Annotated in this window: 44 protein-coding genes (2 of these 44 only partly in view); 19 read left to right on the forward strand and 25 right to left on the reverse strand. The window is 73.7% G+C overall.

Annotated elements, in window-relative coordinates; genetic code table 11:
• The 8 genes from OG899_RS24245 to OG899_RS24280 all read left to right on the forward strand — a co-directional run.
• On the forward strand, positions 1-90 hold the 3' end of the coding sequence (locus OG899_RS24245; protein ID WP_125497411.1) for a glutathione S-transferase C-terminal domain-containing protein. Its footprint begins 795 nt before the window's first position; only the last 90 of its 885 coding nucleotides appear in the window; its start codon lies off the left edge, out of view; its stop codon occupies positions 88-90.
• A gap of 174 nt (positions 91-264) precedes the next feature.
• On the forward strand, positions 265-414 hold the full coding sequence (locus OG899_RS24250; protein ID WP_168131165.1) for a hypothetical protein: 150 nt from the start codon (positions 265-267) through the stop codon (positions 412-414).
• Between the two features lie 197 nt (positions 415-611).
• Entirely contained in the window at positions 612-1,595 is a 984-nt protein-coding gene (locus OG899_RS24255) for an amino acid ABC transporter permease (RefSeq protein WP_125497412.1), read from the forward strand.
• 101 nt (positions 1,596-1,696) lie between these two features.
• On the forward strand, positions 1,697-2,725 hold the full coding sequence (locus OG899_RS24260) for an ABC transporter substrate-binding protein (RefSeq protein WP_406311145.1): 1,029 nt from the start codon (positions 1,697-1,699) through the stop codon (positions 2,723-2,725).
• Between the two features lie 104 nt (positions 2,726-2,829).
• Positions 2,830-4,035, forward strand: coding sequence for an LLM class flavin-dependent oxidoreductase (locus OG899_RS24265; RefSeq protein WP_125500143.1), 1,206 nt, complete (start codon positions 2,830-2,832; stop codon positions 4,033-4,035).
• 38 nt (positions 4,036-4,073) lie between these two features.
• Entirely contained in the window at positions 4,074-5,447 is a 1,374-nt protein-coding gene (locus tag OG899_RS24270; protein WP_125500144.1) for an NtaA/DmoA family FMN-dependent monooxygenase, read from the forward strand.
• Positions 5,444-6,520 carry an LLM class flavin-dependent oxidoreductase gene (locus tag OG899_RS24275; RefSeq protein ID WP_406311146.1) on the forward strand — a complete coding sequence of 359 codons (1,077 nt, stop codon included), beginning with the start codon at positions 5,444-5,446 and terminating at the stop codon, positions 6,518-6,520. The genes OG899_RS24270 and OG899_RS24275 overlap by 4 nt, the downstream gene beginning before the upstream one ends.
• Positions 6,521-6,884: 364 nt before the next feature.
• A complete protein-coding gene (locus OG899_RS24280) occupies positions 6,885-8,699 on the forward strand; it encodes a LuxR family transcriptional regulator (RefSeq protein WP_125500146.1) in 1,815 nt (604 codons plus the stop codon).
• A 55-nt stretch (positions 8,700-8,754) separates the two neighbouring features.
• Here the strand turns inward: OG899_RS24280 and OG899_RS24285 are convergent, their stop codons facing one another.
• Positions 8,755-11,358, reverse strand: a complete 2,604-nt coding sequence (locus OG899_RS24285) for a CHAT domain-containing protein (RefSeq protein WP_406311147.1) — start codon at positions 11,356-11,358, stop codon at positions 8,755-8,757.
• Between the two features lie 199 nt (positions 11,359-11,557).
• Here OG899_RS24285 and OG899_RS24290 point away from each other — a divergent pair, with 199 nt between their 5' ends.
• The 3 genes from OG899_RS24290 (at position 11,558) to OG899_RS24300 (ending at position 14,123) form a co-directional block, all read left to right on the forward strand.
• Entirely contained in the window at positions 11,558-12,988 is a 1,431-nt protein-coding gene (locus tag OG899_RS24290; protein ID WP_168131168.1) for a S8/S53 family peptidase, read from the forward strand.
• 62 nt (positions 12,989-13,050) lie between these two features.
• Positions 13,051-13,626: an RNA polymerase sigma factor gene (locus OG899_RS24295; RefSeq protein ID WP_125500149.1), complete on the forward strand. Its 576-nt coding sequence runs from the start codon at positions 13,051-13,053 to the stop codon at positions 13,624-13,626.
• Complete coding sequence (locus OG899_RS24300; RefSeq protein WP_168131169.1) at positions 13,623-14,123, forward strand: hypothetical protein; 501 nt, start codon at positions 13,623-13,625, stop codon at positions 14,121-14,123. The genes OG899_RS24295 and OG899_RS24300 overlap by 4 nt, the downstream gene beginning before the upstream one ends.
• A 6-nt stretch (positions 14,124-14,129) precedes the next feature.
• On the opposite strand, the gene OG899_RS24305 is transcribed toward OG899_RS24300, so the two are convergent.
• The 4 genes from OG899_RS24305 to OG899_RS24320 all read right to left on the reverse strand — a co-directional run bounded on the left by OG899_RS24305 (position 14,130) and on the right by OG899_RS24320 (position 19,857).
• On the reverse strand, positions 14,130-15,356 hold the full coding sequence (locus OG899_RS24305; protein WP_125500151.1) for a cytochrome P450: 1,227 nt from the start codon (positions 15,354-15,356) through the stop codon (positions 14,130-14,132).
• A 77-nt stretch (positions 15,357-15,433) separates the two neighbouring features.
• Positions 15,434-16,237, reverse strand: coding sequence for an N-formylglutamate amidohydrolase (locus OG899_RS24310; protein ID WP_406311148.1), 804 nt, complete (start codon positions 16,235-16,237; stop codon positions 15,434-15,436).
• Positions 16,238-16,355: 118 nt separating this feature from the next.
• Positions 16,356-18,575 (reverse strand): NADP-dependent isocitrate dehydrogenase, encoded by a 2,220-nt coding sequence (locus OG899_RS24315; protein WP_406311149.1) that lies wholly within the window; start codon positions 18,573-18,575, stop codon positions 16,356-16,358.
• 202 nt (positions 18,576-18,777) lie between these two features.
• A complete protein-coding gene (locus tag OG899_RS24320; RefSeq protein ID WP_251503569.1) occupies positions 18,778-19,857 on the reverse strand; it encodes a mechanosensitive ion channel family protein in 1,080 nt (359 codons plus the stop codon).
• A 387-nt stretch (positions 19,858-20,244) separates the two neighbouring features.
• Between OG899_RS24320 and OG899_RS24325 the strand changes: the two genes are divergently transcribed.
• Positions 20,245-22,128, forward strand: a complete 1,884-nt coding sequence (locus OG899_RS24325) for an ABC transporter ATP-binding protein (RefSeq protein ID WP_125500157.1) — start codon at positions 20,245-20,247, stop codon at positions 22,126-22,128.
• A gap of 48 nt (positions 22,129-22,176) precedes the next feature.
• On the opposite strand, the gene OG899_RS24330 is transcribed toward OG899_RS24325, so the two are convergent.
• A complete protein-coding gene (locus OG899_RS24330; protein ID WP_125500155.1) occupies positions 22,177-22,803 on the reverse strand; it encodes an acetate uptake transporter in 627 nt (208 codons plus the stop codon).
• A gap of 289 nt (positions 22,804-23,092) precedes the next feature.
• Here OG899_RS24330 and OG899_RS24335 point away from each other — a divergent pair, with 289 nt between their 5' ends.
• Positions 23,093-24,172 carry an alcohol dehydrogenase catalytic domain-containing protein gene (locus tag OG899_RS24335; RefSeq protein ID WP_125499166.1) on the forward strand — a complete coding sequence of 360 codons (1,080 nt, stop codon included), beginning with the start codon at positions 23,093-23,095 and terminating at the stop codon, positions 24,170-24,172.
• Positions 24,173-24,257: 85 nt separating this feature from the next.
• On the opposite strand, the gene OG899_RS24340 is transcribed toward OG899_RS24335, so the two are convergent.
• Positions 24,258-25,421, reverse strand: coding sequence for an MFS transporter (locus OG899_RS24340; protein ID WP_251503566.1), 1,164 nt, complete (start codon positions 25,419-25,421; stop codon positions 24,258-24,260).
• Positions 25,422-25,751: 330 nt separating this feature from the next.
• Here OG899_RS24340 and OG899_RS24345 point away from each other — a divergent pair, with 330 nt between their 5' ends.
• A complete protein-coding gene (locus OG899_RS24345) occupies positions 25,752-26,345 on the forward strand; it encodes a TetR/AcrR family transcriptional regulator (RefSeq protein ID WP_125499167.1) in 594 nt (197 codons plus the stop codon).
• A 16-nt stretch (positions 26,346-26,361) separates the two neighbouring features.
• On the opposite strand, the gene OG899_RS24350 is transcribed toward OG899_RS24345, so the two are convergent.
• Positions 26,362-29,310, reverse strand: a complete 2,949-nt coding sequence (locus OG899_RS24350) for an AAA family ATPase (protein WP_125499136.1) — start codon at positions 29,308-29,310, stop codon at positions 26,362-26,364.
• Between the two features lie 138 nt (positions 29,311-29,448).
• Entirely contained in the window at positions 29,449-30,108 is a 660-nt protein-coding gene (locus tag OG899_RS24355; protein WP_125499137.1) for a TetR/AcrR family transcriptional regulator, read from the reverse strand.
• A 60-nt stretch (positions 30,109-30,168) separates the two neighbouring features.
• On the opposite strand from OG899_RS24355, the gene OG899_RS24360 reads away from it, so the two are divergent.
• Complete coding sequence (locus OG899_RS24360) at positions 30,169-31,620, forward strand: MFS transporter (RefSeq protein ID WP_406311150.1); 1,452 nt, start codon at positions 30,169-30,171, stop codon at positions 31,618-31,620.
• Positions 31,621-31,988: 368 nt separating this feature from the next.
• On the opposite strand, the gene OG899_RS24365 is transcribed toward OG899_RS24360, so the two are convergent.
• From OG899_RS24365 to OG899_RS24425, 13 genes are all read right to left on the reverse strand, one after another.
• Entirely contained in the window at positions 31,989-32,726 is a 738-nt protein-coding gene (locus OG899_RS24365) for a class I SAM-dependent methyltransferase (protein ID WP_406311151.1), read from the reverse strand.
• On the reverse strand, positions 32,723-34,108 hold the full coding sequence (locus tag OG899_RS24370) for an NAD(P)H-dependent oxidoreductase (protein WP_406311152.1): 1,386 nt from the start codon (positions 34,106-34,108) through the stop codon (positions 32,723-32,725). The genes OG899_RS24365 and OG899_RS24370 overlap by 4 nt, the downstream gene beginning before the upstream one ends.
• A complete protein-coding gene (gene ribD / locus OG899_RS24375; RefSeq protein ID WP_406311153.1) occupies positions 34,105-35,199 on the reverse strand; it encodes a bifunctional diaminohydroxyphosphoribosylaminopyrimidine deaminase/5-amino-6-(5-phosphoribosylamino)uracil reductase RibD in 1,095 nt (364 codons plus the stop codon). Before ribD ends, OG899_RS24370 begins: the two co-directional genes overlap by 4 nt.
• 68 nt (positions 35,200-35,267) lie before the next feature.
• Complete coding sequence (locus OG899_RS24380; RefSeq protein ID WP_168131177.1) at positions 35,268-36,251, reverse strand: SUMF1/EgtB/PvdO family nonheme iron enzyme; 984 nt, start codon at positions 36,249-36,251, stop codon at positions 35,268-35,270.
• Positions 36,248-37,576, reverse strand: coding sequence for an SGNH/GDSL hydrolase family protein (locus OG899_RS24385; protein WP_168131178.1), 1,329 nt, complete (start codon positions 37,574-37,576; stop codon positions 36,248-36,250). The genes OG899_RS24380 and OG899_RS24385 overlap by 4 nt, the downstream gene beginning before the upstream one ends.
• Positions 37,573-38,316 (reverse strand): SAM-dependent methyltransferase, encoded by a 744-nt coding sequence (locus OG899_RS24390; protein WP_406311154.1) that lies wholly within the window; start codon positions 38,314-38,316, stop codon positions 37,573-37,575. Before OG899_RS24390 ends, OG899_RS24385 begins: the two co-directional genes overlap by 4 nt.
• 237 nt (positions 38,317-38,553) lie before the next feature.
• Complete coding sequence (locus tag OG899_RS24395) at positions 38,554-40,239, reverse strand: PQQ-binding-like beta-propeller repeat protein (protein ID WP_406311155.1); 1,686 nt, start codon at positions 40,237-40,239, stop codon at positions 38,554-38,556.
• The gene (gene ribA, locus OG899_RS24400; RefSeq protein WP_125499146.1) at positions 40,236-40,898 is read right to left on the reverse strand and encodes a GTP cyclohydrolase II; all 663 of its coding nucleotides are present in this window, start codon (positions 40,896-40,898) and stop codon (positions 40,236-40,238) included. Before ribA ends, OG899_RS24395 begins: the two co-directional genes overlap by 4 nt.
• Before the next feature lie 566 nt (positions 40,899-41,464).
• A complete protein-coding gene (sbnA, locus tag OG899_RS24405; protein WP_229813698.1) occupies positions 41,465-42,571 on the reverse strand; it encodes a 2,3-diaminopropionate biosynthesis protein SbnA in 1,107 nt (368 codons plus the stop codon).
• Positions 42,572-42,626: 55 nt separating this feature from the next.
• A complete protein-coding gene (gene sbnB / locus OG899_RS24410) occupies positions 42,627-43,700 on the reverse strand; it encodes a 2,3-diaminopropionate biosynthesis protein SbnB (protein ID WP_125499147.1) in 1,074 nt (357 codons plus the stop codon).
• Entirely contained in the window at positions 43,697-44,698 is a 1,002-nt protein-coding gene (locus OG899_RS24415) for a TauD/TfdA family dioxygenase (RefSeq protein ID WP_168131181.1), read from the reverse strand. Before OG899_RS24415 ends, sbnB begins: the two co-directional genes overlap by 4 nt.
• A 33-nt stretch (positions 44,699-44,731) precedes the next feature.
• Complete coding sequence (locus OG899_RS24420) at positions 44,732-48,001, reverse strand: amino acid adenylation domain-containing protein (RefSeq protein ID WP_189427596.1); 3,270 nt, start codon at positions 47,999-48,001, stop codon at positions 44,732-44,734.
• Positions 48,002-48,014: 13 nt separating this feature from the next.
• Positions 48,015-50,567 carry a Pls/PosA family non-ribosomal peptide synthetase gene (locus OG899_RS24425; RefSeq protein ID WP_189427595.1) on the reverse strand — a complete coding sequence of 851 codons (2,553 nt, stop codon included), beginning with the start codon at positions 50,565-50,567 and terminating at the stop codon, positions 48,015-48,017.
• A 529-nt stretch (positions 50,568-51,096) separates the two neighbouring features.
• On the opposite strand from OG899_RS24425, the gene OG899_RS24430 reads away from it, so the two are divergent.
• Entirely contained in the window at positions 51,097-52,044 is a 948-nt protein-coding gene (locus tag OG899_RS24430) for an MIP/aquaporin family protein (protein WP_125499151.1), read from the forward strand.
• 109 nt (positions 52,045-52,153) lie between these two features.
• On the opposite strand, the gene OG899_RS24435 is transcribed toward OG899_RS24430, so the two are convergent.
• From OG899_RS24435 to OG899_RS24445, 3 genes are all read right to left on the reverse strand, one after another.
• Positions 52,154-53,176, reverse strand: a complete 1,023-nt coding sequence (locus OG899_RS24435; protein WP_125499152.1) for an alcohol dehydrogenase — start codon at positions 53,174-53,176, stop codon at positions 52,154-52,156.
• A gap of 178 nt (positions 53,177-53,354) precedes the next feature.
• Complete coding sequence (locus OG899_RS24440; RefSeq protein WP_125499153.1) at positions 53,355-54,161, reverse strand: thioesterase family protein; 807 nt, start codon at positions 54,159-54,161, stop codon at positions 53,355-53,357.
• A 111-nt stretch (positions 54,162-54,272) separates the two neighbouring features.
• On the reverse strand, positions 54,273-55,427 hold the full coding sequence (locus OG899_RS24445) for a Gfo/Idh/MocA family protein (protein WP_168131183.1): 1,155 nt from the start codon (positions 55,425-55,427) through the stop codon (positions 54,273-54,275).
• Positions 55,428-55,639: 212 nt separating this feature from the next.
• Here OG899_RS24445 and OG899_RS24450 point away from each other — a divergent pair, with 212 nt between their 5' ends.
• The 3 genes from OG899_RS24450 to glpK form a co-directional block, all read left to right on the forward strand.
• Positions 55,640-56,647, forward strand: a complete 1,008-nt coding sequence (locus OG899_RS24450; protein WP_125499155.1) for a LacI family DNA-binding transcriptional regulator — start codon at positions 55,640-55,642, stop codon at positions 56,645-56,647.
• A 170-nt stretch (positions 56,648-56,817) separates the two neighbouring features.
• Entirely contained in the window at positions 56,818-57,609 is a 792-nt protein-coding gene (locus OG899_RS24455; protein WP_125499156.1) for an IclR family transcriptional regulator, read from the forward strand.
• A 42-nt stretch (positions 57,610-57,651) separates the two neighbouring features.
• Positions 57,652-57,671, forward strand: partial view of a glycerol kinase GlpK gene (gene glpK, locus OG899_RS24460; RefSeq protein ID WP_251503545.1) — the beginning only. It continues 1,504 nt past the right edge of the window; the window shows 20 of its 1,524 coding nt (coding positions 1-20); the start codon lies at positions 57,652-57,654; the stop codon falls past the right edge of the window.

Genomic DNA, 57,671 nt, shown 5'->3' on the forward strand with positions numbered 1-57,671 from the left:
TGTCGCGGCCTGGAGGCGGCCGGCGCCGCCGTGCAGATCCTCGACTGGGCCGCCCACGCCCGCGGCGCCCGCGACAGCCGACGTGCCTGAGGGGTCCACCAGGTGGACCCGGCGTTGACTTTCCCGCGCACACCTGACTTACTTACGGCCCAGAAAGGTCGGCGGGGCACCCGTGCCCCGCACCGGGCCTCACACCCGGACACCGCTGCGGGCGCACGCAGGTCCGCAGGGGACACAAGGCCTCTCCCACGACAGGTGACGGACATGGACGCAGCTTCCCGGACGGCCGCCGGGCGCACCCCGGGCCGTGTCGCGCCGTCCCCACGTCTGCTCGTGGCCGACCGCGCCGTCGACCTGCTCCGCGTCAGCAGCGCACTGTGTACCGCGCCGGGCCGTGCCCGCCGCCTGGGCTGACATCCGTTCCGCAGCCCTTTTGCGCCACGTCCCCGCCGCGCCGCGCCGCCGCGGCGTGCGGCTCTCCGCCCACCCCTGACCTCCGCGCCGCACCGCGCGCCCGTTCCCGTGCACGGCCCCGGCCGCCGCCACGGGACGGCACGCGTGCGCGGCATCCGTGCCCGGTCGGGGGTGTCCGACCCCGCCGGAGCCCTTCCATGAGCGAAACCCCCGGCGCCGCCGTGCCCCTCGCCGAGGCACAACCGGCCGCCGCATCGTCCGCCCCGCCCCTCGCCGTCCGGCGCGTGCTGCCCCAGCGCCACCTCGGCCGGTGGATCGCCACCGCGGTGGTGCTGGTGCTGCTCGCCCAGTTCGTGCACGGGCTGGCCACCAACCCCTTCTACCAGTGGGACCGGTTCGGCTACTGGTTCCTGCGCCCGGTCGTCCTCGACGGCCTGGTCGTCACCCTGGAGGTCACCGCGCTCAGCGCCGTGCTGGGCCTGCTCGGCGGCATCGTGATCGCCCTGGCCCGGCTGTCCGCGAGCCCCGTGCTGCGGGCCGTGGGCTGGACCTATGTGTGGGTCCTGCGGTCCGTCCCGCTGATCGTGGTGCTGATCTTCCTGTACAACTTCTCCGCCCTGTACCGGACGCTCAGCATCGGTGTCCCGTTCGGGCCGGCCTTCTTCCGCTTCGACGAATCACGGCTGGCCACCGACATGGTCGTCGCCGTCGTCGGCCTCAGTCTCAACGAGGCGGCCTACGCCGCCGAGGTCGTCCGCGGCGGCATCCTCTCCGTCGACCAGGGCCAGTACGAGGCGGCCGCCGCCCTCGGCCTGTCCCGGTACCGCCGGTTCACCCGGATCGTCTTCCCGCAGGCCCTGCGCACCATCGTGCCGAACTACGTCAACCAGCTCATCGGCCTGATCAAGAGCACGTCCCTGGTCTTCTACGTGTCCCTGCTCGACCTGTTCGGCGCGGCGCAGACCATGGGCTCCACCTACCCCGGCGACATCGTGCCGCTGCTGCTGGTGGTCACCGTCTGGTACCTGATCCTGACCAGCGCCGTCTCCGCCGTCCAGTACCACGTCGAACGGCACCACGCCCGCGGCGCACAGCACGCCCTGCCGCCGACACCGCTGCAACGGCTGCGGGCCGCGCTCACCGGCCTGCGGGCCCGTGTCCGCCGCGAGGCCGCCGCATGACCGGCAGCCCGCCGCACCGCCCCCTGCCGGACGGCACGCACCCCGCACCGTCCGCCCCCGCACCTCTTCCGTCGCCGCACCACCGACCCCGAGGACGAACCATGCCCACCCGCCGCCCCCACCGCCGGAATCTGCGCGCCCTGACCGCGGCCACGGCCGCCGCCTGCCTCGCCGCGCTGCTCACCGCGTGCGGAGGCGACAGCGACGCCGCCACCACGGCCGGTGACGCCGGGGCACCCGGCACCGTCACCGTGGGACGCCTGTCCGACGGGGCCGCCCGGCAGACCACGCTCACCGTGCCCGAGGTGAAGGAACTGCACGACGACCTGCCCGAAGCCGTACGGAAGAAAGGCACGCTCGTCATCGCCGTCGGCGCGCTGCCGTCCGGTTTCCCGCCGCTGGCGTACGTCGGCGCCGACCAGAAGACCCTGACCGGGGCCGAACCCGACCTCGGCCGCCTGGTCGCCGCCGTCCTCGGACTCGAAGCCGAACTGCGCAACTTCACCTGGGAGAACATGTTCGTCGCGCTCGACAGCGGCAAGGCCGACGTGGCCTTCTCCAACGTCACCGACACCGAGGAACGCAAGCGGAAGTACGACTTCGCCTCCTACCGGAAGGACGACCTCGCCTTCGAGGTACCGAAGAACAGCACCTGGACCTTCCGCGGCGACTACCACGCCCTGGCCGGCAAGACCGTCGCCGTCGGCTCCGGCACCAACCAGGAGCGGATCCTGCTCCAGTGGAAGGCCGAGCTGGCCGAGGAGGGCAAGAAGCTCACCGTCAAGTACTTCCAGGACTCCAACAGCACCTACCTCGCCCTGGCCGGCGGGAAGATCGACGCCTATCTCGGCCCGAACCCCGCCATCTCCTACCACGTCCGGCAGACCGCCGGCACACCCCGCGCGACCCGCACCGCGGGCACGTTCTCCGGCGCCGGCGAGACCCTTCAGGGGCTGATCGCGGCCGCCACGAAGAAGGGCAGCGGCCTGGCCGAGCCCATCGCCGCCGCCATCGACCACCTCATCGAGAACGGGCAGTACGCGCAGTGGCTCGCCGCCTGGAACCTCTCCGACGAGGCCGTCACCACGTCCCGGGTGAACCCGCCGGGACTGCCCCTGGACAACACCTGAGCATCACAGCGGAGTTCATGCCGGCCGCCGGAGACCGGCGCCGGCCGACCGCACACCACCGACCACCGCACACCACCGCAGACGACCGAAGGAAGGCACCCGCCGTGTCCTCGACCGACTCCCACCTGCATCTCGCCGCGGCCCTGGACGGCACCGGATGGCACCCGGCCTCCTGGCGCGAACCGGTGTCCCGGCCCCGTGAGCTGTTCACCGCCGGCTACTGGGCCGACCTGGTCGCCGAGGCCGAACGCGGCCTGCTCGACTTCGTCACCATCGAGGACGGCCTCGGCCCGCAGTCCACCCACCGCTTCGAGCCCGACGACCGCACCGACCAGGTCCGCGGCCGGCTCGACGCCGTTCTGATCGCCTCCCGGGTCGCCCCGCTGACCCGGCACATCGGCCTCGTCCCGACCGTGGTGGCCACCCACACCGAGCCGTTCCACATCTCCAAGGCGATCGCCACCCTCGACTACGTCAGCACCGGACGCGCCGGGCTGCGGGTGCAGATCTCCGCACGGCCGGACGAGGCCGCCCACTTCGGCCGGCGCACCGTCCCCCGGATCGACACCTGGGACAGCCCGGCCGCCCAGGAGACCCTCACCGACCTGTTCGACGAGGCCGCCGACCACGTCGAGGTGGTGCGCAGGCTCTGGGACAGCTGGGAGGACGACGCCGAGATCCGCGACGTCGCCACCGGCCGGTTCATCGACCGCGACAAGCTGCACTACATCGACTTCCAGGGCCGGTTCTTCAGCGTCAAGGGCCCCTCCATCACCCCGCGCCCGCCCCAGGGCCAGCCGCCGGTCACCGCCCTCGCCCACGGCACCGTCCCCTACCGGCTCGTGGCCCGCCAGGCCGACATCGGCTACGTCACCCCGCACGACGCCGCCCAGGCCCGCGCCATTGTCGCCGAGATCCGCGCCGAACAGCAGGCGGCCGGGCGGGCCGGCGAACCCCTGCACGTCTTCGCCGACCTCGTCGTCTTCCTCGACGACAGCCGGGCGCAGGCCGAGGCACGCCGCGACCGGCTCGACACGCTCGCCGGCCAGACGTACACCAGCGACGCCCGTATCGTCACCGGCACCGCCGCACACCTGGCCGACGTGATCGAGGAGCTGGCGGGCGAGGGAATCACCGGCTTCCGGCTGCGCCCCGCCGTCGTCGGCCACGACCTGCCCCGCATCGGCCGCGACCTGGTGCCCGAACTGCAGCGCCGCGGCCGCTTCCGCGACACCTACGACGCCTCCACCCTGCGCGGCCTGCTCGGTCTCGCCCGCCCCGCCAACCGCTACGCGCAGGCCGTCGCCTGACCGCCCGAGCACCTTCCACCGCCACGGGAGACCGCACCATGAGCGCACCGCTGAAGCAGATCCACCTCGCCGCCCACTTCCCCGGCGTCAACAACACCACCGTGTGGAGCGACCCCGCCGCCGGCAGCCACATCGAGTTCTCCTCCTTCGTCCACTTCGCGCGCACCGCCGAACGCGCCAAGTTCGACTTCCTGTTCCTGGCCGAGGGACTGCGCCTGCGCGAACAGGGCGGAAAGATCTACGACCTGGACGTGGTGGGCCGCCCCGACACCTTCACCGTCCTCGCCGCGCTCGCCGCCGTCACCGACCGGCTCGGCCTGACCGGCACCATCAACTCCACCTTCAACGAGCCCTACGAGGTGGCCCGCCAGTTCGCCACCCTCGACCATCTCTCCGGCGGCCGCTCCGCCTGGAACGTCGTCACCTCCTGGGACGCCTTCACCGGTGAGAACTTCCGCCGCGGCGGCTTCCTGCCGCAACAGGAGCGGTACTCGCGCGCCAAGGAGTTCCTCGCCACCGCGAACGAACTGTTCGACTCCTGGCACGGGGACGAGATCGTCGCCGACCAGGCGACCGGCACCTTCCTCCGCGATGCCCGCGCCGGCGCCTTCGTGCACCGCGGCAAGCACTTCGACATCCACGGCCGGTTCAACGTGCCGCGCTCCCCGCAGGGCCGCCCGGTGATCTTCCAGGCCGGCGACTCCGACGAAGGACGGGAGTTCGCCGCCTCCAGCGCCGACGCCATCTTCAGCCGGCACGCCACCCTGCGCGAGGGCCAGGCCTTCTACAAGGACGTGAAGTCCCGCCTCGCCGCCTACGGCCGCCGCCCCGACCAGCTGCTCATCCTGCCCGCCGCGACCTTCGTGCTCGGCGACACCGACGCCGAGGCCGAGGAGATCGCCCGCGAGGTGCGGCGCAAGCAGGTCAGCGGCGCCACCGCCATCAAGCACCTGGAGCTCGTCTGGAACCGCGACCTGTCCGCCTACGACCCGGACGGGCCGCTGCCCGACGTCGACCCGGTCGTCGGCGAGGACCACATCGCCAAGGGACGTGCCCAGGTCCGCATGTACCGGGACCCCGTCGCCGTCGCCCGTGAGTGGCGGCAACTGGCCGAGGCCAACAACTGGTCCATCCGCGACCTGGTGATCAACACCGGCAACCGGCAGACCTTCGTCGGCTCCCCCGAGACCGTCGCCCGCACCATCGACGAGTTCGTGCAGGCCGACGCCGCCGACGGCTTCATCCTGGTCCCGCACATCACCCCCGGCGGCCTCGACCCCTTCGCCGACAAGGTCGTGCCGCTGCTGCAGGAACGGGGCGTCTTCCGCGCCGAGTACGAGGGCACCACCCTGCGCGACCACCTCGGCCTCGCCCACCCCGACGAGGCGCGCACCGAGCGGGCGGCGTCATGAGGTTTCTCGCCGTCACTCTCATCGCGAACCGGCCCGACCCGGTCACCGGCGTCCTCGCGTCCCCCCAGGAGCGCTTCCGGGAAGTGCTCCGCAGCGCACAGCTCGCCGAGGAACTGGGCTTCGACGGTTTCGGCGTGGGGGAGCGGCACGAGTGGCCGTTCCTGTCCTCCGCGCCGACGGTGGTGCTCAGCCACATCGCCGCCCTGACCCGGCGCATCCGGCTGTTCACCGCGGTGACCACCCTGAGCCTGCTCGACCCGGTGCGCGCCTACGAGGACTACGCCACCGTGGACCATCTCTCCGGCGGACGGCTGGAGATGATCATCGGCAAGGGCAACGGCACGGCCCAGCGCGAGCTGTTCCACGTCACTCCCGAGGACCAGTGGGACCGCAACGCCGAGAGCTACGAGGTCTTCCGGCGGCTGTGGCGGGAGCCGAAGGTGACCGCCGACACCCGGTTCCGGCCACCGCTGAAGGACGCCGAGGTGTGGCCGCGGCCCTACCAGCAGCCCGTGCGGGTCTGGCACGGCAGCGCCACCAGCAGGCGGAGCGTGGACCTCGCCGCCCGCTGGGGCGACCCGCTGTTCTCCGCCAACGTCACCCACCCCGCCGAGCCGTACGCCGAGCTGATCCGGTACTACCGCGAACGCTGGGAGCACCACGGGCACGACCCGGCGCGCATCGCCGTGGGCGCCGGGTCGGCCGGCCTGTGCGTGGCCCGCACCTCGCAGGAGGCGCTGGCCGCCTACCGGCCCTTGTTCGAGAGCAACCTCGCCCATCAGAAGCAGGCGGGGCTGCCCGTCGTCTTCGAGACGCTGGAGGACTTCGTGGAGCGCAGCTCGGCCCTCGTCGGCAGTCCCCAGCAGGTCGTCGACAAGGTGCACCGTTACCACGAGCAGTTCGGGCACACCGTGCTGCACGTCACCGCGGACTCCTTCGGGCTCGGCCCCGCACGGCACCGGCAGTCGCTGGAGCTGTTCCAGGGCGAGGTGGCGCCGGTGCTGCGCAGGGAGATACCCGACCCGCCCTTCGCCTGGGCGCCCGTGCTGCCGCCGGCCGAGCCCACCGCCTGAGTCCGCCGGTCGGAGCAGCCGCCGGAGGCCACCGGACGCCGACCGGCTGCCCCTCACCACGATCACGCACGGCCACGCCGAGCGGGCGCGCTCCGGCCGGCTGTTGACCGGGAAACGGCAGCGCCGCCACTGAGCACCGCACGGTGCGGCCGACCGGCCCGGCACCCCGAGGGGGCCGTCGCCCTCCCCCGAGAGGCGGCGGCCCCCGTCAGGTCCCCCGGTGCCGGACCGCGGCCGGCGTGCGCACCGGCAGCCCGCAGTGGCGGCTGCGACAGCAGCTTGTCACCGGCCCGTCCCCGGCGCCTGAGCCGAGGGCTGCTCAAGTCGGGCTGTATCAGAACTGAGTAGCCGGGGTCTGTCTGGTGTGACGACCTACGACCACCGTGATGCACACCCCCTCGACGAGCCCTGGCCGTTCACCGGGCGGGCGGACGAACTCGACCTGATCCGACGGTCGGTGGCCGCCGGCCGGCCCGGCCTGGTGGTGACCGGACCGGCCGGCCGCGGCAAGACCAGGCTGGTGCTGGAGGCCGTCCGCGGCATGGACTGGTCCCGCGTCACCGGTGCGCCCGCGGCCCGCCGGATCCCGTTCGCGGCCTTCGCGCACCTGCTGCCCGGGCCGGTCACCCTGCCCCGCGCGTTGCGGCTGCTGTCCGGGACACGGCTGCTGCTGGTCGACGACGCCCATCTGCTCGACGACGCCTCGGCCGCGCTGGTGCACCAGCTCGCCGTGCACGGCCGCACCCGGCTGCTGGTCGTCGCCGCCGACGACACCGAGGTGCCCGAGGCGATCGAGCGGCTGTGGACGGGCGAGCTGCTGCCCCGCCTCGCCCTGCGCCCGCTGCCCGCGCAGGACACCGGCCGGCTGGTGGAGACCTGGGCCGGAGGCGACGTCGAGCCGTTCACCGTCAACCGGCTGCACCGGCTGTGCCAGGGCGATCTGCGGCTGCTGCGCGACCTGCTCGGCGCGCTGACCCGGCGCGGGCTGCTCGCCCGGGACGAGGACACCGGCGCCCGGTCCTGGCGGGGGCCGCTGCCGCTGACCGACGCCGTCCGCGACCGGGCCGCCCGAGTCCTGGACGGGGCCCGCGCCGAGGAGCGGGAGGTACTCGAACGCCTCGCCTTCGCCGACCCGCTGCCGCTCGACGCGCACGATGCCGACCTCCGGATCCTGGAGGACCTGGAGGCCGAGGGCCTGGTGAGGGCCGACGAGCACGGCACGGTCCGGCTCGCCCACCCGCTGCACGGACCGGCGCTGCGGGCCGCCGCCGGCGTGCTGCGGGCCCGGCGCCTCGGCCGCGACCCGCGGCGGCACGAGCACGCCCTGCACGCCGAACGGGCCGCGCTGGCCGACGCGATCGACCGCGGTGACGTGCGCGACGTGTCCGCACCGGTGGGGGAGTGGCTGGTGGAGCACGGGGTGCCGGTCCCCGCCGGGTACGCGGCCGTGCGGGCCCGGCTGTGCCGGCTGCGGGGCGAGGTGCGGCAGGCCGTCGCCTGGGCCCGCGAGGGACTGCGGACGGCACCGGACGACCCCGGGTGCGGCACGGAACTCGTCCTGGCGTCCGCCCAGTGCGGCGAGACGGTGCCGGCGGACGACACGGCGGCGTCCGGGGCACGGGCCGCGACCTGGCGGGCCGCGGCCTCGGGCGACGTGGCGGGCGCCCTGCGGTGCGTGGACGACACCGACCCGGCCTCCCTCTACGACGCCGTCCGCCTCGGCGCCCCCGAGCGCGCCGCCGGGCACCTGCACGGCCACGGCCCGTTCGGCCGGCACGCCGAGGCCCTGGCCCGCGGCGACGGCGCCGCGGTGGACAGGGCGGCCGAGGAACTCCAGCGGCGCGGGATGCTGCTGTTCGCGGCCGAGGCGCACGCCCAGGCCGCACGCCTCCACCGCAACCCCGCCGCCGCCCGCCGCTCGCGGATGCGCGCCCTCGACCTCGCCCGCCGCTGCCCCGGCGCCCGCACCCCGGCGCTCGCCTCTCTGGTGCTCGGTGAACTCACCGGCCGACAGCGCCAGATCGTCGCCCTGGCGGCGGCCGGGCTGAGCAACCGGCAGATCGCCGAACGCCTCACCCTGTCCGTGCGCACCGTCGGCAACCATCTGCACAGCGCCTACACCCGGCTCGGCTCCGGCGACCGGGCGGCACTGCCCGAGCTGCTCGCCCGCTCCGCCTGAGCGTCGGCCCGCCCGGCCCCGGCCCGGCACACCGGTGCACGGGCCGGGGACGCGCTCAGGCCGCCCCGAACGCCGTGAACGCCCACCCCGTGGCCTGATGGGTGGCGTCATCCGGCAGGGCGGCCCGCGCGTCGCGCAGCGCCTCGGCCAGAGACAGTCCCGCGCCCAGCCCCTTGTGCAGGGCGAGCATCAGCGGCACCACCGCCTCGTCGTTGACCGGCGCACTGCAGGCCACCACCCCGGCGGTGCCCAGCGGCAGCAGCGCGGTGACCAGGCCGAGCAGCTCGTCCGCGCCGACCGAGGCGAACCGGGCGGTGTCGCAGCAGGACAGGACGATCCGGTACGGGCTGCGGGTCAGACGCTCGAAGTCGTGCACGATCAGCGGCCCGTCCGCCATGGTCAGCGAGGAGAACAGCGGGCTGTCGGCACGGAAGGCACCGTGCGCCGCGATGTGCGCCAGCTCCGCCCCGTCCAGCTCCCGCAGCACCCGGGCGACATGGGCGGTGTCCTTCTCCAGCACGACCGGCGCCCCGTGCCGGCCGGCCAGCTCGGGCACCTCGGCCCCGCCGGTCGCCAGGCCGGGGCCGCGCACCAGCACGGTGCGGCCGCCCGGCGGCGGCTCGGTCTCCCGGGCCCGCAGCCAGCTGCTCGCCGACGGCGACACGCTCACCACCCGCTCCCGCAGCGACGGCAGCAGCGCCCACGGCACCCGGTGCAGCGAGCCCGGCGGCACCACCACGACCGGACCCGTGCCCAGGTGCCGGACGGCCGGGCCGAGCAGCAGCTCCTCCAGCCGGCGGCCGGCCGCCTCCACCAGCGGCAGCCGGGCCTGCGCACCCGGGTGCGCCAGCCGCCGCAGCCCCGCCTGCACATGCTCGGCCTCCGCCACCGCCCGGTCCAGCCGGCCGGCCGTGAAGCGCCGCACCCGGCCCTGCCCGCACAGCAGCACATGCACCTGCCCGTCCACCACGGCCAGTTCGACCAGCCGGGTCTCACCGAGCCGCCGCAGCAGCCGCCCGGCGTCGAACCGGTCGCCGCCGCCCGGTGCCTCCCCGCGCAGATGCAGGGTGCGGGAGCGGATCTCCCGCTCCAGGCGCCGCTGCTCCCGCTCCAGCGCCGGCACCGGATGACCGTCCCGGCGGGCCTGCTCGGCCCGCGCGGCGATCTCCCGGAACGCGGTCAGCCCGCTCAGCAGCGCCGGGTCGGCCGGCGGCCGGGTCGGCGGGGCCGTCAGCACGGTGGCCCGCCAGCGCTCGCTCCACGTCAGCAGCCGCCGCGGCCGGCCCGAGGCGAGCGCCGCCTGCTGGGCGAGCGCGGCCAGTTCGGCACCCTGCGCGGTGGCCCGGGCCCGCAACTCCGAGGCGCCCAGCGTCATCCGGTGGTCGTCGAGCACGTCGAGGCCGCGCCGGCACGCCTCCAGCACACCCCGGTTCGAACCGGCCGCGCGCGCCCGCAGCGCCTGCGCCGCCCAGCCGGTGATGCGGGCCAACGGCGGCCCGCCCAGGCGGCTGCGCGCGGCCACCGCCAGATGCCGCTCCGCCTCGGCCGACCGCCCCAGCGCCAGCGCGATCCGGCCCGCCAGCAGCGACGCCTCCGGCGCGGCCGGCGAACCGAACGCCGCCAGCCGCTCGGCCACCGTCGCCGCGTCCGCCACCAGCCGCCCGGAGCGGCGCCCGGCCGCGACCCGCGCCTCGAGCAGCACCAGCCGGGCGTGCGTCTCCCACCAGGCACGCCGCTGCCCGGTGAACAGCCGCACCGCCTGCGCCGCCCGCGCGATCGCCGTGTTGGGATCCTCCGTCAGCCGCGCGGCCCGCGCCGCCACCAGCAGCAGCTCCGCCTTGCGGGTGGACTGGCCGCCGAGACGGTCCAGTTCGGCGATCGCCCCGTCCGCCTCGGCCAGCGCCTCCGGCGCCAGCCCGGCCGCCATCAGCACCTCGCAGCGCCGGATGTTCAACATGAACGTCGGGGTGCCCAGCTTGGCGTACCGCTCCTCGGCCTCGTCCAGCAGCCGCAGCGCCGCCGGGATGTCGCCCCGCCGGAACGCGGCCAGGCCCCGGCTCTCCACCGCGTCGGCCTTGTCGTGCTCCTGGCCGGTGGTGTCCCACAGCGCCTCCGCCGCGGTGAAGTCGGCGTCCGCCCGTTCCACCGCCCCCAGCGCCAGATGCACCGTGGCCCGCAGCGTCAGTGCCCGCGCCGTCCAGATCACGTCACCGGCCTGGCGCAGCACGGGCACCGCCCGCCGCACGTCCTCCAGTGCCTCCCGGTGCCGGCCCAGCACCCACCACACGTACGCCCGCCGGTACAGCACCCGCGCCCGGGTGTGCCCGGTGCCGCGCGCCACGCCCTGCTCGAAGGCGTCCAGCCCCTGCCGGGTACGGCCCGCGTGCACCAGCGCCACCCCGAGCGTGGCCAGCACATCGGCCTCGCGTTCGGCCGACCGGGCCCGCGCCGCCAGCGCACGGGCGCGCCGCAGATGCCGCAGGGCCAGGCGCAGGTCGCCGAAGTCGCGCTGCCAGATCCCGATCACCTGGTGCGCCACCGAGGCGTCCAGGGGCGACGGACCGGTCCGCAGCAGCGTCTGCGCCCGTGCCAGCGCCTCGCCCGGGTCAGCGAACACCATCGGCAGCAGCTCGAGCACCGATTCGCTTCCCGACATCATCCACCGGATGGTAGTGGCACTGGTCAGGGCCCGGAACCACGCCGTCCTGCGCGGACACCGGGCTGCCCGGTACGGCACCGGTCGCGGTGTGCGGACCGCGGCCTCTCGGGGGATGCGCGGCGCGGGGGACCGGCTGTATCAAGACACAGGCGTGCGGCTCTGAATGACGACGTACCGCACCGACGGGGAGGTCACCGGCTTGGCGCCTTTGCGATTCCATGAGCAGTTCGACCACATCCAGCGGTCGATGCCCGATGTCCCCCTGGCGATGGGCCCGGACGACGCGGGCGAGTTCTTCTACGAGAAAGGCGTGGTGCTCGCCCGCGACGGCGAGGAGGCCCTGCTGGTGGAGGACACCGTACGGGCCCACTTCACCGCGACGCCCGACCTGGACCCCGCCCCGGTGCGCCGGGCCGGCCCGCAGACCAACCGCACCGGCGTCACCCGCATCCGGGTCGGCGACCCCGCACGCGGCGACGGCGACCCGGCCGTGGGGCACGCGCTGCGCGCCCTGCGCGCACACGAGGCACGCGCCGGCCGGCCCCTGGTCAGCCGCAACCACGTGGTGCACCTCGCGGTCAACGCCTGCCCCGGTGACGAGCCCGTGCCCGTACCGTCCGGCGCCGGACTCAATCCCGCGCCGGACACGACGCTGTACGACCCGGACACCGCGGTCGGCGTCCTCGTCGTCGACAACGGCCTCACCCACGACCACCGCGACGCCGAGCTGCTCGCCCACGTCCGCGGCGAGACGCAGCCGGCGGAGCGGGACGAGCAGGGCGTGCTGCGGCCCTACGCCGGGCACGGCACGTTCATCGCGGGCCTTCTCGCCGCCGTCGCACCCAACACCGACATCACCGTCTGCAACGGCCTGAACGACGCCGGCGCCGTGCTCGAATCCGAGTTCGGCAACCGGCTGTTCGAGGCCGTCGACAAGCACGGCTGGCCGGACATCCTCAGCCTGTCCGCGGGCACCTGCAACGGCCGCACGGACGGCCTGCTCGGCGTCGAGTCCTTCATGCGCGAACTGCGCGACCACGGCACCCTGCTGGTCGCCGCCGCCGGCAACAACTCCTCCGCCACCCCGTTCTGGCCGGCCGCCTACGCCGGGCTGCCCGAGTACGCCGACGCGGTGCTGTCCGTGGGCGCGCTGCGCAGCGACGGCGAGTTCGGCGCCTGCTTCACCAACCACGGGCCCTGGGTGACGGCCTACGCCCCCGGTGAGCGGCTCACCGGCGTCCTGGCCGGGCTGCGCACCCCCGTGCCGTACGTCTACCAGCACTCCACCTACGACAGCTGCCGGTTCGGCTTCCGCTACAACTGCACCTGCCGGCACCCGCACCACACCGGCCTGCTCAGCGAGGAGCGGGAGAACACCGGCGGCGCCGCGGACCGGGTGACGTTCGAAGGCTGTGCGCAGTGGAGCGGGACCTCGTTCGCCGCCCCCGTCGCCGCCGGTATGGTCGCCGCCCACATGACCGCCCACAAGGAACGCGACCCGCGTGCGGCACGCCGTCAGCTTCTGTCCTCCACCACCGACGTCGCCGAGGTGCGCGGGGCGCACGTCGCCGCGCTGCTCCCGCCGACCTGGCGGCCGGTGCCCGTCACCCGGCTCGCCCCGATCGCATGATCCCCGGCGGGACGCTCCCCCTGACGGCGTACGATGACACGTCGTACACGAGGGGTGAGTCGGTGGAACGTGCAGAGGTCGGCGCGCTGGTCCGGTCGGCCGCCGACGGGGACGCGGCGGCCTGGAAGGCGCTGGTGGAGGGGCTCGGACCGCTGGTGTGGTCGGTGGTGCGCGCCCACCGGCTCTCCGACGCCGACGGCCACGAGGTCTATCAGACGGTCTGGTTCCGCTTCGCCCAGCATCTGGGGCGGATCAGGGAACCCGACAAGGCGGGCTCCTGGCTGGCCAGCACCGCGCGCAACGAGTGCCTGAAGACGCTCAAGAACCTCAATCGGCTGATGGTGACGGACGATCCGGCGCTGCTGGACCGGGTCTGCCAGGACAGCACACCGGAGCAGGCGGTGCTGGACTCGGAGGAGGCCGCCGCGCAGAGCGAGCGGATCCGCCGGCTGTGGCAGGAGTTCGACAAGCTCGGCGACCGCTGCCGCCGGCTGCTGCGGGTGCTCATGGCCTCGCCGCCGCCGAGCTACCAGGAGGTGTCCGCCGCACTGGGCGTCGCCGTGGGCAGTATCGGACCGCTGCGCCAGCGCTGTCTCAAGCGGCTGCGCGCACGACTGCAGGAACGGGGGGCGACATGAGGGACGACGCGCGCGACGACCGCGAGGAGCGGGACGACGACTGCGAGGACACCGGTGCCGGCGGACTCGAGGACGACCTGCTGGAGGAGGAGCTGCGGCAGGCCGCCGCGGTGTTCGATCCGGTGCCGGAGGCCCTGCGCCAGGTGGCCGTGGACGCCTACGCCCTGTACGACCTGGAGGCCCGCGTCGCCGAGCTGACCTTCGACTCGCTCACCGACGCCCTGCCGGTGAGGGGCGCCGAGGACGTGCCGCGGATGCTGACCTTCCAGGCCGGTGAGCTGAGCGTGGACGTGGAGGTCGGCGAGGACGGCCTGATGGGGCAGGTGCTGCCGCCCGGGCCCGTCCGTGTCGAGGTGCTCGGCGGACCCGGGTCCGCGACCGCGCTCGCCGTGGACGAGCTGGGCCGGTTCACCGGCCAGGCACCGCCCCCCGGCCCGTTCGCGCTGCGGCTGCGCACGGGCGACGAGGCGGTGGTCACCGAATGGCTGCGCGCCTGACCGGCCTCACCAGGCGACCGGCAGGGTCCGCGGCCCGCGGATCATCGTGCGGCGGCGCCAGGCGACCTGCTCGGGCGGCACCGCGAGCCTCAGGCCCGGCAGCCGGTCGAGCAGGGTGCCGGTCAGCAGCTCGGCGAGCAGCCGGGCGAGCACCGCGCCGGTGCAGTAGTGCGGGCCGTTGCCGAAGGCCAGGTGCGCACCGGCGTCCCGGTCGGGGTCGATGACGTCCGGGTCCGGGAAGACGTCCGGGTCGCGGTTGGCGGCCAGGTAGGAGACGTAGACCGGGTCGCCGGCCGCGATCCGGATCCCGTGCAGCTCCACGTCCTCGAGGGCGATACGGGCCAGGCCCACACTGCTGCGGTGCGGGATCCAGCGCAGCAGCTCGTCGAGGACCGCGCCGCGCTCCTCGGGCCGCTCGCGCATCCGGGCCATCAGCTCGGGCCGGGTCAGCAGCAGAAACAGCATCTGCCCGCAGTTGTGGGTGACGGCCTCCCCGCCGATCTGCAACGGCCCGGCCAGCCCGACCGCCTCCTCCTCGCTGATCTCCCCGTTTGCCACCGCCCGGCCGAGCATCGCGTAGACGTCCTCGCCCGCACCGTCCGCGCGGGCCCGCACCGTCGCCGTGATCCACCCGTACAGGGCGTCCTTGGCCCGGCCGGCCGCCTCCGCCCCGTTGGTGGAGACGATCTCCCGGGTCCAGGCACGCACCCGCGGCCGGTCCTCGGCGGGCACCCCCATCACCTCGCACACCACGCCGAGGGGGAAGGGCTCCAGCACCCGCGCGACCAGATCGGCCGGCGGGCCGTCCCGCAGCAGTCCGTCCACCAGCTCGTCGAGGATCTCCTGTGCGCGGGGCCGCAGCCGCTTCACCGCGCTCACCGTGAACGCCCCGGCCACCGGCTTGCGCAGCCGGTTGTGGTCCGGCTGGTCCGCCCAGGCCAGCGAGCCGGGCCGGGGCGCGAAGTTCGGTGCCATCCGGGTCACCTGACGCCGGGTCACCTCGGCGCGGCTGAACCGCGGATCGTTCGTGATCAGCTTGACGTCGTCCCAGCGGGTGGCCAGCCAGGCCCAGCCCTCGCCGTACGGCAGTCGGACACGGGTCAGCGGGCCCTCGCGCATCAGCTCCGCGAGCACCGGGTCGAACACGGTGCCCTCCAGATCGAGCGCGGGCCAGTCCCGCACCGGCGGGGGTGCCACCGGGGCGGGCGAGGGCGGGGTGATCTCCTGCGTCATACACCCACCCTCACCGTGCCCCGGAGGCTTGTCGCGCCGGAGTGCTCCAGCCGGAGGCCGCCCGAGGCGGGCGGGGATCAGCCGGAGACGCCGTCGACGACGGCCGCGAGCGCCCGCGCCAGCCGGTCCAGGCCGGGCCCGGCGGGACCGCCCGGCTCGCTCATGTACGTGTCGCGGCGGATCTCCACCATCAGCGCGGTCACCCGGGCGTCGGTGCCGTAGAAGTCCAGCGGCACGTAGGTCCCGCGGAACGGGCTGTCCAGCCCGGTCTCCCCGATCTCCCCGAACACCGTGCGGGCCAGGCGCAGCAGCCGCGGCGGCGTGTGGAAGGCGTCGGTGCCCAGGCACACGGGCGGGCGCGGCCCGTCGCCGTGCAGCTCGTAGGGGAGCGCGGCCGTGGGGTAGGAGTGCACGTCCAGGATCACGGCGCGCCCGGTCGCGGCGAGCCGGCCGGCCACGGTCTCGGCCATGGCCCGGGCGTACGGCGCGAAGTACCGCTCGATCAGCGGGCGCGGGTCGGTGTCCGCGGGCCGCAGGTCCTTGCGGTGCGTGGTGCGCGTGTACACCGCGCCCATGCCGACGGCCGTCATCTCCTCCCGCTCGTCCGGGAACCGCTCCGGGTCGACGACCAGCCGCGACAGCCGGTTGACGAACCGCCACGGCGTCACGCCCGCCAGCCGTGCCGCCTCCTCGGCGATCCGGTCGGTGTGCGCGTCGGTGATGTGGTCCAGCTCCTCGTCGAGCGCGGCGTCGTCCAGCACGATGCCGGAGCGGACGGCCGGCGGGATGCGGCGTGCCGCGTGCGGCACGTGCAGCACGACCGGCGACGCGGCGGCACCGGGCAGCACCTCGAAGGACGCCTGAACGGCGGCGGACGGCATGGGCGGCTCCGAACACGGGACGGCGCGCCCGGGGGCGGGCGCGGAGACGGGGCCGCCCCGGCCGGGCGGTGCGCGGCCGGGGCGGCGTCGGGTTCCGGACGGCGTCCGGGAGCGGGCGTCAGTTCAGGGACGCCAGCGCCTCGTTCCAGGTGGCCGACGGGCGCATCACCGCGGAGGCCTTGGCCGGGTCGGGCTGGTAGTAGCCGCCGATGTCGGCCGGCTTGCCCTGGACGGCCAGCAGCTCGTCGACGATCTTCTGCTCGTTGGCGGCGAGCGTCTCGGCGAGCGGCGCGAAGGCCTTGGCCAGGTCGGCGTCGTCGGTCTGGCGGGCCAGCTCCTGCGCCCAGTACAGGGACAGGTAGAAGTGGCTGCCGCGGTTGTCGATGCCGCCGAGGCGACGGGTCGGGGACTTGTCCTCGTTGAGGAAGGTCGCCGTGGCCCGGTCCAGGGCGTCCGCGAGCACCTTGGCGCGGGTGTTGCCGGTGGTCGTCGCGTACTGCTCCAGGGACGGCACCAGGGCGAAGAACTCACCCAGGGAGTCCCAGCGCAGGTAGTTCTCCTTGACCAGCTGCTGCACGTGCTTGGGCGCGGAGCCGCCGGCGCCGGTCTCGAACAGGCCGCCGCCCGCCATCAGCGGGACGATCGACAGCATCTTGGCGCTGGTGCCCAGCTCCAGGATCGGGAACAGGTCCGTCAGGTAGTCGCGCAGCACGTTGCCGGTGACGGAGATGGTGTTCTCGCCGCGGCGGATGCGCTCCACGGACAGCTTGGCGGCCTCGACCGGGGACAGGATGCGGATGTCCAGGCCCTCGGTGTCGTGCTCCGGCAGGTACTGCTTGACCTTGGCGATCAGGTTGGCGTCGTGGGCGCGGTTCTCGTCCAGCCAGAACACCGCCGGGTCGCCGGTGGCGCGGGCGCGGGTGACGGCCAGCTTCACCCAGTCGCGGATCGGGGCGTCCTTGGTCTGGCAGGCGCGGAAGATGTCACCGGCCGAGACGGCCTGCTCGAGCACCACCTCGCCGTTCTGGTCGACGAGGCGGACGGTGCCCGTGGTCGGGATCTCGAAGGTCTTGTCGTGGCTGCCGTACTCCTCGGCCTTCTGCGCCATCAGGCCGACGTTCGGCACCGAGCCCATGGTGGCCGGGTCGAAGGCGCCGTTGGTCCGGCAGTCGTCGATCACGGCCTGGTACACACCGGCGTAGCTGGAGTCCGGGATGACCGCCAGGGTGTCGTGCTCCTGGCCGTCCGGGCCCCACATGTGGCCGGAGGTGCGGATCATGGCCGGCATGGAGGCGTCGACGATGACGTCGGAGGGCACGTGCAGGTTGGTGATGCCCTTGTCGGAGTCGACCATGGCCAGGTCCGGGCCCTCGGCCAGCTCGGCGTCGAAGGAGGCCTTGATCTCCTCGCCGTTCGGCAGGTTCTCCAGGCCCTTGAAGATGACGCCCAGACCGTCGTTCGGGGTCAGACCGGCAGCGGCCAGCGTCTCGCCGTACGTGGCGAACGTCTTCGGGAAGAAAGCGCGCACCACGTGACCGAAGATGATCGGGTCGGAGACCTTCATCATCGTGGCCTTCAGGTGCACGGAGAACAGCACGCCCTCCTGCTTGGCGCGGGCGACCTGCGCGGCGAGGAACTCGCGCAGCGCGGCCACGCGCATCACGGAGGCGTCGACGACCTCGCCCTTGAGCACCGGCACGGACTCGCGCAGCACGGTGGTGGAGCCGTCGTCGCCCTTCAGCTCGATGCGCAGCGCACCGTCCTCGGCGATGACGACGGACTTCTCGGTGGAGCAGAAGTCGTCCGCGCCCATGGTCGCCACGTTCGTCTTGGACTCGGGGGTCCAGGCGCCCATGCGGTGCGGGTGGGTCTTGGCGTAGTTCTTCACCGACGCCGGGGCACGGCGGTCGGAGTTGCCCTCACGCAGCACCGGGTTCACCGCGGAACCCTTGACCTTGTCGTAGCGGGCGCGGATCTCGCGCTCCTCGTCGGTCTTCGGGTCGTCCGGGTAGTCCGGCAGCGCGTAGCCCTTGCTCTGCAGCTCCGCGATGGCGGCCTTGAGCTGCGGGATGGAGGCCGAGATGTTCGGCAGCTTGATGATGTTGGCCTCGGGCCGCTTGGCCAGCTCGCCCAGCTCGGCCAGCGCGTCCGGGATCCGCTGGTCCTCGGTCAGGTACTCCGGGAACACCGCGATGATGCGCCCGGCCAGCGAGATGTCACGGGTCTCCACAGCAACACCGGCCTTGGCGGCGTACGCCTGGACCACCGGCAGGAAGGAGTACGTGGCCAGGGCCGGGGCCTCGTCAGTGTGTGTGTAGATGATGGTCGAGTCAGTCACCGGGTGCTCCGCTCCACGTCTGCAACATTGCTCGACATCAAGATATCCCCTGATCGGGCCAGGCTCGACAGCGGTCGGCCCGCAGGCGCCGCGAGGCGCCGGAATCCCGTGGAATCCCGCGGAATGCCGCGCGATCCTGCGGGGATCCCGCTGACGAGCGCGTCCGGGCGGCCGGGGCCGCCCGCGCCGCCGGAACCAGAACTCAGGCGGGGAGCTCCCGGCCCTCCGGATGCCGGGGATGCGGGACGGCCGCCGCGCCCTGCTGGTACTGCACGGTCCGGACCGGCGCCGGGATGCTGATGCCTTCCTCCCGGTAGCGCTTGTGCAGGCGCTTGATGAACTCGTGCTTGATCCGGTACTGGTCGCTGAACTCCCCGACGCCCAGGATGACCGTGAAGTCGATCCGGAAGTCGCCGAAGGTGTGGAACCGGATCGCCGGCTCGTGCTCCGGCAGGGCGCCGGTGATCTCGCGCATCACCTCGGAGGCGACCTGGACGGTCACCCGCTCCACGTGCTCCAGATCGCTGTCGTAGCCCACCCCGGCCTGCACCAGCACCGTCAGATGCTGCTCGGGCCGGGTGTAGTTGGTCATGTTCGTCTTGGCGAGCTGCCCGTTGGGGATCACGATCAGGTTGTTGGACAGCTGGCGGACCGCCGTCTGGCGCCAGTTGATGTCCTCGACATAGCCCTCCTCGCCGGTGCTGAGCCGGATGTAGTCGCCGGGCTGGACGGTGCGGGAGGCCAGGATGTGGATGCCGGCGAAGAGGTTGGCGAGGGTGTCCTGCAGCGCGAGGGCGACGGCCAGACCGCCCACGCCCAGGGCGGTGAGCAGCGGGGCGACGGAGATGCCCAGCGTCTGCAGCACCACCAGGAAGCCGATGGCCAGCACCAGGAACCGGGTGATGTTGACGAAGATCGTGGCCGAGCCCGCCACGCCGGAGCGGGACTGGGTCACCGTCCGGACCAGGCCGGCGACCACCCGGGCGGCCGAAAGGGTCACCACGGCGATCAGCCAGACGGTCAGGATCTGGTTCACATGGTGCTGCAGGGTCCGGGTCAGCGGCAGTGCCGCCGCGGCGCCCGCGATGCCTGCCGCGATCGCCGCCCACGGCACCACCGTGCGCAGTGCGTCGACGAGGATGTCGTCGCCTTTCCACCGGGTCCGCTTGGCGTACGTGGCGAGCCATCGCAGCAGGGTGCGCGACAGGAACGCCAGCGCCAGTCCCGCGGCCAGCGAGATACCGGTCAGGACGAGGTCGTCCCAGGTCACGGCGCGGTTCATCGGCCACCTCCGCCCGGACGAGCTGCGGCGCGGCAGGCCGCCGACGGCGGAATGTGAGGTCGTGTCACGGTGTCACCTGTTCGGGTTCCAAATTGCGTGAGCTGCGCCGTGAGGCCCTGCCGGTGGGCGGGACCGGTGTCCGGCGTGATCGCTCATCCTGCCGTATTCGGACGGCAGTTCGCTTACGTGGGGTGCGAAGGTGCAGGGGCGCCGGGCTGCCGTGACGGGGCGAGTCCGGGCACGCGGGCCCCGTCCGCCCGACGACGCGGGACCGGGGGAGGCCGACCGTGCCGTGGCGCACCGGAGAGACGGCGGAGCGGCACGAACTCCTCGCCGCCGACGCTTGACCTCGACGTTGCTCGAGGTTCTAGCGTCGGCCTCATGAGCATGGAGACCACTGCCTGGACGCAGCTGCACAGCGTCCTGTACGCCCAGCAGGGGCAGCGTCCCCTGGCCCGCGCGACGCTGCGCCGCATCGGGGCCTTCGCCCGGCCGCACCGCCGTCGCATCGTCCGGTTCGTCGCCCTCGGCGTGGTGACCGCGCTGCTCGCCGTGGCCACCCCGGTGCTCGCCGGGCGCGTCGTCGACGCGATCGTCTCCCGGGGCGACCAGGGCACCGTCGTCCGCCTCGCCCTGCTCATCGCCCTGATCGCGGTGGCCGAGGCGGTCCTCGGCATCCTCGGTCGGCGGCTGTCGGCCACCCTGGGCGAGGGACTCATCCTCGACCTGCGCACCGCGGTCTTCGACCACGTGCAGCGCATGCCCGTCGCGTTCTTCACCCGCACCCGCACCGGGGCGCTGGTCTCGCGGCTGAACAACGACGTGATCGGCGCCCAGCGCGCCTTCAGCAACACCCTGTCGGGCGTGGTGGGCAACGTCGTCACGCTGCTGCTCACGCTCGCCGTGATGCTCGCCCTGTCCTGGCAGGTCACCCTGCTCGCCCTCGTCCTGCTGCCGGTCTTCGTGATCCCCGCCCGCCGGATGGGCCGCCGGATGGCCCGGATGCAGCGGGAGGCGGCCACGCTCAACGCGGCGATGAGCACGCGGATGACCGAGCGGTTCTCCGCACCCGGTGCCACCCTCGTCAAGCTCTTCGGCCGTCCCGAGGAGGAATCGGCCCAGTTCGCGGCCCGCGCCGCACGGGTCCGTGACATCGGCATCCGCACCGCCACGGCACAGTCCGCCTTCATCACCGCCCTCACCCTGGTCTCCTCGCTGGCGCTGGCCCTCGTCTACGGCCTCGGCGGCTGGCTCGCCCTGCGCGGAACCCTGGAGCCGGGCGCGGTCGTCTCCCTGGCGCTGCTGCTCACCCGTCTGTACGCGCCGCTCACCGCGCTCGCCGGGGCACGCGTGGAGATCATGAGCGCCCTGGTCAGCTTCGAGCGGGTCTTCGAGGTGCTCGACCTGAAGCCGCTGATCGAGGAGAAACCGGACGCCCGCGAGGTGCCGGACGGGCCGGTCTCCGTGGAGTTCGACGGTGTCCGCTTCGCCTATCCGGCCGCCGACAAGGTGTCCCTGGCCTCCCTGGAGGAGGTGGCGAGCCTGGACCGCGGCGACGGCACCGAGGTGCTGCACGGCATCTCCTTCCGCGCCGAACCGGGACAGACCGTCGCCCTGGTCGGCCCCTCCGGCGCGGGCAAGTCGACCATCGCCCAGCTGCTGCCGCGCCTGTACGACGTGGACGAGGGTGCCGTGCGCATCGGCGGGACCGACGTGCGCGACCTGAGCACCGCCTCCCTGCGGGCCACCGTCGGCATGGTCACCCAGGACGGGCACCTCTTCCACGACACGGTGCGCGCCAATCTGCTGCTGGCCCGTCCCGAGGCCCGCGACGACGAGCTGTGGGAGGCGCTGCGCCGGGCCCGCCTCGACGACCTCGTCCGGTCCCTGCCGGACGGCCTCGACACCGTGGTGGGGGAGCGCGGCTACCGGCTGTCCGGCGGCGAACGCCAGCGCCTGACCATCGCCCGGCTGCTGCTGGCCCGCCAGCGCGTCGTCATCCTCGACGAGGCCACCGCCCACCTGGACAACGCCTCCGAGGCCGCCGTGCAGGAGGCCCTCACCGAGGCGCTGCAGGACCGCACCGCGCTGGTGATCGCCCACCGGCTGTCCACGGTGCGCTCCGCGGACCTCATCCTGGTCGTGGAGGCCGGCCGGATCGTCGAACGCGGCACGCACGACGAACTCCTCGCGGCGGACGGCCGGTACGCCCGGCTGTACCGCACCCGGTTCGCGTCGCAGCCGGAGCGGCCCGCGCAGCCGGTGCACTGACCGTCACGCCGGCCGGCGGCGGCTGGGTGGGCCCGCCGGCGCCGGGCCTCAGCGCGGCCCGGTCGGCAGCAGCGTCCGCCGGTGCGTGGCGTTGATGACGGCGGCCGCGGAGGCGTACCAGGCGAGCAGGGCCGCCGCGACCCCGAACCAGCCGCCCACCCGCACCGTCACATGCGGTGACGCCCCGCCCAGGAACTGCCCGACGGCGAGCAGCACGAAGGCGAGCGTCAGCAGCACGAGCACGCCCAGCAGCACGACGCTCGTCCGCACCGCCGCCACCGCCATGTACGAGCTGAAGATCGCCCAGCCGAGCAGATACAGCCCCAGCGCGTTCTGTGCGACGGCACCGGTCCCGAGCAGGTGCGGCACGATCCACCCGTAGGACAGCCAGAAGGCGCCGTAGGACATGAACAGCGTCGCGCCGAAGGTGTTGCCCCGGCGGAACTCGAACAGCCCCGCCACGAACTGGGCCAGACCCCCGTAGAAGAGCGCCAGGCCGAGGACGGGTATCAGGGCACCGGTCTCGTCGACGAGGCCGGTGTTGACGATGGACAGCAGCAGGGTGGTGAGCGCGAGGCCCGCCAGGCCCACCGGCGCGGGATCGGCGTGCGCCCGCGCCTGCGGATCCGCCGGGCGCGCCTGGTCGCGGACGGAGCCGCTCGTGTGGTCGGCCATGACCGGACATCCCTTCGACCCGAGGCCATCGTGACCTGCACCTGAGTACCCCCGTCGCGCTGCTTCTACGTGTCCCGCCCGCCGCCCGGATTCCACCCGCCCGCCCGCCCGTTCCAGGTGTCCGCCTGCCCGGGCACGCAGGCCCGCGGCGCGATGCGCCGAACCGCCGCGTCCCGGCCCGCTCGCGACGGCCCCGCTCGCGACGGCACGGTGCCGCCCGCGCGCATCCGGGCCGGCGCGCCCACACTGGAGCTACCGGACGATGCCGGACGAAAGGGTGAAGATCGGCATGAAAGGTTTCGTCTTCCAGGGCCCCGGGCGCTCCGCCTGGCAGGACGTCCAGGACCCGGACGTCCAGGACCCGACCGACGCCGTCGTGCGGGTCGACACCGTCACCATCTGCGGGACGGATCTGCACATCCTCAAGGGCGACGTGCCCGAGGTGCGCCCCGGTACGGTCCTCGGCCACGAAGCGGTGGGCGAGGTCGTCGAGATCGGCGCCGACGTGCGCGCGGTGCAGCCGGGGGAGCGGGTGCTCATCTCCTGCATCTCCGCCTGTGGACGCTGCCGCTTCTGCCGCGAGGGCATGTACGGCCAGTGCCTGGGCGGCGGAGGCTGGCTGCTCGGCCGGCACATCGACGGCACCCAGGCCGAGTACGTGCGGGTGCCCTTCGCCGACACGTCGCTGCACCCGCTGCCCGCCTCGGTGACCGACCGGGAGGCCGTGCTGCTGGCCGACATCCTGCCCACCGGCTACGAGGTCGGCGTGCTCGCGGGCCGGGTCGCCCCGGGCGACACGGTGGCCGTGGTGGGTGCCGGTCCGGTCGGTCTCGCCGCGATCGCCACCTCCCGGCTGTTCGCGCCCGAGCGGGTCGTCGCGGTGGACGTCGCACCGACCCGCCTGGAGACCGCCCGCAAACTGGGGGCCGACGTGGTGTGCGACGCCCGCGAGGAACCCGAGCAGCTGGTCGCCGACCTCACCGGCGACCTCGGCGCGGACGTGGTGATCGAGGCGGTGGGCCTGCCGGAGACCTTCGAGCTGTGCACCCGCATGGTGCGGCCCGGCGGCCGGATCGCCAACGTCGGTGTGCACGGCCGGCCGGCGACGTTGCACCTGGAGGAGCTGTGGGCCAGGAACATCACCGTCACCACGGGCCTGGTCGACACCCGCTCCACGCCCACGCTGCTGAAGATGGCCGCCACCGGCCGGCTGCCCACCGGGCAGCTGATCACGCACCTGTTCCCCCTGGAGCGCATCGAGGAGGCCTACGAGGTGTTCGCCCACCCCGCAGAGACGGGCGCCATCAAGGTCGTCCTCGGCGGGCCGCACCGCGAGGTCGTCCCCGCCTCCGAGGTGTACGAGGGCTGACGACGGCCGGTCCGTCACGCCGTCGGGCAGGTCGCCGTCCGTCGTCGGCTGCGGATCGGACGCCGGGCCGCAGCCGACGGCCGCGTCAGCGGGGTTCCCCGGATATCACCCGAGACCTGCCGACGGCGAAGGCGACCGTGATCTGCACGGCGCAGGCGAGCAGCAGCGCGGCCAGCGGCCAGGTCCAGCCGTCGGTGACGTCGTGCAGGGCCCCCGCTGCCAGGGGGCCCAGTACGCCGATCAGGTAGCCGATGCCCTGGCCCATGGCGGACAGGGCGGCGGTCGTCGGTGCGTCGGGCGAGCGCAGGGCGAACAGGCTGAGTGCCAGAGCGAATCCGGCTCCGAGCCCGAGCCCGAGAACCATGTTCGACGGCCACAGCAGGCTCCGCGGCCCCGCCACCACTCCCGTGAGGCCGACGGCGGTCAGGCAGGCGACAGCGACCCCGGCCACCCGCTGATCGGGCAGGCGCCGCTCGCTGACGGCCAGCAGCCAGGCGCCCAGGACGCCCACGGCGTTGCACAGGGACAGCGACAGTCCGGCGGACGCCTGGCTCAGCCCGCGGTCCTGCCAGATGGTCGGCAGCCATCCGAAGACGGTGTACGACAACAGCGCCTGCGCGCCGAAGAACACGGTCACCTGCCAGGCCAGCGCGTTGCGCCACAAGGCCGGCGGTCTCCCGCCGGGGACGGGCGAGGCGTCGGGGGCCGCCTCGTCCCGCTGCCGGCCGAGAGCGATGAGGACCACCACGGCGGTCACCAGCGCGAGCGGCACCACGAGCAGCAGCAGCGGGATCCGCCAGGGCGATCCGGTGGCCTCGGCGAGGGGCACCGCCACCGCGGGGCCCGCGGCGGCGCCGGCGGTGAGTGCGCCCGAGTACAGGGCGGACACACGGGGGACGGACCGTGGGAACCGGCGCTTGATCAGTCCTGGTACGAGGACGTTCGCGATCCCGATCGGTGCCGCCACCAGCACGGTGCCCGCGAAGACCGCGACGGGTGAGGTGCCGGCCCGCAGCAGGCCGCCTGCGGCGAGGACGGCGAGCGAGACGGTCAGGAGGGTGCGGGTGGCGTGGCGGCGGCCGAGCCGTGGTGCGACGAATGCGAAGAGGCCCAGGCACACCAACGGCAGGGACGTGAGGACGCCCACCGCTGTGTCGCCGATGCGCAGATCGTCACGGAGCGGCTTCAGCAGCGGTGCGACGGAGGTGAGGGGTGCGCGCAGGTTGAGCGCGAGCAGCACGAGGGCCACGAGGAGCAGGGCTGTGCGGCGGGCGGGCGGCTCGGCCTCCGGAACCCGTTGCGTCCGGTGGGGTAAGGCAGGAGAGCTGGGGCGCATGACGCTGTCCGATCTGAGACGGGAGAGGATCGGCATTACGATACAGTGCGTACTGAATCAGTTCGGTGGTCGCTCCCGGGCACGGGCGACTCCGGCTCCCCGCGGATCGCTCCACCGGATCCGTTCGGCACGGACCGGCAGGAGGACGCGACGACCGGACCCGGCAGACTGGGCAGGACGTACTCGTGAAGCGCACCGGAAGGCAGCCTCGTGCCCCGCAGTTCGACACCGCCGGACCGTGCCGTGCGTACGGCCGGCCGGAAGAAGGACCCGCAGATCGATCAGGCCGTACTCCGCGCCACGCTCGAACTGCTCGAGGAGGTCGGGTACGCAGGGACGTCCATCAGCCAGGTCGCCGCCCGGGTGGGGGTCTACCGGCCCGCCATCTATCGCCGTTGGCCGTCGAAGCAGCACCTGGTCGCGGAGGCCGTCGCCTCGGCTCTCGGGGACGAGCCGACACCGGACACCGGTGATCTGCGGGCCGACCTGCTGACCGGCGTCGGCACGCTGGTCGAGGCCTTCACGGCGACGAACGTCAGCCGGGTGCTGCCCGCGCTGGTCGCGGATCTGGCCCGGCAGCCCGATCTGCGGCAGGACTTCCTCGACTCGGTCTTCCAGCCCCGCCGTGCCTCCACCGCGCGCCGGCTGCGCGCCGCGGCCGAGCGCGGGGACATCCGCCCCGATTTCGACATGGAGTTCGTCCTGGACGCCCTGGCCGCTCCCGTGTACTACCGCGCTCTGTTCGGCCACGGCTCCGTCACCCCGGAGCTGACCGAACAGAGCGTCGATCTGGTGCTCGCCTCCTTGCGGTCCCGTCCCTCTTCGCCGGGCGACTGACGGCACCGCCCGGCGCTCAGGAGGCCGGACGGAGTCTCGTCGAACGGCGAGCGGTCCTCGGCGGGCTCGCCGGGCCGTCGGTGCCGACGCGGCGCAGGGAGCGGTGGTCCGCGGCGGTCACCTGCCCGGCGACCGCGGCGGGCAGGTCGGCGCGGCCGGAGAGGGAGAGTTTGCGGTAGACGCGGGTGAGGTGGAGTTCGACGGTGCGCCGGGTGACGAAGAGACGGTCGGCGATCTCCTGGTTCGTCAGTCCCTCGGCGGCCAGCACGGCGGTGCGGTACTCGGCCGGTGTGAGGGCGTCGAGACCGGTCTCGACGCGCCGGGGCCGGGCGCCCGCCGAGGTGAGATCGGCCCGCAAGTCGTCGACGAGGGGCCCGGCGCCGCACTTCTCGGCCAGGGCGAGCGCCGCGCGCAGCTGCTCGCGGGCCTGGCGCATCTTGCTCAGCCGCAGCAGTTCGTGGCCCAGCGACCGGAGCACCCGGGCGTGTTCCAGCCACGCTCCCGAGTCCTGGAGCAGCCCGTCCGCCTCGCGCAGCAGAGACAAGCGGTGCCCGCTGTTGCTGATGAGGGCCAGTGTGTGCAGCGCGGTGGCGACGGCGTGCGGAGCCCCCCAGGCACGGGCCAGCTCCAGTTCCTCGCGGGCCAGCCGCTTCGCTGCCGTCCGGTCGTCCACGGCGGCGTACAGGGTGGCGGCGACCGTGCGCCACGGGTGGCGGTCGTAGCCGTGCGGGCTGCGCGGCAACCGCCGGCCGCACTCCTCCAGGTCGGCGATCCCGGCGTGGATGTGACCCAGTGCCGCGTGCAGCCGCCCGCGGTGGAACAGCAGATCCGGCACGGCCGCCTCGGGCAGGTCCGTCAGCGACAGGTCGTCCAGCAGCAGCCGGCGGGCGCCGTCCAGGTCGCCGCTGTCCAGGAGGATGCCGCCGAGCCAGCAGCGGGCCAGGGTGCTGCCCAGCCAGGCCCCGGGGGGTCCTTCCGCCAGCGCGGAGCGGGCCGCCCCGGCCGCCTCGGACAGGCGCCCGGCCCGGTAGCCGCACATGGCCAGGACGGTCTCGGCGAGGGCTGCCATGGTGCGGGCGCCCTCCGCGTGGGCCGCGGCGGCCAGAGTGCGGCAGGCAGCCAGCGCCTCGTCGTGCTCCCCCGCCTCGCACAGCAGGTGGGCGAGCAGCAGACGCAGGGGCGTGGTGGGCACGTCGGCGGAGATGACGGGCTCCCGCAGTCCGGCCCGGGCGTGATGGAGCACCTCGGCGCGCTGCCCGCCGTGCGTACGGGCGGTGAGCGCGGACAGCGCGGCCTGAGCACAGCGCACCCAGGACGTGCGGGCGGCGACGGCGGCCGGGAGGGGCGGCGCCGTACGAGGCCGGCCGGTGAGCAGGCCGAGCACGCCGAGCACCGCGAGGGCTCCCGCGGCCGGTTCCTGGGCGGGGCCGGTGGGTTCGACACCGGTGAGCGCGGCCCGCGCGGTGCGTTCGGCGCCGTCCAGGTCGCCGTCGAGGGCGATGGCCTGGACGAGGTTGACCACGAGGGTGAGGGGCGCGGTGTCGTCGCCGTGTCGGGGCCCTTCCAGGGTGCGCAGCCGCCGGACGGCGGCGGCCGGGGCGTCGGCGACGACGTCCACATAGCCGAGCAGGCGCAGCAGTTCGGGCCGGTCTGCCGCGTCGCCCTCCTGGATGCACCGCTCCAGCAGGGTGCGTGCCTCCTCGAGGTCGTTGCGCGACAGAGCGGCGCAGGCGGAGTCGAACAGCAGCCGGTAGGCCCAGCGTCCACCGATGCGTGGGGTGTGCCGCAGGTGATGGACCACCTCCTGCGTGGGCGCTCCGGCGGCGTGCAGGGCGCGGGCGGCGGCCGTGTGCAGCCGGTCGTGCTCGCTGGGCGGCAGCGCGGCGAGGAACGAGTTCCGCATCATCGGCTGGGCGAAGACGACGCCCTCGTCGCTGTCCTGCAGCACACCGCAGCGCACCAGGGTGTGGAGCATGTCGGCGGCCTCGGGCCGGGGGATGCCCGCCAGGCCGGCGACCAGCGCCGCGTCGCTGTCGGCACGGCCGGTGACGGCGACGGCGTCCAGAGTCCGGCCCACGGTGGGGAACCGGTCCCGGAAACGGGCGACGACGGTCTCCGCGATCTCCACCGAGCCCAGGCGTTCGACCTGCTCGCAGGTCGGTCCGACGGCTTCGCCGCCGCGTCTCAGCTCGCGCAGCAGGGCGTGGACCAGCAACGGGTTGCCACCGGTGACGCGGTGACAGGCACTCACCACGGTGTCGGCGACGGGACCGCCGAAGAACGAGGTCAGCAGGTAGCCGACGGCGGCCGGGCTGAGACCGGGCAGGACGGTGCGCTGCTGGAAGTCGGAGACGACCCGGGCGAGGACGGCGGCGCGGTCCGCGCGGGTGCCGGTGTCACGGGCACCGACGCCCCCGCCCGCCGCGTGCGCGTCCGCCGACGGTGCGGCGCTGCGTCCGTGGCCGGGGTCGTCGTCGCGGGGGGAGGACAGGCCGGGGGTGATCGTGGCCAGCAGGGCCACCGGCAGCCCCTCCAGACGAGCCATCAGATGGTCCAGCCAGTACAGCGAGCCCTCGTCGGCCCAGTGCAGGTCGTCCACGGCGATCAGCACCGGAGTCCGCGGGGTGAGGGCTGCGACGAACCGGTCGAGCCAGTCGGAGGCGGCCTCGGGGCCGTGCGGTCGTCCCGCCGGGTGCTGTGCGGCCGCGTCCGCGGGGGACGGCACGGCCGCCACGCTGTGCCGCAGCTGGCGCAACGCGTCGCATGCCAGGGCGGTGCCGGACGGACGGGCGCGGAGGGAGACCGCGTGCAGTCCGCCGGTGCGGGCGATTCTGACGGCGGTGCGTGCCAGATACGACTTGCCGGACCCGATGCCTCCTTCCAGCAGGAGGCTGGCGCCCACGCCCGAGGCGGCCGAGGCCAGAACCCCTCGTAAATCGGACAGTTCACAGTCGCGGCTCAGCACGTGACTCCCTTTCTCGTCTCCTTGGCCAGGACCGACGCGGCTGGTGCGGTCCGCGCGGCGGCGTGCGCCCGCGACCGGTACGACCGGGCGGCCGGAGCAGGGGCCCGGCGGGGGCTCGAGGACGCGGACACCGCCTCCTCACACGCCGTCCACGGCCCCGTGCCGACTGCGCCACTGCGGGGTGGCCACACCGGCCAGGACCACCTCGACCACGTCCTCGGCCAGGCTCGGCGTGAGCGGCAGATGGCCGAAGAGCACCCGGTAGTAGGCGGTGGCGCCGAGCATGTCCAGCAGCAGGTCGATGTCGGCGTCGGGGCGGATGTCTCCGCGCTGGATCCCACGGCGCAGGGCGGCCGCCGTGGCGGCGCGGCGTGGATGGAAGAGCTGATTCAGGAACTCCGACTCCAGTTCCGGGTCGTCCGCGAGGTCGGCGATCAGCGCGGGCAGCGCACGCCGCCCGACGGTGGTGGTGAACGCGTGACTCAGCGTGCGGATCCCGGCGATGAGGTCGCAGTGCGTGCAGCCGGTGTCGGGGGTGGGCGAGGTGCCCATCGTCTGCACGAGCGCGCTGACGACGAGGTGCTGACGGGAACGCCACCGCCGGCGCAGGGTCGGCTTGCTGGTGCCCGCCCGTGCGGCGACCGCCTCCAGCGTCAGCCGGCCGTAGCCGACCTCGTTGAGGATCTCCATCACCGCGCTCCGGACGGCGGCGTCGATCCGTGTGTCGCGTGGCCGTCCTCGCGAGCGCTGTGCGGTCGGCGGGGCGGTACCCGCGGGTTCTTGTCGCGTCGTCACCATGCCCTCAGTATATTTATCATTCCGTTCCGCATCGGAACGTAATTCCTGTGAGGTGACACCATGTCTCGACACGTCGGCGGGTTACCGGAAGACACGGGGAGCCGGGCGACCGCTCCCGAACCGACTGCCCCGGCGCCCACCGAGAGCGTCTTCTCGGGCCCCTACCGGGCGCTCAGCCTGGGCGTGATCCTGTCGGTGGGCATGGTCGCGTTCGAGTCGCTGGGCGTGGCCACGGTCCTGCCGGACATCGCCCGGAGCCTCGACGGGCTCGGCGCCTACGGGTGGGGTCTGTCGGCGCTGATGCTCGCCAACATCATCGGCACCGTGCTCGCCGGACGTGCCGCGGACCGCCGCGGCCCGTGGGGTCCGGTCGCGGCGGGAACGGCCGTCTTCGCGGTGGGCTGCGCGGTGGCCGGTGCGGCCACCTCCTGGCCGCTGTTCCTGGTGGGGCGCTTCCTGCAGGGCCTGGGCGTGGGCGCCGTGATGGCCATGGCCTACACGGTCATCGGGCTGGCCTACCCCGAGCACCTGCGGGCCCGGATGTTCGCCCTGCTCTCCTCGGCCTGGACGATCCCGTCGCTGATCGGCCCGGTCGTCGCGGGCACGCTGGCGGACAGCACCACCTGGCGCGCGGTGTTCGTGCTCATGCTGCCCATCGCGGCGGTCGCGGCGCTGCTCACCCTGCCCGCGCTGCGCCGCCTGGAACGTCCTCAGGACGATCGGCGGACGGCGCCGGCCGAGCCGTGGTGGAAAGGTCCGCTGGCCTCCTCGCTGCTGCTGACGGTGGGCACCGGTGTGCTGCTCCAGGCGCTGCTGCTGAAGAACCTGGTCCTGCTCGTCGTGCTCGCCGTGGTCGGCATCGTCGTCGCCCTGCCGGCCCTGCGGCGGGTCACCCCGGAGGGAACCCTGACGGCGCGTGCGGGCCTGGGGGCCGGTGTGGTCGTCCGGGCCCTGCTGTGCGGCACCTACTTCGGCAGCGAGGCATATCTGCCCCTGGGTCTGCAGGAACTGCGCGGACTGAGTGCGTGGGCGGCCGGTCTCGGCCTGTCGGCGGGCGCCATCGCCTGGGTGCTCGGCTCGGCCTGGCAGGCCAAGCGGGACGCCACGGCGGGACGCGCCGGCAGCGTGGCCCTCGGTTTCCTCGTCCTGCTGCTGGGCGTGGCGGTGATCGCCCTGTCGATCCTGACCGAGTCGCTGCCCGCCTGGGTCGCGGTCGTGGGCTGGGCCATCGGCGGCATCGGCATGGGAGTGGCGTTCAACGCCTCGACCACGGAAACCCTGGAGCAGGCACCGGCGGAGCGCCAGGGCGAGATGAGCGGGGCGCTGCAACTCGCCCAGACGCTCGCCACCGGTGTGGTCGCCGGACTCGGTGGCGCGTCACTGGCCATCGCCCGGCACTACGACGCCACCACCCGTACGGCACTGGTCGGGCTGTTCGCCTTCACGGCGCTCCTGGCCCTGGCCGGCCTGCTGCTCTCCCGGCGCCTGCGGCCCGCCGCCGCGTCCGGCTGACGGTGTCCCGGCCCGGCCGAGCACCGCGACCGGCCACGGCCGGTGCCGGCACCGCGGGCCCGACGGCACCGTGCCGGAGCAGGGCCGTGCCGTGCGGGCCGTGGCGGAGCACTGCCGCCGGTAAACGCCCGGCCCCGGCACGCCGCACCGGAGCGGCCGCCGAAGGCCCCGCTCCACGCCTGCGCGGGCCCGCCGTGCCGTACTCCCCTGGACTGCCGCCGGAGAGGAACCGGGGGTGCCGGGGCGCGTCATCCGTCCCCCGTCTCGCGCTCTCGGACCGTCCCGGCCGCTGCGGCGGCACAAGGAAGTCCTCGCCCTGCCGTCGGACACGGCCGGGCGAGGACTTCCGCCTGCCCGGTGGCGTGCGGTCAGGCCCGGCACTGGAGCATGATCAGCGGCTGATCGGCCAGGAAGTCCGCCCAGTAGTCGGCGCCCCGGTCACGCAGACCGTCCTCCGACACATGCAGCGGCACCCACGTCACGTCCCGGAAACCGGCCCGGCGCAGGCTGCGCTCGTACACCTCGCGGCGCGGGTACGACGTGACGAACCGCACCGGCGGGTCGAGCAGCGCCGTGATGCGCACCCGGGGACCGATCGGGCCTTCCCCCACCGGCTCGTACGTGAAGCCGTACTTGGCCATGGACGGGCCGTCGAAACGGAAGGCGGGTGCCTGGGTCAGCACGCAGAACCGGGCACCGGGCCGCAGACTGCGGTGCACCGCTCGGCACATCCGCTCCATCTCGGCGGCGTCCTCGACGTAGTTGAGCAGGTACACGGCGCTCGCCAGGTCGAACGACCGCTCGGGGACGGAGAGTTCGGCGACGTCGGCGACGGCGTAGCGCACGCCGAGCGGAGCGCGCCGCTCGATCTCCCGGGCGGCGGCGACCATCTCGGCGGACACGTCGACGCCCAGCACCTCGGCCGCCCCCAGACGTTTGATCTGCCGGGTGTAGAAGCCGGTGCCGGACGCCAGGTCGAGCACCGACATGCCGCGCACGTCACCCAGCAGCGCCAGAAAGCTGGGGCACTCGGCGTAGCGGGCCAGAGGCAGCGTCTTGAATCCCTCGTAGGCCTCACCGATCGCGTCGTACTGCTGCACACTCATGCCGTGCTCCTTCCTCTGGACCGGATGACGAGCCGCACAGGCCCGGTGCCGGCGTCCGCGGAGCCCGCCCGCACGGTGCGGGAGGAACGCGGGGCACGGCGCAGCAGGTCGCCCGCGAGGGCGGTGCGCCGGCCCTGATGCGCCGCGGCGGCCAGGGTCTGCGGGGTGGGCAGGGAACCTTCACAGCGGCAGTGCGACGTGCCGTACGGGTTGCCGCCCGCCGCCTTGACGGACGGGTCGGTGTAGCCGGGCGGCACCAGCACCGCGCCACCGTGCAGCAGCATGTGCCCGAGGTGGAGCAGGGCCGTCTCGCACCCCGCGTGCCGCGCCGCCGCGACGGCGAAACCGCCCGCCGCCTTGCCCCACAGCGGACCCCGGCCGCCCTCGGCGGGCTCCAGCGCCTGCACGAAGTCCAGCAGCGGCGCGGCCGGCGCGCCCAGCCGGACCGGCGCACCGAACACCACGGCATCGGCCCAGGCGATGTCCGCCACGGTGGCCGGCGCGGCAGCGGGTCCCAGCCATGCGGCGGACGCGGCCCCGCTGCCGCCGGGCACCCGGCGCAACCGCACCCGCGCCCCGACCGCCCGCGCCGCCGCGGCGATCTCCTGAGCCAGGACCCGGACGGCGGCCTCCTCCCCGTGGTGCACGACGGCGAGCCGGACGGGACGGGAGGCGTCGCGGGGGAGCGCGGCACGGGGTGCTCCGGCGTCCGCCTGCCCGGTGGCCGCCGGGACGTCGGCTGCGGCGTCGTCCGTGGGGCCCTCGACGGCGGACCGGTGAGGCCCGTGCTCCGGCAGGGCGGCCGGCGCCGGGGACACGAGGAACCGGGCACGGGACCGGGCGGTCAGGGTGGCCAGACGGTGGCCCAGGGCGCGCGCGGCGGCCCGTTCGTGCGAGGCGGGCTCGCCCTGGCGGTTGTCGGCGGCCAGGCCGTACGGTGTCCCGCCCGCCGCCCGGGTGACCGGGTCGGCCGGATCGGACCCGGCCACCCAGCAGCCCCAGTGGTACAGGGTGTGGTGCAGGGCCGTCAGCGTCGCCTCCCGGCCGCCGTGGCGCTGGGTGGAGACGGTCAGGGCGGTCGCCACCCGGTCGGCGAGCAGCCCCCGCTGCCACAGCGGCGAGGTCGACTCCAGGAACCGTTTGAAGGGCGACGACACATTGCCGTAGTAGGTGGGGCAGGCCAGCACCAGCCCGTCCGCCCACAGCACGTCCTCCGGGACGGCTTCCGGCTCCGGCCAGCGGTGACCGGCGGGTTCGTCGTCCGTGACGCGCAGGAGCCGCACCTCGGCACCCGCCTGCCGCGCTCCCTCGGCGGCCAGCGCCGCCAGGGCGCGCACCGTGCCGTGCCGGCTGTGGTACACCACCGCGACCCGGTGGCTCATGCCCCGCCTCCTTCCGGCCCGCCGTCCCCGCCGGGCAGGTCCCGTGCCCGCAGCAGCAGCCGTACGTCGTCGCCGAGACGGGTCACCTCGTCCAGCCGCAGCCGCAGGGCCGCCGCGAGCGTGGGGGCGCCGACGTCCCCGAGGACGGGACGGCCGGCGGCGCCCAGAAGCAAGGGGGCCACGTACGCCACGACACGGTCCACCAGGCCCCGGGCGGCACACCACGCGGCGAGCCGGGCCCCGCCTTTCAGCAGGACCGAGCGCACGCCACGGTCCCAGAGCCGGTCGAGGAGCACGGCCATGTCGAGCGCGCCGTCGGTGACCGGCACCCGCAGCACCTCGTGCCGGGCGGGCAGCACCGGCTTCGGCGCCCGAGGACCGGTGACGACGAGGGTGGGCGCGGCGTCGTCGAGGACGCGTGCGTGCGGTGCGACGGTGCCGTCACGGTCCAGGACGACACGGAGCGGGGGCACGCCCGTCACCCCGTGCCGCAGACCCAGGTGCGGGTCGTCGACGCGCAACGTGCCGGAACCCACCAGCACCGCGTCGTGCTGGGCGCGCAGGGCGTGCGCGTCCCGCCGGGACTCGGGGCCGGTGATCCACCGGGAGGTGCCGTCCGGTGCCGCCGCCCGCCCGTCCAGGGTGCAGCCGAACTTCCAGGTCACGGCCGGCCGCCCGCGGCGCTGGGCGGTCAGCCACAGCTCGTTGCCCCGCTCGGCCTCGGCGCGCAGCACGCCGCCCACCACCTCGACCCCGCCGTCCAGCAGCCGGCGGGCGCCGCCCGCCGCGGTCGGGTTCGGGTCCGGCACCGCGTAGACCACCCGGGCGATGCCCGCCCGCAGCAGCGCTTCGGCGCAGGGCCCGGTGCGGCCGTGATGCGCGCAGGGCTCCAAGGTGACCACGGCGGTCCCGCCGCGAGCCCGGTCCCCGGCCGCGGCCAGCGCCTCGACCTCGGCGTGCGGCTGCCCGGCGCCCCGGTGGAAGCCTTCCCCGACCGCGGTGCCGTCCGCGCCGAGGATCACGCATCCGACGACGGGGTTGGGGCTGGTGCGCCCCGCAGCGGTCGCGGCCAGCCGCACGGCGCGGCGCATGGCGGACTCCTCCGTGGCGGACGCCGGCCGGACGCGGCCGTCCGGTCCCCGGCCCGTCACCGGGGCGGTCACGGCGTCTCCGCGAGCCGGAAGCCCATCGCGTAGATGGCGCGGTCGTACCAGCCGTGACGGCGACGGGTACGGGCCAGGTCGCCGAAGCGGGTGAAGCTGCCGCCCCGGGCGACACGGTAGGTGCCCCGGGTGACGGCCAGGTCGTCGGCGACCGCGACCCCACCGGGGTAGGGCCGGTAGTCGTCGGCGGTGTACTCCTCGACGTTGCCCGCCATGTCGTGGACCCCGAACGGCGACCGGCCGGCCGGGTACACGCCGATGGGTGTGGTCGACAGCGGCCCGTGTTCGACGGTGTTGGCCCGGTCCGGCTCGAACGTGTCGCCCCAGGGGAACTCCCGCCCCTCGGGTCCGGCCGCCGCGTACTCCCACTCGGCCTCGGTCGGCAGCCGGAAACCGCGGCCGGTGCGCTCGGCCAGCCAGGCGGCGTAGGCGTCGGCGGCCTCGGGCGGCACCGTCCACACCGGATGGTTGCCGAGTCCCTCCGGATAGCAGCCGAACCGCCAGGAACTCGGCAGCGCGGAACTGCCGGTCTCCTCCAAAAAGCGCCGGTACTCGGCGTTGGTGACCGGGTACAGGGCGATACGGAACGCCGGGACGTGCACCTCGTGGACCGGGCACTCCTTGGCGATCCAGTCCTCGACGACCCCGGCATGCCGCCACCGGTCCGTCACCCGGCCCACCTCGCTCGGATCCAGGCCGAGCCGGACACGGCCGGCGGGGATGTCCGCCATCGGGGGATCGTCCCCGCGGACGCGGGGATCACCGATCAGCCCGAGCACGTACCCCGCCGCGCACCGGCGTTCGAAGGACTGCCCGGGATCCTCGGCGATGCCCACGAGCACATCGGCGGGCAGCCCGAGCAGGTCGCGGTGGGCGTGCACGGGCCACGGGCCGGAACGGGCCGCGAAGGAATCGGGCAGCCCCATCGCCGCCCGGTCGGGCAGGGTGTTGGGGTTGGCCATCACCTCACTGCCGGTCATACGTGCCTCCCGTCGGCGCGCGGAGCAGTCGCCGCCGGGTGGCCGGCGGCGAGCAGATCGGTGGGGACGGCGTCGGCCACCGCACGGTAGCCGCTGTCGTTGAGGTGGATGTGGTCGCCGGAGTCGTAGGCGGCGCGCACCCGCTGCGGGTCGGCGGGATCGCGTACGGCCGCGTCGAAGTCGGCGACGGCGTCGAAGTCGGGGCAGGTGCGCAGCGCGGCGTTGAGGGCGACGCGCTGCCGCTCGGCCTCGGCCGTCCACAGCGACGAGTCCTTGAACGGGGTGAGCGTCCCGACGACGACACGGATGCCGCGTGCGTGCAGCCGCTCGGCGAGGGTGCGCAGTCCGTCGAGGACCTCCTCGGCGGAAGCGTACGGGGCGAGCTGGAGGTCGTTGATGCCCTCGTACAGCACGACCGCGCGTACCTCGGACTGGTTCAGCACGTCCCGGTCGAGCCGGCCGAGCGCGCTGGTGCCGCGCTGCGGACGCTCGGTCTCGGTGCCGTCCCGCAGCACCCGGTTGCCCCCGATGCCCTTGTTGAGCACGCCCAGTCCCGCAGTGGCGGGGTCGGCGGAGAGCCGGCGGGCGAAGGCGTCGGTCCAGCGGCCGTTGCCGTTGAGGGTGGAGCCGGACCCGTCGGTCTGCGAGTCGCCGAGCGCGACGACGGTGCCCCGCGTGGCCGGACCGCGCACATCGACGCCGGTCAGGAAGAACCAGGAGGTCTCCGTGCCGGTGAAGGCCGCCGCGCCCGGGTCGCCGGTGTGATCGCCGGGCTCGGAGACATAGGAGGTCTGCTGGGCCAGCCAGTGCCAGGTCGTGGGGCCGGTCGGTTTCGGCAGATGGACGCTGATCAGCAGGTCCGCTCCGCCGGGCACGGGGTAGGGCAGCGGGTCGCTGACCACCTCCGCCCCGGCGGGCACGGTGGTGCTCGAGGCGCCGTCGAACGTGACCGGGCGGAGACTGTCCGGGACGGCGGCCGCCGAGTCGGGCGACGTCGCCAAGCCCACGGTGACCCGGCCGAACTCGACCTCCTGCGTGCCGTGCGCGTTGGACAGCCGCAGCCGCAGCTCCTCACCGCCGACGGAGGTGTGCGCGATCATGCGGACGGTGCGGTCGTCCAAGCCGGTCCGCGAGATGCCGTCCGGGGCCGCGGGCGCGGGTGCGGTGCCCCAGGTACCGGACCAGACGCCCCCGTCGGCAGCCGCGGCCGGCCCCGCACCGGAGCGGGCGCCGGCCGACGGTGCGCCGCCCAGCAGCAGGGCGGCCGTCGCCGTCACCGTGAGCAGGACGGACAGTCGGCCGCGGCGTCGGCGTGCGCCGCTCACCGGTCGCCGTCCCCGGACGTCGTGCGGCCGGAGCCGGACCCCGCGGCCCGGTCCGCGTCGGCGGTGCGGAAGGTGCCGACGAGATAGTGGAGCCCGGGCGTCCCACGGGGCACCGTGTGCACGTCGACGGGTGTGAAGCCGTGCTTGGCGACCAGCCCGGTCAGCTCCTCCTCGGTGAACTCCCGGTACAGGCGCTGCGCCTCGTTGGCGAAGAGCCGGCCCGGACCGTTCTCGGACCGGAACACGGACACGGTGAACAGCCCGCCGGGACGCAGCAGTTCGCGGACACGGCGCAGATACCGGCCGTAGGTGTCGGGATGCTGGTGGTGGAGGCAGCCGTTGTCGAGGACGGCGTCGTGCACGGCCGTGCCGTCCAGGTCCGTCAGCGAGCAGACCAGGAAGCGCATCCGTCCGTCGCTGCGGGCGGTGAGCGCGGCCCACTCGGGGGATTCGACGAGGTCGATGCCGGTGACCCGGCATCCGGCCGCGTGCAGAAGGGCGGCGTCGCGGCCGTGTCCGGCACCGATGTCGAGCACATGCGCATCGGCCCGGCCGCCCAGGGCGCGCAGCAGCAGGCGTGGCGCCTCGCGCATGGCCTTCTCGGCGGTCCAGACGTCGCGCCCGTGGGCGTAGTGCTCGTGGAAGTCGGAGCGCAGCACGTCCGTGTAGGCCGACGCGTCGACCGACGGAGTGGAAGCGGGGATGACGGAGTAGCGATCGGCTATCCGGTGGCTGGGCATGCGTGACCGTTCCTGTGGTGTGGGAGATGCGGCTCAGCGGGGCGGCGTGAGCGGGCCGTGCGCGTCGACGGCACCGGGTGCGGGGCGGTGTCCGGGCGTCGTCGCCGCGCGGGCACGGCACCCTGCGCGAGCGTGAGATGAGGGGCGCGGGCCCAGGGATGCCCGGGCCCGGCGCCGGAAGATGCCGGGCGCGGTGTGCGGGGCTGCCGGCCCGTGCAGCCCCGCTGTCGCGGTCGGTCAGCCGGCGATCGTGTATACCTGTCCGTCGTACGCGCCGGCGACGAAGAGCTTGCGGGCCGCGTCGTAGGCGAGGGAGGAGATGCCGGCCGTGGTCGGCCGGTCGATCGTGGTCCACCGGCCGTCGACCCGGTCGTAGACCGCCAGCCGGCCGTTGTAGCTGCCGGTGGCGATCAGCCGCCCGTCGCTGTCGGCGGCGACACACTTGATGGAGTGGGTGTGCGGCGTGGGCAGGACCTGCGCGGTCCGGTCGGGGCTCCAGATCCGCAGTCTCAGGTCACGGCTGACGCTGGCGAACCAGCCGTCGCCGAGCCCCGCGCAGCCGTTGGCGATCTTGTCGTGGGCGTCCTCGACGGTGGCGATCTTCTGCAGACCGGAGATGTCGTACCAGGTGGCGGACGCGTCGGCAGCGACGGAGAACAGCAGATCGCCGGAGACCGCGACGCTCTTGACGGCGTTGACGTGCAGCGGCAGGTCCGTCACGTGCTCCACGGTGTCGCCGGCCAGCCGCAGCAGCAGCCCCTCGCCGGTGTACGCGCCGACGACGGCGTACCGGTCGCCGTCGCGTTCGAAGGCGACACCACAGTTCAACGGCGAGCGGTGCTGGTACAGTTCACGGCCCGTCAGCGCGTCGAACACCTTGCCCAGCTGGCCGCCGGAGAGCACCAGGCCGCCCAGCGGAGTGAGGAAGTTGCACAGGCTGCCGGTCTCGGCCACCGGTTCGCCGTCGCGCCTGACCACACCGGCGTCGCCGACGGTGAGCGTCGTACCGCCGCCCTGCGGCAGCACCGCGTTGACGCCACCGGTGGGCGGCACCACGGCCGTGTCCCAGCTGCGTGTCTGGTAGTCGTACCCGCGGTACGTCGCGCCGAAGGTGGCGAACACCAGCCGGGTGCCGCCCGCGAAGGCACACGAACGAGGCCAGACGTCGTCCGGCAGCGCCGTGGTGTCGAGCGGTTCGGGCGTCCCCGAGGAGACGTCCCACAGGCGCATGGTGCGGTCGTAGGAGAGGCTGACCAGCAGGTGGCGGGCATCGTCGAGGACCAGGCGCTTGATGCCCGCGTCGTGCGCGGGAACCGTCCTGCGCTCGTCGGGGCCGACGACGATGATCCGGCCCTCGTCGTTGCCGGCGAAGACCGTGCCGGAGGAGGAGATGGCGACGGTGTCGGTCTCCACGCCGTCCATGTCCAGGTCGGCGACCAGACCGCCGGTCTGCAGGGACCAGCGCTTGATGGTGCCGTCGTCGCTGGAGGAGATCAACTCGTCGGCGGTGCGCACCCATTCGACGGAGACGACGTCGGCGGTGTGTCCCTCGAAGCGGTGGAGCAGCCGGCCGGTGATGTCGTAGACCCGCACCCGGTGGTCACGGGAGGCGGTGGCGATCAGCTCCTTGCTCGGATGGAAGACGGACATCTCCACGTCGTCCTCCTGGTCCGCGAAGACCGCCACCAGGCGGAGGTCGGGCACGGTCCACAGACGGGCGGTGTAGTCCGAGGAGGAGGTCAGCAGGTGCTTGCCGTCCGGGGAGAACTGGCACTGGTTGGCCAGGTGGTCGTGGAAGGCGCGGGCCACCGCACGTCCGGTGCGCTGGTCCCAGCAGATGACCTGGTTGTCGTAGCCGGCCGTGGCCACGTATGCGTCCCGCCAGGCGGCTATGCCACTGATCGGTCCACGGTGCTGGATCACGAAGATTCCCCCAGAAGTATGGTGTGTCCCTGCTCGGCCTTGACCCGCAGATACTCGTGATTGCGTTCGGTCCGGTGGACGCCCGTGGGGAGGACCTCCTCCACGGTGATGCCGTAGTTCTCCAACTGGTGGATCTTGTCGGGGTTGTTGGTGCGCAGCCGGATGCGTGTCACGCCGAGGGCGCGCAGCATCTGTGCGGCGACGCGGTAGTCGCGCAGGTCGTCCGAGAAGTTCAGCTCCCGGTTCGCGGCGAACGTGTCGAGGCCTCGGTCGTCCTGGAGGCGATAGGCCTCGAGCTTGTTGTACAGCCCGATGCCCCGTCCTTCCTGCCGGAGGTACAGCAGGATGCCTCCGCGGTCGGAGAAGAGGTCGACCACTTCGGTCAGCTGTGGTCCGCAGTCGCAGCGAGCAGAGCCGAACACATCCCCCGTGAGGCATTCCGAGTGCACCCGCACCAGGGGAACCGCCTGGGCGAACGGGAACACCACGGCGATGTGTTCGCGTCCGTCGGCAAGTCCGGTGAAGCTGACCATTTCGGCGGTGCGCCAGTCTCTGTCGCTTCGGCGCACCGGCACCTCGACCCGGGTACGGACCGTGGCCTGCGTCGTGAGCGGGCCGGTCCTCGGTTGCGGCGTCTCGCCGCTGGACGTGCTCAGCATGAATCGTCCCTCCGCTGGTAACGGCCCGATTAAGTAACCATGCGGTCACCTACAGGAACAGTACGGACAGGCCGAAACACCGTCCGAACCGTTTTCCGTCCAGCACCGAGAGAAGAGAGATATTCATGCACAAGCGGAATTAAGCGCTTCGCGCGGGCCGCTCCAAGAGTGGCGGCGTCCCGTGCCGAACACCGGGACCGGAGCGCCTCGAGCAGTCCGAGTCCACGGGTGCGCCGCACCCTGGGCGGACGACCGGGACATCACCTCGACCGCAGGCGCCGACGGGCGCGACGGCGTCGTCCGCCGGGCGGAGCACAGTGATCCGGTTGTCCCGGCGTCCGCGGCGGATTCGTCGACGCCGGACGGCCGGGCACCTGACGGGAGCCGGCGCGCCACACGGCCGGACCGCAGCCACAATCGGCGCATCACATCACAACTGTCAGTCCGTCCTCCGGTTCTCCGTCCGATCGCACCGGATCGGCCGGAGCCCTTCCTGACCCCGGCCGCGGACGTCCGGGAACCGGCTGGGACCGACGCAGCCGGTGCCGTGACTGCGCGGACACGCCTCAGGCCTTGCGGCGCTGTCCGTCGCTCCGGCGGGACGGGCACTCCGCGCGCCCGGACCCGGCCGCCACCTCCCGGTGGCCGAGGGTGCTGTTTCCTTCCTGCGCGCGCCCGCTGTCGTCGCGGTCCTCGCCGGCGGCCTCGTCGTCGCCATCGTCGCTCAGCACCTGGTCGCCGTAGAGATCCTCCAGCCAGGTCTGCTGGTAGATGGTGTCGAGATAACGTTCTCCGAGGTCGGGGGCGATGGCCACCGCCGTCATGTCGGGGGAGCCGTGCCGGTCCAGCCAGCCGCTGGCGCCGCTGACCACCGTCCCGGTGGAGCCGCCGAAGAGGAAACCCCGCCGGGCCAGGCGGTGGCAGGCGCGGATCGTGTCCGCCTCCTCCACCCGGATCACCTCGTCGACGAAGGACTCGTCCAGCAGTGGTGGACGCATGCTCATGCCCAGGCCGGGGATCATCCGCCGGCCCGGAGGGCCGCCGAAGGCCACCGAGCCGACGGTGTCCACGGCGACGATCCGCACCGGCCGGTGCCACTCGCGGAAGTACCGCGCACACCCCATGAGGGTGCCCGTGGTGCCCGCGCCCACGAACAGCACGTCCAGCTGCGGGAACTGGGCGGCGATCTCCGGCGCCGTGGTGCGGTAGTGCGCCTGCCAGTTGCCCGGGTTGGTGTACTGGCTCAGCCACACGTACCGCTCGTCGGAGGCGCACAACGCCCGCACATAGTCGATCCGCGCGCCGAGGAATCCGCCGTTGGCGTCCAGGTCGGCGATGACATGGACCTCGCTGCCCAGCGCCTCCATCAGCAGCCTGGTCGACAGGTTGCAGCGGGAATCCGTGACGCACAGGAACCGGTAGCCCTTGCTGGCCGCGATCAAGCTGAGGGCCACCCCGAGGTTGCCGGACGAGGACTCGATCAGGATCGAGTCCTCGTTCAGCAGGCCGTCCCGCTCCGCGGCCTCCACCATCTCGACCGCGGCCTTCAGCTTGATCGAGCCGGCGAAGTTGAAACCCTCGCACTTCAGGTAGAGCGAGCGCCCGATGATCGGCTTCAGATCGACGAACAGCCGGCCTTCGTTGAAGTGGTGGGGTGCGGAGATGACGGGCACGAGGGCCTCCTGATGCGTGGGCCGGACACGGGGTGATCAGCCGGCGAAGCGGCGATCAGCCGTACCGGCGCAGCTCGTGGAAGAAGTCGTCGATGACATGGAGTTCGCCGGTCCGGGCGACCTCGTCGTGCACGTACTTGCCGACGGCGAGGTCGAGGACTCCGAGACCGAACGGGGAGAAGACGACGGTCCGGTCGGCGGGCGGCCGGACACGTCCGGTCAGCACGTCGTCGAGGGTGCCGTCGAGGAAGTCCCGCCCGCCGCTGAGCCGTTCGGCCAGGTGCGGGGAGGTCTCCGCCTTCAGGCAGTGCTCGACGTCGTCGACGAAGTTCGCCGACTCCAGCAGGATCCGCGGGTCCAGGTCGCGCAACGACACGTGCAGCACCACCGGGTGGTGGTCGAACCAGGAGGTCTCGCTGACGTGCGGGGTGCCCGCGACCGTGGCGAACACGATCAGGTCGCTGGAGCGGATCAGCTCCTCCGGACCGTCGTGCACGGTGACGTCGCCGGGTGTGCCGGCCTGCCGCAGATACCCGCAGAACCCGGCGGCGCTGTCGGCGGACACGTCGTACACGCCGACGGTGTCGAAACTCCAGCCGGTGCCGGTGAGATACGTGTGGATGTAGCGGGCGATCAGACCCGTGCCGAAGAACCCCACACGCCGAGGCCGTTGCCGGGTACGGGTGAGGCGGTCCGCGGCCAGCGCGGCGGAGGCCGCGGTCCGGGTGGCGCTGATGATGGAACTCTCCAGGCAGGCGAACGGATAGCCGGTGACAGGGTCGTTGAGGATCAGCACCGCCGACGCCCGGGGCAGCCCGGAGGACACGTTGTCCGGGAAACTGGAGATCCACTTGATGCCGTCCACGGCCACCTGGCCGCCCACGGAGGCGGGCAGCGCGATGATCCGCGACGTGGGCCGGTCGGGGAAACGGAGGAAGTACGACGGCGGGTTCACCGTACGGCCCTCGCCGTGCAGCCGGTAGGCCGCCTCGACCAGCTCCGTGATCTGCTTCTCCCGGCCGTGCAGCGCCCGCTGCACCTGTGCGCCGGTGATCACCGCGAACGCCGGGACGGTGCGGTCCGGTCCCGCGGCGGCAGGTCCGGTGGTGGGGGAGGTCACAGAGGTCATCGCCGCTCTCCTTCCTGCGCGCGGCGCTCGGCCGGCACACACGGTTCGGCCAGGGCCACCAGCACCTCACGCTCGCCGGTGAACGGCTCCCGGCTGTGCGCGGTGCGGATGTTGTCGACCAGCATCAGATCCCCGGCCTGCCACGGCTCGCGCCGGGTGTGCCGCTCGTAGACGGTGTTCAGCAGCTCCACGACGTCCTCGCCGATCTCGCCGCCGTCGCCGAAGCGGGTGTTGAACGGCAGCCCGTCCTCGCCGTACTCGTCGACCAGGTACTCGCGCACCTCCGGCGCCAGCGTCCACTGGTTGAGGAAGGCGATCTGGTTGAACCAGCAGGGGCGGCCGGTGACCGGATGCCGCACCACCGCGGGGCGGCGCTGCCGGGTGCGCAACGTGCCGTCGGGCCGCCAGGAGAAGTCGATGCCGTGGGCACGGCAGTAGTTCTCGACCGTCTCCCGGTCGTCGCTGCCGAACGACTCGGCCAGGGACGCGCCGATCTCGTCGTTGTAGCTGCGGGTGAGCAGCCAGCCCTCCCGCTCGAACCGCTCGCGCAGCTCGGCCGGCAGCGCCCGCAGCACCTCCTCGGCGTCGGCCACCCCCGTCGCGCCGCCCTCGTCGGGCGCGGTCAGGCACGCGAACAGCATCAGACCCGGCACGCGTTGCGCGTAGCTCAACTCGTGGTGCATGCACATCGGCTGGTTGTCCGGCCACGCGGTGGAGGAGTACAGCCCGTCGCCGTACGGCGTACGCGGCGCGAACGCCTCCCGCTCGGTCATGAGGTCATCGGTCAGCGCGGCGAACACGGCCCGCACCTGCTCCTTGTCGCGCACCCCCAGGCCGCGCACGAGGAGCGCGCCGTGCTCGGTGACCTGTGCGCGCAGCGCCTGGCGATGTCCGGCCGCCCAGCCGGCCGGGTCGGCCGGGGGGTCCACCTGCAGGACGGGTGGCCTGTCCGGTCGCAGGTCCACCTCCAGCAGGGAGGCCGGGGACGAGAACGACATCACGGTTTCCTTCCGTTGCTGCGGTGGTTGTCGTCACAGGGCCGCCGGTTCGGCGGCGCCCAGCACGGCCCGGGCCGCCTCGGCCGGCCGGGTGCGGACGAAGTAGTGGCCGCCGGCGGGCAGTTCGTGCAGGTCCACGTGGTCGGCGAGCAGCCGCCAGTCCTGATGGCGGTCGCGGAAGCCGGCGGTGTGCGGGTCGTCGGCGGCGACGACCACCGTGACCGCCGCGACCGGCTTGTCGGCGGGCGGATCCTCCAGGAGGGCGGCGAGGTAGTGGTCGGCCACCACGCAGTCGTGGCGGTAGGCGGCCGCGACCCGCTCGGCCTGGGCCGCGGTCAGCTCGCCCGGCTCGCGGTGCCCGCCGTCCGCGGCCAGCCGGGCGGCGATCGCGGCGTTGCTTTGCTGCTTCAACTCCACGGCGTGGGCGCGCCGTTCGGCGGCCGTGCCGAGCAGCTGCGCGCCGAGGAACAGCCGCGGCACCTCCACCCCGCGGGCGTGCAGCAGCCGTGCCGCCGCCACCGCCAGGGCGGTCCCCGCGGAGTGGCCCCACAGCAGCACCCGCCGCAGCCCGAGCCCGGCGATCTCGTCGACCACCTGCTCGGCCACCTGGTGCAGCGGTGCGAACCGCTCGTCGGGGGCGGCCGGGTCGTGGCCGGGCAGATCCACGGCGTACACCGCGAGGCCGCGGTCGGCCAGAGCGCTCGCCATCGGCTGGAAGTTCACCGCGTTGCCGCCCGCGTGCGGGAAGCACACCAGCGTGCCCTGCGCAGTGGCGCGCGGCCGGGCGAGCGGCTGCAGCAGCTCGGTGCGCCGCTTGTCCGGGCCGTTCAGCAGCGCGGCCAGATCGGCGAGCCGAGGATGGCGGGTGATGTCCCGCAGGGACACCGCGCGGTCCAGGGCGATGGTGAGTTTCACCGCCGACAGGGACGTGCCGCCGGAGTCGAAGAAGTGGTCGTGGCGGCCGACGCGGTGCCGGGGCACCCCGAGCACGTCCGCCCAGACGGCCGCCAGTCTCCGCTCGGCCGGGGTGCGCGGCGCCCGGTCCTGCTCCTCGCCGTCCGGCGGCGCGGCGGTGTCCGGGGCGGACAGGTGTGCGGCCAGCGCGGTCAGGGCCTTGCGGTCGATCTTGCCGTTGGCGGTCAGCGGCAGCGCCTCCTGCCAGTGGAACGCCGACGGCACCATGTACGAGGGCAGCGCCGCCCCCAGCACCTGCTGCACCTCCTCGGCCTGGAGCCGCCGACCGGTGTAGAAGGCGACCAGACGCACACTGCCGCCGGCCTGTCCGGTGACGACCACCGCGCCGTCCCGCACACCGGGCACCCGCAGCAGCGTGTTCTCGATCTCGCCGATCTCGATGCGGAAGCCGCGGATCTTGACCTGGCTGTCCCGGCGACCGAGGAACTCCAGTTTCCCGTCCGGGTGCCAGCGCCCCCAGTCGCCTCCCAGGTACAGCCGCTCGCCGGGCCGGTAGGGGTCCTCGCGGTAGGCCTCCCGGGTGCGGTCGGGGTCGTTGACGTAGCCGCGTCCCACGCACACCCCGGAGAACGCGATCAGCCCCGGGGCGCCCAGCGGCACCAGGTGCAGGTGCGGGTCGACGACATAGACCCGCACGTTGTGCACGGGACGGCCCAGCAGCACCCGCTCCGGCACCGCCTCCATCACCTCGTGATTGGTGTCGTCCGACGTCTCGGTCAGGCCGTAGGCGTTGACCAGCCGGATCCCCGGCCGGAGTGCGAACCACCGTTGGACCAGCTCCCGTTTCAGCGCCTCACCGGTCACCGACACACACCTCAGGTCCGGCAGGTCGCGCGGGTGCCGCTCCAGGTACGACACCAGCACCTCCAGGTAGGAGGGCACCACCTGGGCCACCGCGACCCGTCCGCGGGCCAGGGTGTCCACGAAGCGTTCCGCGTCCATGACCGCGTCCTGCTCCACCAGCAGGGTGCGCCCGCCGACCAGCAGCGCCGCCAGCAGCTGCCACAGCGAGATGTCGAAGCACTGCGGGGCGGTCTGCGCCACCACCGTCCCGGGCCCGATCCCCAGGTCGTCGATCTTGGCGAACAGGTGGTTGAGCATGCCGGCGTGCTCGCACATCGCGCCCTTCGGCTCGCCCGTGGAGCCGGAGGTGAAGTAGATGTACGCCAGCTGCCCGGGGGACACCTCCACCCCGAGGTCGTCCTCGGCGTGCCCCTCGGCGTACGCGGTCCCGATCAGCAGCTTCTCGACGTTCTCCGGCAGGGTGGCCAGGGCCTCGTCCAGTCCGGCGGTGCTGCCGGGCTCGGTCAGCACCAGCCGGCAGCCGGCCCGCGACAGCGTCGCCGCGATCCGGCCCGCCGGGAAGTGCGGCTCGACGGGCAGATAGACGCCGCCGGCCTTGAACACCGCCAGCACCGCCGCCAGCCAGTCGAGGTTCCGCTCGGTGACGACGGCCACCACGTCCTCGCGGCCCAGCCCGCGCGCCCGCAACGCCCGCGCCAGCCGGTTCGCGCGCGCGTTCAGCTCCCCGTACGTCCAGGAGCGCTCGCCGAGCACCGCGGCCACCGCCCCGGGATGCTCCCGCACCCGCTGCTCGAACAGCTCGTGGGCGCGGGCGTCCGGCAGTTCGCGGTGCGGTCCGGCCAGGTCCTCCAGCTGCGCCCGGACCTCCGCCGCCGACAGCAGGCTCTGCCCGGTGTGCTCGGCGTCCACGTCGGCGGTCATCCGGTCCAGCGCGGCCAGGTGATACCCGGCGATCCGGGCCGCCGCGGCGGCGTCCAGCACCTCGGTGCGGTACCGCACCCGCAGCACGCAACGGCCGTCCCGCTCGCGGTGCCCCACCGCCAGCACGGCGTCCTCGGGCAGCGCGGGCGCGCTGTCCTCCGGGTCGAACACCGCCTCGTAGGCCGGCCCGGTCAGGCCCAGCTCCCGGCGCAGGGCGGCCACCGGGAAGTCCCGGTGCGTCAGCACGTCCGTCTCGGCGCGCCGGACGGCGAGCAGCAGCTCGCGCCAGGTGCGCGGGGCGAGCGGAAGCCGGCACGGGAGCGGGGCGTGTGCGGCGCCGGTGACCAGGCCGGTCACCACGTCCTCGTCCGCGCTGAGCGCCGCCAGCACCTTGGCGTGCGCGGCCAGCAGCACCGTGCGGGCCGGTACCCCGAGCCGGGCCGCCAGGGCACGCACCGCCCCGGCGACCTCCTCGGGCACCGGCTCCTCGTGCTCGGCCACACCCGGCACCGGGTCGCGTGCCCACCGCGGGACGGCGGTGGCCCCGCCGGCGGTCAGCACCGCGGCCCAGAAGTCCCTGTCCGCTGCCGTGAGCGTTCCCATCGATGCCCCTCTCTCACTTCGCCGTGGCCGTGGCCGGGACGGCCGGGTTGCCCGCCCAGTACGCGTCCGGGGGCACTTCTTCGCCTTTCATCAGGAAGGAGTCGGGCGCCAGCACCGCGTCGTCGCCCACCGTGACGCCGTAGTGCACATATGCCGCCACACCGAGGGTGACGCGGGCGCCGAGCGTGGTGCGGTCGGACTTGAAGGTGCCGTCCTCCTGCGAGTGGCACTGGATCCTGCTGCCGGCGTTCAGCGTGCAGTCGTCCCCGACGGCGGTGAGCGTGCGCTCCGTGATGTTGCAGCCGTCGTCGAACACCCGGCGGCCGATGCGCACACCCATCAGCCGCCACAGCAGTGGCTTGAACGGCGTCCCGTTGAACAGGTTCAGATGGCGCTCCGGCACCTTCCACAGCCGCTCGTGCCACCAGAAGTACGGGTCGTAGATGGAGCACAGCTTCGGCTGCAGCGGCCGGAAGGAGGTGATGCACCGTTCCAGCAACACGTAGTAGGCGGCGCTGACGACCAGACCGACCGCCAGGTAGCTGCCGACCACCACGTGCCCCAGCGTCCCGTACAGGCCGGCGGTCAGCAGGCCGAGGAGGGTGAGCAGCACCGTGTGCAGCCAGCGCACCGCCAGGTGCAGCGCCATGGACCGCAGGTTGTAACGGTTCTTCGCGGCGAGATTGCGGCGCAGCGCCTCACCGGTGCGCAGATGGTCGAAGCGCGCGTCGCGCTCCACCGTCCGGGGGATCTCGAAGCAGGGCGACCCGAGCAGCCCCACGTTCTGCCGGATCTCTCCGTCGAGGGGGACCATCACCTTCGTCGCCAGCAGGCAGTTGTCGCCGGTGCGCGCACCGGCGGGGAAGGCGATGTTGTTGCCGAGGAAGTTGCGGGCCCCGATCGTCGCCTGCGACACCCGGAAGGAGGTGCTGGAGTACTCCGCGTTCAGCACGGACAGCCCGTCGGCGATCATGGTGCCGCTGCCGACCTTCACCAGGAACGGTGTCTCGTGCCGCACGTCGGTGCCGAAGTTGGAGCCGGTCTGCTCGACCGTGGACAGGTCGTAACCCAGGCCGCGCAGGTAGGGGACGATGTAGGAGCTGTCGCCGAGCAGCCAGGTGAAGAAGCGGATGTTCGTCAGAGCGGACACCGCGCGGTGCAGCGCGTAGTGGAAGCCGTAGAGCGGATAGACCCGGTCGGGACGGACGGCCAGGCGCAGCAGGCGCGAGGCGCCGAACAACGCGAACAGGCCGAGCAGTACGGCGCCGAAGAACACCGCTGTGGCCACCAGCAGCGCGTCCGTGACGAGTTCGCCGACCGAGGCGCCGTGCGAGGCGGGGTCCAGCCGCTCGCTCAGCGCGGGCACCTGGGCACCCAGCATGTACAGCCCGCCGACGGCCAGCGGCAGGTACACGAGGAACAGCTGCACCAGGGTGGTCAGAGCGAAGCCGAGGCGGCGCAGCCTGCCGCAGCGGGCCGGCGGGACCCGTACGTGGTCCACCTCGGTGGGCTGGGCGGGCGATCCGTGTCGGCGCTCCCCGGCCGGGATCTCCTGCCCCCGGTACAGGGCGGAGGCGTGACCGAGCTGTGCTCCGTCGCCCAGGGTGGTGTCGATGTCGAGCACGGCCTTCTCACCGACGAACACGTCCCGGCCGAGTGTGACGCGGCCGGTCTGGATCCGTCCCGCGTGCGCCCGGTAGCCGAGGAAGAGGGCGTCCTTGCGGATCACCGTGCCGGAGCCGATGGTGAGCAGGTCGGTGCAGACGGGGACGGAGCGGGACAGGATCGTCACGTCCCGGCCGATCCGCGCGCCCAGCGCGCGCAGATACATCACATACAGCGGATTGCCGGCGAACAGCACCATCGGATTGGCGTGCAGCAGCGACTTGACGATCCAGAACCGCAGGTAGGCCCCGCTCCACACGGGGAACTCACGGGGCGTCCAGCGCCCGACGAGGATCCACTTCGCCGCGACCGGGACGGCGCACAGGGCGAGGAATCCGACGGCACCGCACAGCAGGGAGCGCAGATAGATGTGCCCCAGGCCGTCCGCCGCGGCCACCCATTCGTAGGCCTCGGCGGTGACCAGACCGATGACACCGGTGTACCCGAGGAACAACAGCGACTGCGCGGCACCGCACACCAGGTGCCGCCCCCGGCGCGGTGGTGCGGCCGGCTCCGCACGCTCCGGCTGCTCCGGCCGGCCGTCCTCGGTGGACGGTGCCTGCGCGTCGGCGGGTGCCTGGGCCTGCGTGTCGGCGGGAGCGGCGAGCGCGGCCGCCAGGTCGCGGACCGTGGGATGCCGGTAGATGTCCTTGATGGACACCGACGGCAGGTCCTCCCGTTTGCGGACCCGGGCACAGAACTGCGCCATCACCATGGAGTTGGCGCCCAGATCGGAGAAGAAGTGGTCGTCGGGCCCGACCTGGTCGGCGTGCACCAGGTCCGCCAGCACGGTGGTGAGTTCCCGTTCGAGGTCGGCCGCCGCCGGGGCGGGCTGCGCACGCGGGGTGATCGCGGATCCGTCCGGTCCGGGCATTAGGATGTCGGCAGACTTCTCCACCATGCGAACTCCCTGAAAAGTCGGAAACGGCCGGCCGCTGCGGCCGGTCCCCGGGACCGAGCGTGGTTCGAATCGTGCGGTGTTCGAGGTTCGAGGTGTGCGGTGTCCGGTGCCGCCCGTCGTCCGGGACGGCGGCTGTCCGGGATCGTGCGGTGTTCGACGACAAAAGCCATGGACCAGTCTTGTGCGCGCGTCGCGGGGTTGCCACCAAAACGGCGGTGCTCCCCGCGGCCGCCACCGGCCGGTTTCGGCACATTGGCCGGTCATCGCGGGTGCGGCAGGCGACACGTGTCACCCGAATGGCCTTCACTCTGATGAGTGTGTGCGCTGTAGGAAGTTGACGGTGTGTGGGGCGGCGTCCGGTGACCGGCCGCAGCCGAGTGGCTACCGCCGACGGGTGCGCGCACACTGAGCAGTGACGCGCGGCGGCGCCCCCCGCCGCCCGGGCAGCCCGCCGGCGCCCGGAGTGCCGCGGAGCCGCCCGACGCCGAGCATGCCTGCTCGTCCGCCATCGTTCGTCGAGAGGGCCGACATGGCCGTAGACATCCCGCCCCTGATCAAACCCTCGCACCTCCGGCGACGCGGAGGGCTGTGGGGGGAGTGCCTGGCGGAGTTCCTGGGAACCCTGGTGATCGTCGCCTTCGGTGACGGCGTGGTCGCCATGGCGGTCGCGGCGCTGCCCGGTTCGGACCGGACGGAGGGCCCCACGACCTTCTTCCTGGGGGCCGGTGACTGGCTGCTGATCGGCTGGGGCTGGGCGTTCGCCGTGGCCTTCGCCGTGTATGTGGCCGGTGGTGTCAGCGGTGCCCATCTCAACCCGGCGGTCACCCTGGCGTTCGCGCTCCGGCGCGGGTTTCCCTGGGCGAAGGTCGCGCCGTACTGGCTGTCGCAGCTGGTGGGTGCCTTCGCCGGTGCCGCCCTGGTGTACGCCGTCTACCACGACGCCATCAACACCTTCGACCAGGCGTCGCAGGGTCCGAAGACCAACGGGCACACCCTGGCCTCGTTCTCCATCTTCGCCACCTTCCCGGCGCCCTATTTCCACGGCGGTGTCTGGGGGCCGCTCGTGGACCAGATCGTCGGCACCGCGTTTCTGCTGCTGTTGATCCTGGCGATCGTCGACGCGCGCAACACGGCCCCGAAGGGCAATCTCGGGCCGCTGCTCATCGGCCTCGCCGTCGGCGCCATCGGCCTGTCCTACGGCGCCAACGCCGGGTACGCCATCAACCCCGCCCGTGACTTCGGCCCGCGCCTGTTCGCGTATGCCGCCGGGTGGGGCGATCTCGCGCTGCCGGGCTCCCTGGCGGGTTCGTTCAGCCACTACTGGTGGATTCCCATCGTCGGCCCGTTCGTCGGCGGTGTGGTCGGCGCGCTCGTCTACGACCTGCTCGTCGGCGACGTGCTGCATCTGCGGGCCCAGCAGACCGCACCTCCTCCCCCCGGCCGCACCCGGGGCACACCGGCGCCCGAGGAGGAGTGACCCGCCCCGTCGCCGCGCGCCGGCAGCCGCCGGGCGCCCACACGGCGGCACCGGCACCGGCAGGACGCATCTGGCGCGCCCCCCTTCGAAGACCGCTCGTGAGTCCCCGTCAGCCCGTGCTGAGCACCATCCGGAAGCGGGCGGCGCCGGAGAGCATTTTGCGGTAGGCCTCGTCGGCCTGCTCCAGCGGCACGACCTCGGTCATCGGCCGCACCCCGTTGAGCGCGCTGAACTCCATGGTCTCCTGCACGTCCTGCGCGGTGCCGGACGGGTGCCCGCGCACGACCCGGCCGGCCATGATCAGCTGCGCCGGGGAGATGTCCAGCGGTTCGGCGGCCACACCGATGATCACCAGTTCGCCCCGATGCGTCAGCCCGTCGACGGTCGCCGAGATGGCCTCGGAGCTGCCGGCGGTGGCCACCAGCACCTTGACCCCGCCGAGCGTACGCAGCGCCTCGGCGACATCGGTGGCGGTGCTGTCGACGTAGTGGTGGGCGCCCAGCCGTTTGGCGAGGTCGGCCTTGGCGGGGCCCCGGGCGATCGCCACGGTCTCCATCCCCATCGCCGCCGCGAACTGCACCGCCAGGTGGCCCAGACCGCCGATGCCGAGCACCGCGACCCGGTCGCCCGGACGGGCGGAGCTGCGCCGCAGCCCGTTGAACACCGTCACGCCCGCGCAGGCCAGCGGTCCCGCGTCGCACGCGGCCAGCGCGTCCGGGATCCGGGCCAGGGCGTCCACCGGGGCGATCACCTGCTGGGCGAAGCCGCCGTCGTAGGTCCAGCCGGGCACTTTCAAATTCACGCACACGACGAAGTCGCCCTGCCGGCACGGCGTGCAGTGCAGGCAGCTGCCGCCGAACCAGCCGACGGTCACCCGGTCGCCCACCTGCCAGCCGTACTCCCCGGCTCCGGCGCCCAGCTGCTCGATCCGCCCGGCGATCTCGTGCCCGGCGACCACCGGGAAGGTGACTCCCGGCAGGGCGCCGTCGACGAACAGCGAGTCGCTGTGGCAGACGCCGCAGGCATCCACGGCGATCCGGACATGGCCGGGTCCGGGCTCCGGCACTTCCCGCTCCGCGATCTCCAAGGGCCCGCCGGCGGACGTGACCTGTGCGACTGTGTAGGTGCTCATCCCGGCCTCCCGCACATGTGTCGTGGCCTTCTTCTCCAGCACACCAGGTCACGGCGGATCGCGCGCGCCGGGCCGGGAGCGGGCGGCGAAACGCCCGGCGGCCGGGCACGTGTGCGGCCGCACGGACGGCCGGGCGGCGGGGCAGGTGTGCGGCCGCACGGACGGCGGGGCGGCGGGGTCAGCTCCGCGGCATCGGGCGCACGGTGAGGATCTGCTGGGCCTGGCCCACCGGGCCGTGCACGTCGTGCAGCACCGTGCTGGTCAGCCCCACACCCGTGGGCCCGAACGCCACGGTGGTCTCCAGGCCTGTCCAGCCCGCCTCGGGGCTGCGGTGCAGGTGCACGGTCAGGTCCACGTTCGGGAACATCCACTGCTCGGGCGACTGGCGGACGGCTATGCCGTTGGCGGTGTCGACCAGGGCCAGGAAGGAGGCGAGCGGGCTGCTGGGCTCGTCCGCGACCAGGGCCAGCGGCGTCGCGACCCAGGCGGTGGTGCGGCCCGGCCGGGGCGGGGCCACCGGGCGGACGTCCAGGGAGGCGATGTAGCCGCCGGGCCACAGTTCGGCCATGGGCCACGGCTCGAGCTGCTCCGGCGGGGGCAGCCGCCGGTCGGCTCCACCGGCGACGGCACGGGTGTCCTGCGCCGCCAGCAGCCAGGCGCGGGCCCGGACCACCGGCCGGCCGCCGATGGCGACCTGTGCCTCGAGCAGCTCGATGGTGCGGCCGGGCCGCACGGTCTCCACCCGGATCTCGCACTCGTCCAGGGCCAGTCGGCCCAGGATGTCGTAGCTGATCCGGGACAGCATCAGCCCCCGGTCCCCGCGTCCGGCGAGGTACTGGTCGACGGCGTGGACGACGAGGCCGCCGAGCGGACTGAAGTGCTGCTCCTCGGTGTTCCAGGCGCCGCCGGCGTGGGCGGTGGGTTTGAACCGGTGCTCGTCGGTGCGCACGTAGTAGCTGTCGGGGGCCGGGGTGCCGGTGGTCAACGCGCGTGTCTCCTCGGGACGGTGATGCGGCCGGGACGGGGATGTCGGCCCGCGGTGCGGAAGCACGGGCCGGGGCAGGGCGGGCAGGCGCACTCCGGGCGCACGGGAGCCTCAGTCCGGGCTCACCCAGGCGCGCCGTTCGGCGGAGAGCGCCATGGCCTCCAGCACGGTCGCCGCCGCCACGGCGTCCTGCAGGGTCGCGCCGTGCGGGGTGCCGTCCACGATCGAGCGCACGAAGTGGTGCGCCTCGACGACCTTGAGATCGTCGTAGCCCATGGCGTTGGCCGCGCCCGGCTGGAACGCGTCGTACGCGCCGTGCCCGGGGCCGACGTAGACGGTGCTGACCGGCTGGTCCTGGTACGCGGTGCCACGGCTGACGCCCAGCTCGCCCATGCGCCGGAAGTCCCAGTACAGGGCGCCCCGCGTGCCGTGGATCTCGAAACCGTAGGCGTTCTGCTCGCCGACCGACACCCGGCAGGACTCCAGCACCCCGCGCGCGCCGGAGGCGAAACGCAGCAGACAACCGACGTAGTCGTCGTTCTCCACCGGGCCGGGTGTGCCGCCCGTGGCGCGGGTGTGTCCGGCGGTGGCGCCCGCGGGGCGGGCCCGCTCGGGCACGAACACGGCGGTGTCGGCGCACAGCGACGCGATCTCGCCGAGCAGGTACCGGGCCAGGTCCACCCCGTGCGAGGCCAGGTCCCCGAGCACCCCGCTGCCGCCGCGCGCCCGCTCGTACCGCCAGGTCAGCGCCCCCTCGGGGTGGGCGGCATAGTCGCTGAACAGCCGGATGCGCACATGCGTGGGGGTCCCGATCTCCCCGGCGGCGATCATGTCGCGGGCGGCGACGACCGCGGGCGCGTTGCGGTAGTTGAACCCGACCGTGCCGCGCACCCCCGCCTTCTCGGCCGCTTCCGCGACCGCACGGGCGTCGGCGGCGTCCAGGCCGACCGGTTTCTCGATCCACAGATGTCTGCCGGCCTCGGCCAGGGCGACGCCGATCTCACGGTGCAGGAAGTTCGGCGCGGTGACGCTGACGGCCTGCACCTCGGGGTCGGTGAGGATCTCGCGCCAGTCGGTGGTGGCCCGGGCGAACCCGTAGCGTCCGGCGGCCTCGGCCGCTCTGCCGGGTACCTCGTCGGCCACCACGACCAGACGCGGCCGCAGCTCCGGCTGCGGGAAGTGGTGCGGCAGACGGGCGTACGCCTGGGTGTGCACCCGCCCCATCCAGCCGAATCCGACGACGGCGACACCGAGCGTCTCCACCATGACAGCCCTCAGCCCTCTCCCCGGCCCGCCCGGCCTTCCCGGCCGCCCGGCGTTTTGGACCGCTCCAACAGCGGCCGCACCTCACGATGGGCGGTCGCCGGAGCACGTGTCAACCCTCGGGACACCCGGATCGAGCGGGCCGGTGCGCCGGCCTGCGGGGCGGTGCGCGTTGAGGGCTTTACAGCGGGCCACGGGTGTGGAACGGTCCAGGCATGCGAGCCCCGACCATCCGCGACGTGGCCGCGCGGGCCGGCGTGTCCAAGTCGCTGGTCTCGTTGGTGCTGCGCGGTTCCGGCAGCGTCCGCCCCGAGAAACGGCAGGCCGTCCTCGCCGCCGTGGAGGAACTGGGCTACCGGCCCAACGCGGCGGCCCGCAGTCTCAGCGAGCGCCGCACCCGCACGGTCGGTGTGCTCCTGGACGACCTGCGCAACCCCTGGTTCGTCGACCTCCTCGACGGGCTCACGGAGCGCCTGCACGACGCCGGGCTGCGTGTGCTGCTGGGCGACGGCCGGCTCGACGAGCGCCTGGGGGAGGACCTCACCCGCACCTTCACGGAACTGCGCGTCGACGGCGTGGTGGCGGTGGGCACGCTGCAGGATCCGCAGGCGCTGCGCGCGGCGGCCGGCCGGGTGCCCGTCGTGGTGGCCGGCGCCCGGGAACCGGAGCTGCCGGGGGTGGACGTGGTCACCGGCGACGACGAGCTCGGCGCCCGGCTCGCCACCGAGCACCTGATCCGTCTCGGTCACCGGCGCATCGCGCACATCACCGGCCGGGGTGCGGTCGGTGCGCTGCGTCGCCGGGGCTTCGAGACGGCGATGCGGGCGCACGGCCTGGCGGATGCGGCGCTGGTGGAGAACGGCGACCTCACCGAGGAGGGCGGCCACCGCGCCGCCGTCCGGCTGCTCGGGCGCACCCCGCGGCCCACCGCCGTCTTCGCGGCCAACGACATCACCTGTGTGGGCGCGCTGTCGGCCGCCGCGGAGAGCGGACTGGCCGTGCCGCGGGAGCTGTCCCTGGTCGGATACGACAACACCTCCCTCGCCCGGCTGCGCCACCTGTCGCTGACCACGGTGGACCCCTCCGGTCACGAGGTGGGTCTGCGCGCCGCCCGCCGTCTGCTCGACCGCATCCAGGACCCGGACCGCCCGGGCACCGTCGAGCTGACCCGGCCCGTCCTGCGGGAGCGCGGCTCCACCGCCCCGCCCGCCGCGAGCCGCTGACCTCTTCGCACGCGACGACATCGTCGGGTGCCGAGGGCCCTGGTGGGCGGCTCAGGGCGCGGAAGGCCGCGATGCACGTCCGGCACGACGACGGGGCACGGGAAGAGCGAGCGGCATTCGCTGTGACCGAACACCAGTCCACATCGGGGCAAACCGGATACTATCGCCCCATGGCCGGACCCGTGCAGTCCATCGAGCGCGCGGCGGCGATCCTGCGGCTGCTCGCCGGGGGACCCCGCAGGCTCGGGCTCGGCGAGGTCGCCTCCTCCCTCGGGCTGGCCAAGGGCACCGCCCACGGCATCCTGCGCACCCTGCAGCGCGTGGACTTCGTCGAACAGGACGAGGCGACCGGGAAGTACCAGCTCGGAGCGGCCCTGCTGCACCTGGGCAGCAGCTACCTCGACATCAACGAACTGCGCTCGCGCTCCCTGAACTGGGCCGACGCGCTGGCCGCGCGCAGCGGGGAGGCCGTCCGGCTGGGCACCCCGCTGGAGGACAGGGTGCTCGTCGTCCACCACGTCTTCCGGCCCGACGACTCGCTGCAGACCCTGGACGTCGGTGCCCTGCTGCCGCTGCACGCCTCCTCGCTGGGCAAGGTGCTGCTCGCCTTCGGTGCCGCCTCCCTCGGCACCTCGCCGAACGCGCGGCTGGAGGCGTACACGCGCCACACCCTGGTCACTCGGGAGAACCTGGAGCGGGCGCTCGCCGAGATACGCGAGCAGGGCTGGGCGATGGAGGTGCAGGAGATGAACCTGGGAGAGGCCGGGATCGCCGTCCCGATCCGCGGACACGGCGGCCTCGTGGTCGGCGCCATCGCCCTGTCCGGCGCACCCGAACGCCTCTGCGACCCCGGCGGGCGGCCGCAGCCCGTCCTGATCGGCCTGCTGCGGGAGGCGGCACGGGCCATTTCCCGAGAACTGGGGGGCGGCTCGCCGGTGGCGCCCCGCCGGCGCCCCACCTGAACCGACCGACCCGCGCGACGCACCGGAAGGCGGACCCGAAGCATGGCTGACCGGTATGTGAT

The sequence above is a fragment of the Streptomyces thermoviolaceus genome, assembly GCF_045209695.1.
Lineage (GTDB): Bacteria > Actinomycetota > Actinomycetes > Streptomycetales > Streptomycetaceae > Streptomyces > Streptomyces thermoviolaceus.

Coding starts and splice junctions, on each gene's coding strand:
- OG899_RS24250 (WP_168131165.1), top strand. CDS start 265: ATGGACGCAGCTTCCCGGACGGCCGCCGGGCGCACCCCGGGCCGTGTC.
- OG899_RS24255 (WP_125497412.1), top strand. CDS start 612: ATGAGCGAAACCCCCGGCGCCGCCGTGCCCCTCGCCGAGGCACAACCG.
- OG899_RS24260 (WP_406311145.1), top strand. CDS start 1,697: ATGCCCACCCGCCGCCCCCACCGCCGGAATCTGCGCGCCCTGACCGCG.
- OG899_RS24270 (WP_125500144.1), top strand. CDS start 4,074: ATGAGCGCACCGCTGAAGCAGATCCACCTCGCCGCCCACTTCCCCGGC.
- OG899_RS24275 (WP_406311146.1), top strand. CDS start 5,444: ATGAGGTTTCTCGCCGTCACTCTCATCGCGAACCGGCCCGACCCGGTC.
- OG899_RS24285 (WP_406311147.1), bottom strand. CDS start 11,358: ATGATGTCGGGAAGCGAATCGGTGCTCGAGCTGCTGCCGATGGTGTTC.
- OG899_RS24300 (WP_168131169.1), top strand. CDS start 13,623: ATGAGGGACGACGCGCGCGACGACCGCGAGGAGCGGGACGACGACTGC.
- OG899_RS24305 (WP_125500151.1), bottom strand. CDS start 15,356: ATGACGCAGGAGATCACCCCGCCCTCGCCCGCCCCGGTGGCACCCCCG.
- OG899_RS24310 (WP_406311148.1), bottom strand. CDS start 16,237: ATGCCGTCCGCCGCCGTTCAGGCGTCCTTCGAGGTGCTGCCCGGTGCC.
- OG899_RS24320 (WP_251503569.1), bottom strand. CDS start 19,857: ATGAACCGCGCCGTGACCTGGGACGACCTCGTCCTGACCGGTATCTCG.
- OG899_RS24325 (WP_125500157.1), top strand. CDS start 20,245: ATGGAGACCACTGCCTGGACGCAGCTGCACAGCGTCCTGTACGCCCAG.
- OG899_RS24330 (WP_125500155.1), bottom strand. CDS start 22,803: ATGGCCGACCACACGAGCGGCTCCGTCCGCGACCAGGCGCGCCCGGCG.
- OG899_RS24335 (WP_125499166.1), top strand. CDS start 23,093: ATGAAAGGTTTCGTCTTCCAGGGCCCCGGGCGCTCCGCCTGGCAGGAC.
- OG899_RS24355 (WP_125499137.1), bottom strand. CDS start 30,108: ATGGTGACGACGCGACAAGAACCCGCGGGTACCGCCCCGCCGACCGCA.
- OG899_RS24360 (WP_406311150.1), top strand. CDS start 30,169: ATGTCTCGACACGTCGGCGGGTTACCGGAAGACACGGGGAGCCGGGCG.
- OG899_RS24365 (WP_406311151.1), bottom strand. CDS start 32,726: ATGAGTGTGCAGCAGTACGACGCGATCGGTGAGGCCTACGAGGGATTC.
- OG899_RS24370 (WP_406311152.1), bottom strand. CDS start 34,108: ATGAGCCACCGGGTCGCGGTGGTGTACCACAGCCGGCACGGCACGGTG.
- ribD (WP_406311153.1), bottom strand. CDS start 35,199: ATGCGCCGCGCCGTGCGGCTGGCCGCGACCGCTGCGGGGCGCACCAGC.
- OG899_RS24380 (WP_168131177.1), bottom strand. CDS start 36,251: ATGACCGGCAGTGAGGTGATGGCCAACCCCAACACCCTGCCCGACCGG.
- OG899_RS24390 (WP_406311154.1), bottom strand. CDS start 38,316: ATGCCCAGCCACCGGATAGCCGATCGCTACTCCGTCATCCCCGCTTCC.
- ribA (WP_125499146.1), bottom strand. CDS start 40,898: ATGCTGAGCACGTCCAGCGGCGAGACGCCGCAACCGAGGACCGGCCCG.
- sbnB (WP_125499147.1), bottom strand. CDS start 43,700: ATGACCTCTGTGACCTCCCCCACCACCGGACCTGCCGCCGCGGGACCG.
- OG899_RS24415 (WP_168131181.1), bottom strand. CDS start 44,698: ATGTCGTTCTCGTCCCCGGCCTCCCTGCTGGAGGTGGACCTGCGACCG.
- OG899_RS24420 (WP_189427596.1), bottom strand. CDS start 48,001: ATGGGAACGCTCACGGCAGCGGACAGGGACTTCTGGGCCGCGGTGCTG.
- OG899_RS24425 (WP_189427595.1), bottom strand. CDS start 50,567: ATGGTGGAGAAGTCTGCCGACATCCTAATGCCCGGACCGGACGGATCC.
- OG899_RS24430 (WP_125499151.1), top strand. CDS start 51,097: ATGGCCGTAGACATCCCGCCCCTGATCAAACCCTCGCACCTCCGGCGA.
- OG899_RS24435 (WP_125499152.1), bottom strand. CDS start 53,176: ATGAGCACCTACACAGTCGCACAGGTCACGTCCGCCGGCGGGCCCTTG.
- OG899_RS24445 (WP_168131183.1), bottom strand. CDS start 55,427: ATGGTGGAGACGCTCGGTGTCGCCGTCGTCGGATTCGGCTGGATGGGG.
- OG899_RS24450 (WP_125499155.1), top strand. CDS start 55,640: ATGCGAGCCCCGACCATCCGCGACGTGGCCGCGCGGGCCGGCGTGTCC.
- OG899_RS24455 (WP_125499156.1), top strand. CDS start 56,818: ATGGCCGGACCCGTGCAGTCCATCGAGCGCGCGGCGGCGATCCTGCGG.